The organism is Pararhizobium sp. O133, assembly GCF_051669845.1.
Taxonomy (GTDB): domain Bacteria; phylum Pseudomonadota; class Alphaproteobacteria; order Rhizobiales; family Rhizobiaceae; genus Pararhizobium.
On record NZ_CP196426.1, the window covers coordinates 113,607 to 169,307 of the forward strand.

60 protein-coding genes (2 of these 60 running past the window's edge) are annotated in these 55,701 nt (G+C 60.6%); 34 read left to right on the forward strand and 26 right to left on the reverse strand.

Annotated elements, in window-relative coordinates; genetic code table 11:
• From ACST81_RS00565 to ACST81_RS00600, 8 genes are all read left to right on the forward strand, one after another.
• Window positions 1-201, forward strand: partial view of a UDP-glucose dehydrogenase family protein gene (locus ACST81_RS00565; RefSeq protein WP_438750867.1) — the 3' end only. It extends 1,107 nt beyond the left edge of the window; 201 of the gene's 1,308 nt are visible here — the last part of the coding sequence; its start codon lies beyond the left edge, outside the window; its stop codon occupies window positions 199-201.
• Window positions 202-244: 43 nt separating this feature from the next.
• Entirely contained in the window at window positions 245-1,249 is a 1,005-nt protein-coding gene (locus tag ACST81_RS00570; protein ID WP_438750868.1) for an NAD-dependent epimerase, read from the forward strand.
• Window positions 1,250-1,711: 462 nt separating this feature from the next.
• Window positions 1,712-2,005, forward strand: a complete 294-nt coding sequence (locus ACST81_RS00575; protein ID WP_438750869.1) for a hypothetical protein — start codon at window positions 1,712-1,714, stop codon at window positions 2,003-2,005.
• A gap of 397 nt (window positions 2,006-2,402) precedes the next feature.
• Window positions 2,403-2,975 (forward strand): hypothetical protein, encoded by a 573-nt coding sequence (locus ACST81_RS00580; RefSeq protein WP_438750871.1) that lies wholly within the window; start codon window positions 2,403-2,405, stop codon window positions 2,973-2,975.
• A 90-nt stretch (window positions 2,976-3,065) separates the two neighbouring features.
• The gene (locus tag ACST81_RS00585) at window positions 3,066-4,475 is read left to right on the forward strand and encodes an O-antigen ligase family protein (RefSeq protein WP_438750872.1); all 1,410 of its coding nucleotides are present in this window, start codon (window positions 3,066-3,068) and stop codon (window positions 4,473-4,475) included.
• Complete coding sequence (locus ACST81_RS00590; RefSeq protein WP_438750873.1) at window positions 4,472-5,248, forward strand: metallophosphoesterase; 777 nt, start codon at window positions 4,472-4,474, stop codon at window positions 5,246-5,248. Before ACST81_RS00585 ends, ACST81_RS00590 begins: the two co-directional genes overlap by 4 nt.
• A 135-nt stretch (window positions 5,249-5,383) precedes the next feature.
• A complete protein-coding gene (locus ACST81_RS00595; RefSeq protein WP_438750874.1) occupies window positions 5,384-7,531 on the forward strand; it encodes a GumC family protein in 2,148 nt (715 codons plus the stop codon).
• A 285-nt stretch (window positions 7,532-7,816) separates the two neighbouring features.
• Entirely contained in the window at window positions 7,817-8,374 is a 558-nt protein-coding gene (locus tag ACST81_RS00600; protein WP_438750875.1) for a transglutaminase-like cysteine peptidase, read from the forward strand.
• A gap of 69 nt (window positions 8,375-8,443) precedes the next feature.
• Here the strand turns inward: ACST81_RS00600 and ACST81_RS00605 are convergent, their stop codons facing one another.
• Window positions 8,444-9,601 (reverse strand): fumarylacetoacetate hydrolase family protein, encoded by a 1,158-nt coding sequence (locus ACST81_RS00605; RefSeq protein ID WP_438750876.1) that lies wholly within the window; start codon window positions 9,599-9,601, stop codon window positions 8,444-8,446.
• Between the two features lie 255 nt (window positions 9,602-9,856).
• Between ACST81_RS00605 and ACST81_RS00610 the strand changes: the two genes are divergently transcribed.
• The 3 genes from ACST81_RS00610 (at window position 9,857) to ACST81_RS00620 (ending at window position 12,692) form a co-directional block, all read left to right on the forward strand.
• Window positions 9,857-11,044: a TMEM43 family protein gene (locus ACST81_RS00610; RefSeq protein WP_438750877.1), complete on the forward strand. Its 1,188-nt coding sequence runs from the start codon at window positions 9,857-9,859 to the stop codon at window positions 11,042-11,044.
• Between the two features lie 152 nt (window positions 11,045-11,196).
• On the forward strand, window positions 11,197-11,985 hold the full coding sequence (locus tag ACST81_RS00615; RefSeq protein WP_438750878.1) for a YdcF family protein: 789 nt from the start codon (window positions 11,197-11,199) through the stop codon (window positions 11,983-11,985).
• Window positions 11,986-12,056: 71 nt separating this feature from the next.
• Window positions 12,057-12,692 carry a trimeric intracellular cation channel family protein gene (locus tag ACST81_RS00620; RefSeq protein WP_438750879.1) on the forward strand — a complete coding sequence of 212 codons (636 nt, stop codon included), beginning with the start codon at window positions 12,057-12,059 and terminating at the stop codon, window positions 12,690-12,692.
• Between the two features lie 15 nt (window positions 12,693-12,707).
• Here ACST81_RS00620 and irrA read toward each other — a convergent pair whose 3' ends face one another.
• A complete protein-coding gene (irrA, locus tag ACST81_RS00625; protein ID WP_325462258.1) occupies window positions 12,708-13,127 on the reverse strand; it encodes an iron response transcriptional regulator IrrA in 420 nt (139 codons plus the stop codon).
• A gap of 318 nt (window positions 13,128-13,445) precedes the next feature.
• Here irrA and fabA point away from each other — a divergent pair, with 318 nt between their 5' ends.
• The 8 genes from fabA (at window position 13,446) to ACST81_RS00665 (ending at window position 20,467) form a co-directional block, all read left to right on the forward strand.
• Entirely contained in the window at window positions 13,446-13,961 is a 516-nt protein-coding gene (fabA, locus tag ACST81_RS00630; protein WP_062582137.1) for a 3-hydroxyacyl-[acyl-carrier-protein] dehydratase FabA, read from the forward strand.
• A gap of 47 nt (window positions 13,962-14,008) precedes the next feature.
• The gene (fabB, locus tag ACST81_RS00635) at window positions 14,009-15,232 is read left to right on the forward strand and encodes a beta-ketoacyl-ACP synthase I (protein WP_062582135.1); all 1,224 of its coding nucleotides are present in this window, start codon (window positions 14,009-14,011) and stop codon (window positions 15,230-15,232) included.
• Between the two features lie 4 nt (window positions 15,233-15,236).
• Window positions 15,237-16,043, forward strand: coding sequence for an enoyl-ACP reductase FabI (fabI, locus tag ACST81_RS00640; RefSeq protein ID WP_113106346.1), 807 nt, complete (start codon window positions 15,237-15,239; stop codon window positions 16,041-16,043).
• 100 nt (window positions 16,044-16,143) lie between these two features.
• Window positions 16,144-17,370: a S8 family peptidase gene (locus ACST81_RS00645; protein WP_438750880.1), complete on the forward strand. Its 1,227-nt coding sequence runs from the start codon at window positions 16,144-16,146 to the stop codon at window positions 17,368-17,370.
• A gap of 79 nt (window positions 17,371-17,449) precedes the next feature.
• Window positions 17,450-17,695, forward strand: a complete 246-nt coding sequence (locus ACST81_RS00650; RefSeq protein ID WP_438750881.1) for a hypothetical protein — start codon at window positions 17,450-17,452, stop codon at window positions 17,693-17,695.
• A gap of 229 nt (window positions 17,696-17,924) precedes the next feature.
• Entirely contained in the window at window positions 17,925-19,811 is a 1,887-nt protein-coding gene (gene htpG, locus ACST81_RS00655) for a molecular chaperone HtpG (protein WP_438750882.1), read from the forward strand.
• 75 nt (window positions 19,812-19,886) lie between these two features.
• Window positions 19,887-20,069, forward strand: coding sequence for a type II toxin-antitoxin system HicA family toxin (locus tag ACST81_RS00660; protein ID WP_438753310.1), 183 nt, complete (start codon window positions 19,887-19,889; stop codon window positions 20,067-20,069).
• A 2-nt stretch (window positions 20,070-20,071) separates the two neighbouring features.
• Window positions 20,072-20,467 (forward strand): type II toxin-antitoxin system HicB family antitoxin, encoded by a 396-nt coding sequence (locus tag ACST81_RS00665; RefSeq protein WP_438750884.1) that lies wholly within the window; start codon window positions 20,072-20,074, stop codon window positions 20,465-20,467.
• Here the strand turns inward: ACST81_RS00665 and ACST81_RS00670 are convergent.
• From ACST81_RS00670 to rbfA, 9 genes are all read right to left on the reverse strand, one after another.
• Window positions 20,464-20,709: a hypothetical protein gene (locus ACST81_RS00670; RefSeq protein ID WP_438750885.1), complete on the reverse strand. Its 246-nt coding sequence runs from the start codon at window positions 20,707-20,709 to the stop codon at window positions 20,464-20,466. The two genes, ACST81_RS00665 and ACST81_RS00670, sit on opposite strands and share 4 nt — an antisense overlap.
• Window positions 20,710-20,803: 94 nt before the next feature.
• Window positions 20,804-21,820: a methyltransferase gene (locus ACST81_RS00675; RefSeq protein WP_438750886.1), complete on the reverse strand. Its 1,017-nt coding sequence runs from the start codon at window positions 21,818-21,820 to the stop codon at window positions 20,804-20,806.
• Between the two features lie 79 nt (window positions 21,821-21,899).
• Window positions 21,900-24,032 carry a polyribonucleotide nucleotidyltransferase gene (gene pnp, locus ACST81_RS00680; RefSeq protein WP_438750888.1) on the reverse strand — a complete coding sequence of 711 codons (2,133 nt, stop codon included), beginning with the start codon at window positions 24,030-24,032 and terminating at the stop codon, window positions 21,900-21,902.
• Window positions 24,033-24,384: 352 nt separating this feature from the next.
• A complete protein-coding gene (rpsO, locus tag ACST81_RS00685; RefSeq protein WP_277703708.1) occupies window positions 24,385-24,654 on the reverse strand; it encodes a 30S ribosomal protein S15 in 270 nt (89 codons plus the stop codon).
• A 176-nt stretch (window positions 24,655-24,830) separates the two neighbouring features.
• Window positions 24,831-25,160, reverse strand: a complete 330-nt coding sequence (locus tag ACST81_RS00690; protein WP_438750889.1) for an SH3 domain-containing protein — start codon at window positions 25,158-25,160, stop codon at window positions 24,831-24,833.
• 47 nt (window positions 25,161-25,207) lie between these two features.
• Window positions 25,208-26,911, reverse strand: coding sequence for a sensor histidine kinase (locus ACST81_RS00695; protein ID WP_438750890.1), 1,704 nt, complete (start codon window positions 26,909-26,911; stop codon window positions 25,208-25,210).
• A 176-nt stretch (window positions 26,912-27,087) separates the two neighbouring features.
• Complete coding sequence (gene truB / locus ACST81_RS00700) at window positions 27,088-28,023, reverse strand: tRNA pseudouridine(55) synthase TruB (RefSeq protein WP_438750891.1); 936 nt, start codon at window positions 28,021-28,023, stop codon at window positions 27,088-27,090.
• A gap of 3 nt (window positions 28,024-28,026) precedes the next feature.
• Complete coding sequence (locus ACST81_RS00705) at window positions 28,027-28,482, reverse strand: hypothetical protein (protein ID WP_438750892.1); 456 nt, start codon at window positions 28,480-28,482, stop codon at window positions 28,027-28,029.
• The gene (gene rbfA, locus ACST81_RS00710; protein WP_438750893.1) at window positions 28,482-28,886 is read right to left on the reverse strand and encodes a 30S ribosome-binding factor RbfA; all 405 of its coding nucleotides are present in this window, start codon (window positions 28,884-28,886) and stop codon (window positions 28,482-28,484) included. The genes ACST81_RS00705 and rbfA overlap by 1 nt, the downstream gene beginning before the upstream one ends.
• A 186-nt stretch (window positions 28,887-29,072) precedes the next feature.
• Between rbfA and ACST81_RS00715 the strand changes: the two genes are divergently transcribed.
• The 4 genes from ACST81_RS00715 (at window position 29,073) to ACST81_RS00730 (ending at window position 31,942) form a co-directional block, all read left to right on the forward strand.
• Window positions 29,073-29,825 carry a type 1 glutamine amidotransferase gene (locus ACST81_RS00715; protein WP_438750894.1) on the forward strand — a complete coding sequence of 251 codons (753 nt, stop codon included), beginning with the start codon at window positions 29,073-29,075 and terminating at the stop codon, window positions 29,823-29,825.
• A 131-nt stretch (window positions 29,826-29,956) separates the two neighbouring features.
• Window positions 29,957-30,703 (forward strand): pentapeptide repeat-containing protein, encoded by a 747-nt coding sequence (locus ACST81_RS00720; RefSeq protein WP_438750895.1) that lies wholly within the window; start codon window positions 29,957-29,959, stop codon window positions 30,701-30,703.
• A 110-nt stretch (window positions 30,704-30,813) separates the two neighbouring features.
• Window positions 30,814-31,272 carry a GFA family protein gene (locus tag ACST81_RS00725; RefSeq protein WP_438750896.1) on the forward strand — a complete coding sequence of 153 codons (459 nt, stop codon included), beginning with the start codon at window positions 30,814-30,816 and terminating at the stop codon, window positions 31,270-31,272.
• 85 nt (window positions 31,273-31,357) lie between these two features.
• Complete coding sequence (locus ACST81_RS00730; RefSeq protein ID WP_438750897.1) at window positions 31,358-31,942, forward strand: LysE family translocator; 585 nt, start codon at window positions 31,358-31,360, stop codon at window positions 31,940-31,942.
• Window positions 31,943-31,978: 36 nt separating this feature from the next.
• Here ACST81_RS00730 and ACST81_RS00735 read toward each other — a convergent pair whose 3' ends face one another.
• The 3 genes from ACST81_RS00735 to ACST81_RS00745 form a co-directional block, all read right to left on the reverse strand.
• The gene (locus ACST81_RS00735) at window positions 31,979-32,209 is read right to left on the reverse strand and encodes a type II toxin-antitoxin system CcdA family antitoxin (RefSeq protein ID WP_438750898.1); all 231 of its coding nucleotides are present in this window, start codon (window positions 32,207-32,209) and stop codon (window positions 31,979-31,981) included.
• Window positions 32,210-32,265: 56 nt separating this feature from the next.
• Window positions 32,266-34,092 (reverse strand): translation elongation factor 4, encoded by a 1,827-nt coding sequence (gene lepA, locus ACST81_RS00740; RefSeq protein ID WP_438750899.1) that lies wholly within the window; start codon window positions 34,090-34,092, stop codon window positions 32,266-32,268.
• A gap of 202 nt (window positions 34,093-34,294) precedes the next feature.
• Window positions 34,295-35,560 carry an MFS transporter gene (locus tag ACST81_RS00745; RefSeq protein ID WP_438750900.1) on the reverse strand — a complete coding sequence of 422 codons (1,266 nt, stop codon included), beginning with the start codon at window positions 35,558-35,560 and terminating at the stop codon, window positions 34,295-34,297.
• A 206-nt stretch (window positions 35,561-35,766) separates the two neighbouring features.
• On the opposite strand from ACST81_RS00745, the gene ACST81_RS00750 reads away from it, so the two are divergent.
• From ACST81_RS00750 to ACST81_RS00760, 3 genes are all read left to right on the forward strand, one after another.
• Complete coding sequence (locus tag ACST81_RS00750) at window positions 35,767-36,345, forward strand: helix-turn-helix domain-containing protein (protein WP_438750901.1); 579 nt, start codon at window positions 35,767-35,769, stop codon at window positions 36,343-36,345.
• A 3-nt stretch (window positions 36,346-36,348) separates the two neighbouring features.
• Window positions 36,349-36,879 carry a GNAT family N-acetyltransferase gene (locus ACST81_RS00755; protein ID WP_438750902.1) on the forward strand — a complete coding sequence of 177 codons (531 nt, stop codon included), beginning with the start codon at window positions 36,349-36,351 and terminating at the stop codon, window positions 36,877-36,879.
• A gap of 174 nt (window positions 36,880-37,053) precedes the next feature.
• Window positions 37,054-37,431, forward strand: a complete 378-nt coding sequence (locus ACST81_RS00760; protein WP_438750903.1) for a hypothetical protein — start codon at window positions 37,054-37,056, stop codon at window positions 37,429-37,431.
• 202 nt (window positions 37,432-37,633) lie between these two features.
• On the opposite strand, the gene ACST81_RS00765 is transcribed toward ACST81_RS00760, so the two are convergent.
• Entirely contained in the window at window positions 37,634-38,254 is a 621-nt protein-coding gene (locus tag ACST81_RS00765) for a transglutaminase-like cysteine peptidase (protein WP_438750904.1), read from the reverse strand.
• Between the two features lie 241 nt (window positions 38,255-38,495).
• The gene (locus ACST81_RS00770; protein ID WP_438750905.1) at window positions 38,496-39,299 is read right to left on the reverse strand and encodes an alpha/beta hydrolase; all 804 of its coding nucleotides are present in this window, start codon (window positions 39,297-39,299) and stop codon (window positions 38,496-38,498) included.
• A gap of 219 nt (window positions 39,300-39,518) precedes the next feature.
• Between ACST81_RS00770 and infC the strand changes: the two genes are divergently transcribed.
• From infC to pheT, 7 genes are all read left to right on the forward strand, one after another.
• Window positions 39,519-40,055, forward strand: coding sequence for a translation initiation factor IF-3 (infC, locus tag ACST81_RS00775; protein ID WP_438753312.1), 537 nt, complete (start codon window positions 39,519-39,521; stop codon window positions 40,053-40,055).
• 225 nt (window positions 40,056-40,280) lie between these two features.
• On the forward strand, window positions 40,281-40,484 hold the full coding sequence (gene rpmI, locus ACST81_RS00780; protein WP_054151415.1) for a 50S ribosomal protein L35: 204 nt from the start codon (window positions 40,281-40,283) through the stop codon (window positions 40,482-40,484).
• Between the two features lie 36 nt (window positions 40,485-40,520).
• Window positions 40,521-40,925 (forward strand): 50S ribosomal protein L20, encoded by a 405-nt coding sequence (rplT, locus tag ACST81_RS00785; RefSeq protein WP_438750906.1) that lies wholly within the window; start codon window positions 40,521-40,523, stop codon window positions 40,923-40,925.
• 105 nt (window positions 40,926-41,030) lie between these two features.
• Window positions 41,031-42,116 (forward strand): phenylalanine--tRNA ligase subunit alpha, encoded by a 1,086-nt coding sequence (gene pheS, locus ACST81_RS00790; RefSeq protein WP_438750907.1) that lies wholly within the window; start codon window positions 41,031-41,033, stop codon window positions 42,114-42,116.
• 4 nt (window positions 42,117-42,120) lie between these two features.
• Window positions 42,121-42,354 (forward strand): DUF4160 domain-containing protein, encoded by a 234-nt coding sequence (locus ACST81_RS00795; protein ID WP_438750908.1) that lies wholly within the window; start codon window positions 42,121-42,123, stop codon window positions 42,352-42,354.
• Window positions 42,338-42,616 (forward strand): DUF2442 domain-containing protein, encoded by a 279-nt coding sequence (locus ACST81_RS00800; RefSeq protein ID WP_438750909.1) that lies wholly within the window; start codon window positions 42,338-42,340, stop codon window positions 42,614-42,616. Before ACST81_RS00795 ends, ACST81_RS00800 begins: the two co-directional genes overlap by 17 nt.
• 82 nt (window positions 42,617-42,698) lie before the next feature.
• A complete protein-coding gene (gene pheT, locus ACST81_RS00805) occupies window positions 42,699-45,125 on the forward strand; it encodes a phenylalanine--tRNA ligase subunit beta (RefSeq protein WP_438750910.1) in 2,427 nt (808 codons plus the stop codon).
• Between the two features lie 307 nt (window positions 45,126-45,432).
• Here the strand turns inward: pheT and ACST81_RS00810 are convergent, their stop codons facing one another.
• The 9 genes from ACST81_RS00810 to mbfA all read right to left on the reverse strand — a co-directional run bounded on the left by ACST81_RS00810 (window position 45,433) and on the right by mbfA (window position 54,154).
• Entirely contained in the window at window positions 45,433-46,566 is a 1,134-nt protein-coding gene (locus ACST81_RS00810; RefSeq protein ID WP_438750911.1) for an AGE family epimerase/isomerase, read from the reverse strand.
• Window positions 46,567-46,606: 40 nt separating this feature from the next.
• Window positions 46,607-47,920 (reverse strand): glycoside hydrolase family 130 protein, encoded by a 1,314-nt coding sequence (locus ACST81_RS00815; protein WP_163897518.1) that lies wholly within the window; start codon window positions 47,918-47,920, stop codon window positions 46,607-46,609.
• A gap of 38 nt (window positions 47,921-47,958) precedes the next feature.
• On the reverse strand, window positions 47,959-50,238 hold the full coding sequence (locus tag ACST81_RS00820; RefSeq protein ID WP_438750912.1) for a glycosyltransferase: 2,280 nt from the start codon (window positions 50,236-50,238) through the stop codon (window positions 47,959-47,961).
• 97 nt (window positions 50,239-50,335) lie between these two features.
• Window positions 50,336-50,539: a hypothetical protein gene (locus ACST81_RS00825; RefSeq protein ID WP_163897411.1), complete on the reverse strand. Its 204-nt coding sequence runs from the start codon at window positions 50,537-50,539 to the stop codon at window positions 50,336-50,338.
• A 15-nt stretch (window positions 50,540-50,554) separates the two neighbouring features.
• Window positions 50,555-50,833 carry a hypothetical protein gene (locus ACST81_RS00830; RefSeq protein ID WP_163897410.1) on the reverse strand — a complete coding sequence of 93 codons (279 nt, stop codon included), beginning with the start codon at window positions 50,831-50,833 and terminating at the stop codon, window positions 50,555-50,557.
• Between the two features lie 247 nt (window positions 50,834-51,080).
• On the reverse strand, window positions 51,081-51,383 hold the full coding sequence (locus ACST81_RS00835; RefSeq protein WP_163897408.1) for a hypothetical protein: 303 nt from the start codon (window positions 51,381-51,383) through the stop codon (window positions 51,081-51,083).
• 119 nt (window positions 51,384-51,502) lie between these two features.
• Complete coding sequence (locus ACST81_RS00840) at window positions 51,503-51,790, reverse strand: DUF1488 family protein (protein WP_438750913.1); 288 nt, start codon at window positions 51,788-51,790, stop codon at window positions 51,503-51,505.
• A complete protein-coding gene (locus ACST81_RS00845; RefSeq protein ID WP_163897404.1) occupies window positions 51,787-52,035 on the reverse strand; it encodes a hypothetical protein in 249 nt (82 codons plus the stop codon). The genes ACST81_RS00840 and ACST81_RS00845 overlap by 4 nt, the downstream gene beginning before the upstream one ends.
• 1,135 nt (window positions 52,036-53,170) lie before the next feature.
• Window positions 53,171-54,154 (reverse strand): iron exporter MbfA, encoded by a 984-nt coding sequence (gene mbfA, locus ACST81_RS00850; RefSeq protein WP_438750914.1) that lies wholly within the window; start codon window positions 54,152-54,154, stop codon window positions 53,171-53,173.
• 113 nt (window positions 54,155-54,267) lie between these two features.
• On the opposite strand from mbfA, the gene ACST81_RS00855 reads away from it, so the two are divergent.
• Window positions 54,268-55,110: a lipo-like protein gene (locus ACST81_RS00855; protein ID WP_438750915.1), complete on the forward strand. Its 843-nt coding sequence runs from the start codon at window positions 54,268-54,270 to the stop codon at window positions 55,108-55,110.
• Here the strand turns inward: ACST81_RS00855 and ACST81_RS00860 are convergent.
• Window positions 55,100-55,701, reverse strand: partial view of a class I SAM-dependent methyltransferase gene (locus ACST81_RS00860; protein ID WP_438750916.1) — the 3' portion only. The gene runs 640 nt beyond the window's last position; 602 of the gene's 1,242 nt are visible here — the last part of the coding sequence; the start codon falls outside the window, past its right edge — the gene reads right to left on this strand; it ends in the stop codon at window positions 55,100-55,102. The two genes, ACST81_RS00855 and ACST81_RS00860, sit on opposite strands and share 11 nt — an antisense overlap.

The following is a 55,701-nucleotide window of genomic DNA, read 5'->3' on the forward strand; positions in this document are numbered from 1 at the left end:
GCCGACAGCCCCTATGCGGCGGCCGAAGGCGCCGACGTGTTGGTGATCGTCACCGAATGGAACGAATTCCGCGCGCTGAACCTTCCGAAGCTGAAGACCCTGATGAACACGCCCGTCCTCGTCGATCTCAGGAACATCTACCAGGCGAACGAAGTGACGAAACACGGGTTCAGCTATACCAGTGTCGGGCGGCCGGAATAACGGGTAGCCGCCTTTCGAATGAAGACGGATTGAGGGAACGGGCATGCGCTATCTGATCACGGGAACGGCAGGTTTCATCGGGTTTCATCTCGCCAAAAGACTGCTCGATGACGGCCATTTCGTCACCGGCTTCGATGGCATGACCCCCTATTACGATGTCCGCCTGAAGGAGCGCCGCCACGCCATCCTGTCGCGCTCCAACGGCTTTCGCCCCGTTATCGGAATGCTGGAGGACCATGCTGCGCTGGAGAAGGCGGCCGAGCTCGGCGAACCCGATGTGATCGTCCATCTCGCCGCCCAGGCCGGCGTCCGCTACAGCCTCGAAAACCCCAAGGCCTATGTCGATTCGAACTTGATCGGCTCCTGGAACATGCTGGAGCTGGCAAAGGCCGTGCAGCCGAAGCACCTGTTGCTGGCTTCGACCTCGTCGATCTACGGCGCCAACGAGAAGATCCCCTTCGCCGAGACCGACCGGGCCGACGAGCCGATGACGCTCTACGCGGCGACCAAGAAATCCGGCGAGCTGATGGCGCACAGTTATGCCCATCTCTACGGTATTCCGACCACCGCCTTCCGCTTCTTCACGGTTTACGGCCCCTGGGGCCGCCCGGACATGGCGCTGTTCAAGTTCGTCGATAGCATTCTCAACGACCGGCCGATCGAAATCTATGGCGAGGGCCGCATGAGCCGGGACTTCACCTATATCGACGATCTCGTCGAAGGCATCGTCCGGCTGATGGCGGCCGCGCCTTCCGAGACAAACCGTGTCGAAGGGATCGACACCCTCTCCCGTCACGCTCCGTTCCGTGTCGTCAATCTCGGCGGCGGCCAGCCGGTCGAACTGATGGCGTTCGTGGAAACGGTCGAGGCGGCGATCGGCAAGCCGGCGATCCGCAAGATGCTGCCGATGCAACAGGGCGACGTGCCGCGCACCTTCGCCGCACCCGATCTCCTCAATGCCCTGACCGGCTTCAAGCCCTCCATTTCCGTCCAGGAGGGCGTGAAACGCTTCGTCGACTGGTATCGCGCCGAGATGACGTCCGCCTAATCTAGAGCATCGTCTGGTTTCATCTTTAAGCATACATGCTAATCATACCCGGCATCTTCAATTGACGCTGTTCCATGGCCGTGACAGTGGTTAGGACATGCCATTTAAAGGTTCATTGCAACAAAAGACATTGTTGCGACGCACCAAATGCCGGATTTCAACGGCGTTTCGCTAGGCAAATCCGGTCCTTACCCGGATTCAGACTTGACAGAAGCTATTAGTAAATTCTAACGTGGTTACCATAAGTTTAATAAGGAGGGGTCTCGACGTCCGCTCCCATTTCAAAAGGGGTATATTATGTTTAAACGGACTTTGTTGATTTCCGCCCTTGTGATCGGCGCATCGCTTTCTTTCACGCCTTCTTTCGCTGCTCCTTCCGCAGCTTCGGTTTCGGGTCTTGCCAGCTGCTCCGGCAGTGCTTGCGTCGCACAGGCCCAAGCTCTTCTTGCTGACATCAACACAATGCCGGCAGGCCCTGCCAAGGACAAGCTGTTGCTCGCTCTCGTCAAGTCGATCGGCGCTGTCGCCATCGCGAACCCGGAGCTTTCGGTCTCGCTCGGTAACGTTGCCGCTGGCGCCCAGAACGGCCTCAGCGCGGCGGCCGCTCCAGCAGCTGCGATCGTTGCTCAGGTTGTTGCCGCCCTGCGGGCTGGCACTCCGGGCGAAGCCACGGCCGCTGTTGACGGTCCGGGTCTGGACGGCCCTGGTGACGATGGTGGCAATGACGATGGTCTCGGCAACAGCTCCGCGAGCTGATCGCCCTTTTCCCCCATTGAAAGCGCCCCTTCAAACGGGCGCTTTTTTTGCGTTTGCATATCAACCGCTGAGTGCTCGTACGTCCGCAGATCATTTGCATGCGGAAACAGATGGTCTGGGATTATGGTGAATTTAACTTACGTCTGATACTTCGAGACCAAGAAATACTGCGTGCCAATTGCTCGTTCCCCTGCATGGACGAAATCTGAATTTGAGCGGTAGAAATGAGCCTTTCCAATAAAATCCGGTTCCAGTTCCCATGGAAATCGGCGGACGAGACAGCATTTACTGGTAGTGGCGCAGCATGATCAGGCAGCGGAAATGGATCGCAATGCTGTCTTGCCTATTGCTTTCAATAGCGAGCGGCTACGGCTTGTGGCTTGAAATGGCGCCGTTCTTGACGAAACCGATCAAGGAGGTGGTCTCCGCCGACGATCTGGCTGGCGAGGACTTCGTTTTCGGCCTCTCCTCCTATTCCAAGCTGACCGTGATGTCCGATTGCTTTCGCCTCGTCCTCAGTTACGGCGACATCGACATGGTCGACGAAACCGTCCGGGGCGTGGTTTCGCGATGCGCCGACCGCGCCGCCGACATAGTCGAGACGACCCCGACGGATTCGTTTGCCTGGCTCGTTCGCGCGGCGGCTTCGGTGCGACTGGCGGCGAATGAGGACTTTAATATTGCCTTGCAAAACTCGCAGCTGACGGGGCCGAACGAACAATGGATCGCCCGTTTTCGCGTCAACCTGGCGGAAAACTACTTCTCCGCGCTGAACCCCCGCTCCCTGAAATCGGAGGAAGCTGATCTGCGGCTGCTCGTCAGCAGCGAAAAGGGCATTAAGCTCATTGCGAAACGCTACATTTCCAACCCTGATTTCCGGGCGAGAATTACAGCGGTCGTCGAGACGATGCCGCCAAGGCGGCAGGCGGTTTTCCTGAAGGTCGTCAAGCAAGCGATGAACAAGGGATGACGCGGCCGTCATGACGCACAGCCGGCACAGAACGACACCACACATGCATCCGCTTTCCCTTTCGACGCCAGCACGGCAGGCTTGAGCCAAATGAGAAAAACCACCCGCTATCATTCGGACCGCTTTCGGCTCAACAACCAGCTCATGTGGCCGGTGCTCGGCGTTGTTTTCCTGTCGCCCTTCGCCTTCGGCAGCACCAAGCCGTCCTTCTGGCTCCTGTGGTCGGCTCTGCTCTCTCTCTGCGGCACCATCCTGTTTGCGCGCATGGCGCTGTCCGGCGCCAGGTTCCGGATCGCACCACGAAATCTGATGGTCCTGTTCGGGCTGTTTTCCGTGCTTGGCGCCTATATGGCTTTCCAGGTCCTGCCCTTGGGCAGCCTCGCGCCTTCGGTATCCACGGTCGCGGATCCGACGACGCGGATCGCGCTCAATACGATCAGCCTCACGCCGCATGATACGATCCTCGCGCTAATGCGATGGGCGAATTACGGGCTGCTGTTTTTCCTGGTGCTGCAGATGACCAGCAATCCGCAGCGCGCCCGTGTCTTCATCAATCTGGTCTATTGGGCGATCGTCATTCATGCGGTCGTCGGTCTGCTGTTCCTGCTGCAATTCGGCGATACCATTCTCGGCATCCCGAAATGGAAGTATTTCGGCTCCGCCATGGGCGGTTTCATCAACCGAAATTCCTATGCGACATTCCTCGCCTTTGGCAGCGTTATCGGTATCAACCTGATGATCGAACGGATGACAGAAACCAATCTTGGCAAAGGCGATAGCTCGCTCTTCGGCCGATATCTCGGCAAGGGCGGTGTTGTCATCATCGGCTTGGGCTGGGTTGTCCTCGTCATGACGCTGATTGCGACGAACTCACGCATGGGCGTGTTTGCCGCCTGTTGCGGTATGATCGCATCGGTTCTCATGGCGCTCGCGAAGAGAACCGCCGGCACGAACCGCATCGCGATCTGGACCTTTCTCCTCCTCATTCCCGCGATTGTCGGCCTCGGCATCATCGGATACGGTACGACGTTCATCGAGCGGGTTGGCGACGTCGATGCCGCGGCCGATGTCCGGATGCAGCTGTATCAACAGGTCGTGACCATGATCGAAGCAAGGCCCTTTCTTGGGTTCGGCGGCAACAGTTTCGAATATGCCTATCCGCTTTTCCACCAGGCGCCGGTGAGCGTCGATCTGGTCTGGGATAAGGCGCACTCCACCTATCTGGCGCTCTGGGCGGAATATGGTCTGGTCTTCGGCTCCATTCCAATGCTGATCGTCGCGACCATCCTGTTTCAACTGAGCGCGGCCTATCTGAAGGTTCCGGGGCAGGACATGCTGCTACGCTCGGGTATCGGCGTCATCCTTGTCGGCGCCGTCCATTCGCTGGTGGATTTCAGCCTCGAGATCGAGGCGGTGACCTTCGCATTCGTCGTCATTGTCGCAACCGCCTGGGCGCGCCGGTTCGAACTCGGTAACACTGGCTACGGGACGGTGCCATGATCCGCAGCATCCTCGATTTCCTGCGTGGCGGTCGCGCGCTGCCGGTGGTTCCGCAACGGCAGAAGCTGTTCTTCGACGAAGCCCCGGATCATATCTACGCCATTGGCGATGTTCACGGCTGCGATGACACGCTGGGCAGGCTGGAAGATCTGATCTTCGAGGACAGCCGCAAGCGGGACGGAACAAAGTGGCTGGTCATGCTCGGCGACTATATCGACAGGGGCCCGAAATCCGCGTCCGTGATGGACCGGCTGACAAGCCGGCCGCGCGCGGATATCAAACGCATCTGCCTTGCCGGGAACCACGAGGACGTCATGCTCGACTTCTTCCGCAATCCGTCAGCCGATCATCGCTGGCTGAATTTCGGCGGGCTGGAGACGCTCTATTCCTATGGCCTACACAAGATTCCGTCCAACCGCCAAGCCTTGAAAAATGCTCTGTTGTCACGCTTTCCGGACGAGCATCTGACCTTCCTGGAAACGCTGCCCTCGCTGCTCAGCGTTCCCGGCTACTGTTTCGTCCATGCCGGGATTCGCGACGGAGTAGTGCTTGCCGATCAGAATGATGCGGATCTGTTGTGGCTACGCCCAGGAGAGGATGAAAAGGATGTAGCCACAAGTGGCTTCGTCACCGTGCACGGCCATACGCCGGTGGGCGATGTCGAGATCGGAACGAGGCGTATCAATCTCGACACAGGCGCGTTCATGAGCGGAATTTTGTCCGCGGTGCGTCTTTCAGGCCGCAACGAGCCGGAGATCATCCAGTGCGGTTAATAATGTTTGAATTTCGCAATTGTGGGGCGTCGTCAATCTGGTAGAACTCGGATCGGCCATGCTGCACAGCAGCAATCAAAATAAATACATTTTTACAATAACAGCAAGTGCTGTACAAATAATGGTTATGCACTAATGGATGAAATTGATCTCAAAAGCATTCTTGGATTGATCCGCCGGCAGCTTTGGTTGATTTTCTCCACTATCGCCACAATCTTGGTTGTCACTTTAATATTTACCTATTCCTTGACCCCAAGGTATACCGCCGAATCTCTTGTTTTCGTCGATACGAGCACCAAGAATCTGCTGAATTCCGGCAGCACGCTTGCCAATCCCAATGCCGATAATTTCCGCGTCGAGAGCGAAGTCGCGATTCTCAACTCCGACAGCGTGCTGCTCAATGTCGTCCGCGACAATGATCTTGTTTCCGATAGCGAATTCGGCATCAAGGTATCGATGAAGGACAGGATCCTGTCCCTGCTGCGAATTCCGCTGCCGGCGCCGCCCACCGGGGAACAGGCTCTCGCCAAGGTGCTCAATTCCTTCAAGTCGTCGGTCAAAGTCTCTCGCGAAGGACTGACCTATCTGATCGGGGTCGGTGTCACGTCCACCGATCCGGCCAAGGCCGCGAAACTCGCGAACTCGTTGAGCGAAGTCTACATCAAGGAACAGCTCAACGCGAAAGTCCAGTCGACCCTGACCAACCGCGACACGATCCAGAAGCAGGTCGAAGCGGCCGATGCGGCGATCGTCGCCAGCGAAAGCGAGTTCGATTCCTACATTACCAAGAATATCGAGCGCCTGGAAAAGCAGTCCAATGCCGTCGGCCTGACGAATCTCAAGGCCGAATTGCTCAAGATCAACAATGATCGCCTGGCCGAACTCGGCCGCGTCAATACCCTGCAGGCATCGTTGCAGGCGCAGGACTTCTCCGCTCTGGTGAGCGAACTCAGCTCGCAGGCCTTGGCTGAACTGCAGAGCCAGCGCGAGGACCTTGCCAGGCGGATCGCCTCGACAACGTCGGACAGTCCCGAAGCCATCAATCTACGCGCCGAACTGGCAAAGGTCGACACCTCGCTGGCAAGCGCCGCGACGCAGGAAGTCAACACCCTGCAGCAGACCGTTTCCGGCTACGCACAGCAGGCCGACGATGTCCGCCAGAAAATTCGTACCACCGTTCTGCAGAGCAATCTTCCGACGGAAGTGCTGACCAAGATTTTCAGCATCCAGAAATCGTCGGAAATCGCCCGCGAACAGTATCAGACACTTCTGTCGCGCCAGAAGGAGCTGGATTCTCAGGCCTCGCTGCAGCTGCCCGACAGCCGCGTCGTCTCGGCAGCACTTGTTCCGACATCACCGTCCTTCCCGAACAACAAGGTCATCCTTGGCCTGTCGCTGCTGGTCGCCATCGGCCTGGGTGTCGGACTGGCTGTCCTGCGTGAATATTTCATCGGCGGTTTCATCAGTGAAAACCAGATCGAAGCCGTCCTGAAGGTTCCGCTGTCGGCCATTGCGCCACGCCAGACCACCGGCGACGAGCATCACAAGCTCGCCAACCCCACATCCAGCCTCGCCGACCTGATGGTGACGGCCCCCCTGTCGCTGTTCAGCGAAAGTGTGCGCCGCCTGCGCCTGACGCTCGACCAGCAGGAACGCAAGCGCACGGTGCCGAAATCGCATGATCCGGACGAAGGCGCGATCATCATGGTTTCCTCGGCTCTTCCGAACGAGGGCAAGTCGACCATGGCGCTCTCCCTTGCCCGCGCCTATGCGCTGACCGGCAAGCGGACGCTGCTGATCGACTGCGATCTGCGCAAGCCGAGCGTCAACAAGCAGCTCAACCTCGAGCCCAACCATGACTTCATCGATTACCTGCGCCAGGACCGCAATTCCGCGACGCTGACTTCGCTGATCATGCGCGATCCGCTGTCGAACCTGACGGTGCTGCTCGGCGGTCGCCGCAGCGATATCGCCACGGACGAACTGGTGATGAGCGAGAAGATGGGACGGATCCTCTCCAGCGCCCGCAAGCATTTCGACTACGTCATTCTCGACACGCCACCGGTCGAGCCGGTTGTCGATGGTCTTTATCTGGCCCGTCATGCCGACATGATCGTCTTCGTCATCAAATGGGCGAGCACGCCGCAATCCAGCGCCAAGCGCGCCGTCGCGGCGCTCAAGGAAAACAAGAGCCCGGATGCCGGCATCGTCACCCTGCTCAACCAGCAGGACCGCGCCAAGATGTCCGGCAACTACAGCTATTCCGGTTACTACACCGAATAGCCTTGTCGGATACGAAGAACAGAGGGGGCCGCCGTGCCCCCTTTTTCATGTCCAAAACCGGCAAGGCGCTATGCCAGAAGGGCTGGCGCACAAAAATCCAATTCCCGTAAAATTGTATCTTTCCATTTAAGCGGGTCGAAAATCGCCCTGTGTATCGTGATGATACAGGTGGACGAAACGGATGCGCTCCGCTTCGCGGCATGATGCTCCCAACCTGATCCGAAATGAATTCGGTCAACAAGAAAAGGCCTTGGACAGAAGGCACGGACAACAGGGACACGGATCATGTTTAAAAAGGTCATCATCGCACTGGCGACCATCGCGGCGCTCGGCGTCACCAGCATCTCGACTGCCAACGCCATCAATCTCGGCTCGGCCCGCGGCGCCTACAAGGCGCATCGCCAGACCTCGGTCGCGCCGATCGCATTTTCGCTCTATTGCCTCGACCACATCGCGGAATGCACCAAGAGCGCCAAGTCGGAAGTTGCCTATACCTCGAAGACTCGCAACCTGCTCGCCTCGGTCAATCGTGCCGTCAACCGCAGCATCCGCCCGCTGAACGAGCGCCGCGATGTCTGGTCGCTCAACCCGGCCTATGGCGATTGCGATGATTACGTTATGACCAAGCGCAGCCGTCTGATTCGCGCCGGCATCCCGACCAGCGCGCTCCGTGTCGCGGTCGTCCGCACGCCGCGCGGCGAAGGCCATGCCATCCTGCTGGTCAAGACCTCCGCCGGCGAATTCGCCCTGGACAACCTGCGCAAGACGATCGTCAAGCGCAACCAGACCGGCTACCGCTTCGTGACGGTCGCATCGGCCGATCCGAGCCGTTGGTCGCGCTAAGCCATAAATCCAAGCACGGAATTAACGACCGGGGGAGCCAGTGGCTCCCCGCCTGCATTTCAGGAAAGGTCAGATCAGGCCGCGCGCGGCGAGATTGCGCATCAGTGCCGAGGGGCCGAACGTCCAGGGCGGGCATTCGGTCGACAGGCGCACGGTGTTGCTGAGCGAACCGAGCTGCGCATTGGCGATCGTCACGACATCGCCGATCTTGTGGGTGAACCCCTGCCCCGGCGCATCGCGATCCTCGACCGGCGCGAACAGCGTTCCCATGAACAGCATGAAGCCGTCGGGATATTGATGATGCCGGCCGATCGTCTGCGAGACGAGATCGAGCGGATCGCGGCTGATCTCGCGCATCGTGCTCGCACCTTTCAGCATGAAACCGTCCTGACCGCTGATCGTCAACGACAGATCGGCATTGCGCACGTCGTCGATCGAATAGGTCGCGTCGAACAGGCGGATGAACGGGCCGATGGACGAGGAGGCATTGTTGTCCTTCGCCTTGCCGAGCAGCAAGGCCGAGCGTCCCTCGACATCGCGCAGGTTGACGTCATTGCCGAGCGTCGCGCCCTTGACCCGTCCCTTGCTATCGACCGCCAGTACGATCTCCGGCTCCGGATTGTTCCATTTCGAAATCGGATGCAACCCGACCGACGCGCCCCAGCCGACCGAGGCGAGCACCTGGGCCTTGGAAAACACTTCCGCATCCGGGCCGATGCCGACCTCGAGATATTGCGACCAAACACCCTCTTCGATCAGTGCCGCCTTGACCTTTGCCGCCTCCGGGGAACCGGCTTTCAGGTCGCGCAGACTGTCACCGATAATGCCTGTCACCCGCTGGCGCATCTTTTCCGCCAACGCCGGATTGCCGGCGGCTTTCTCCTCGATGACCCGCTCGATCATCGAGCGGGCGAAGGTGACGCCACAGGCCTTGACCGCCTGCAGGTCGCAGGGCGCAAGCAGATGGACCGTCGACAGATCGCCTGCCGCCTCCACCGAGCCGGTCATCACCGCTTCCAACGTCTGCAGGCGCTCACCAGCCTGCGCCGACAGGAATCCGACGGGGTCGTCCAGCTCGAGGAGGTCGCGCATGGTCGGCACCTCTTTCGAGGTGATGTCGAACAGGTCGCCATCCCGCAGGACGACCAAAGCCGGGCCACCCACATCCGGCCGCCAGACGCGCCCCACGAAGGTTCCCGTCTCGAATGCTTTATTGCCTGCTTCCATGTTCGCCTCTCCCTAATCGAAATCGCTGCCGCAAGATAACTAGCGGCGGATTGCGAGCAAGATGTGAAAACGGAAAAGCAAGGGATAAGAGAAGAGAAAGAACACGTGAGGCAGTGCGGAACGCCCCAAAGAGTGTTCACCCGAAACGGCGACAGGTATATTTAATTTTGCTGATTTTCTGATAGCACCTGTATCAGCGAATAAGTGTGCCGGACCGGCCGTCAGGCGGGTGGGCATCAGCAGGGGGATAGGGGCATGAGCTTTACCGAAACAACAACGACCTCGTGGTTTTCACGCCTGAAGGGCGGTCTTGTCGGCTTGGTCTTTGGCCCTCTCCTCGTGCTGGGCATAATCTGGCTGCTCTCCTGGAACGAGGGCCGCTCGGTGCAGACCTATCGTGCGCTGGTCGAAGGCGCCGGTCTCGTTGTTTCCGTCGAAAACGGCAGTATCGATGCCGTCAATGAGGGCAAGCTCATCCATGTTTCAGGACCGGTGAAGCCGGATGGAACACCGGAGGATGCGACGCTCGGCGTTTCCGCGGAAGGGGCTGCCGGCCTCAGCCGCAAGGTCGAAATGTACCAGTGGGTGGAAGATTCGAGCAGCGAGACCAAGAAGACGCTCGGCGGCGGCGAGGAAACCGTCACAACCTACACCTACAAGAAGGAATGGCGGCCGAGGCGCGTGGATTCCTCCGATTTCAAGCAGCAGGACCAGCACCAGAACCCCGATATGCCGATCTTGGGTGATCGCTTCACGGTCGCAACCGCGACGCTGGGCGCCTTCACCGTCGATGGCGAGACCGTCGCCAATCTCGGCACCGCCAGCCCGGTCAAGCTGTCCCCGGATGTTGCCGAACGCGTCGCATCTGCACTCGGTTCGGAAAAGCCGGTCAAGGCCGACGGAACGACGCTCTATGTCGGCAATAGCCGCCAGAGCCCGTTGGTCGGCGACCTGCGCATCAGCTTCAGCCGTGCTGACATCGCCGAAGCCAGCTTCGTTGGCGTGCAGAGGAGTGCCAACATCGCCGCCTACAAGGCATCCAACGGCCGTGAAATCCTCCTGAGCGCCGCCGGTCGCGAAACGGCTGCGGAAATGTTCGACGCGGCGCAGAGCGAAAACACGCTGATCACCTGGCTCATCCGCTTCGGCGGCCTGTTCGGCATGTTCATCGGCTTCGTTATGCTCCTGTCGATCCTCGGCATTATCGCCGATGTCATTCCGTTCGTTGGCTCGATCGTCGGCTTTGGCACGACCATCATCGCCATCATCCTGACCTTGCTCATCGGGCCGCTGGTGATCGCGATCGCCTGGATCGCCTACCGGCCGGTGCTGGCCATTGCCATCATCGCCATCGGGGTGTTGCTGGCGGCCGGGGTGATCTACCTCAAGCGGAACAAGACGCCTGCGGTCCAGGCACAGCCGAACCTCGGCCGCCCGGCATAATGTGACGGAAGCGCGCTCGCAAGGGCGCGCTTCCTTCCTTTGATCGGCTCGTTGTGAACGGACTGCCCCCCTTTGCCACCCCGGCCTTTGACTGTTACGGTCGCCTTTCGGTTTCTTGTTCTCACTGCTGGAAGATTCGGTAACAGGACCTCATGTTTCTCGCGTCAAAACTGCTCTGGCTGCTGGCTCAGCCGCTGTCGCTGATCTTCATCCTTCTGATCGTCAGCTTCATCTTCGGTGCCTCCGGTTTCCAGAGGGTCTATGGCTTCCTGTCCGGGCTTGCCGCCACCCTGTTCTTCTTCACGCTTTTCACCAGCACCGGCGCGGTCATGCTGCAGGGGCTGGAAAACCGTATTGCAAGGCCAGCGAGCCTGCCCGCCGATCTCTCCTGCATCATCATTCTCGGCGGCGCTTTCGAGAACGAGGTCATCGCCACCCGTGGCGGGATCGAGTTCAACCAGGCTGCCGACCGGTTTGTCGAAGGCGTGAAACTCGCGCAGGCGCATCCGGCGGCGCGCATCCTCATCTCCGGCGGCGATGGCTCCTTCAGCGGTCAATATGACGGCGACGCGCAGACTTCGGTGGCCTTCTTCTCGACTTTCGGTGTTGCGCCCGACCGGCTGATCCGCGAGGACAAATCGCGCACCACCTTCGAGAACGCGACCAACACGAAAGAGTTGCTGGAGGAAAACGGGCTCTCGGATTGCGCTCTTGTCACATCGGCCTTCCACATGCCGCGATCCGTCGGCCTGTTTCGCAAGCTGGGCATCGCCGTTACACCTTGGCCGGTGGACTACCGCACCAGCGGCAAGCTTTTCCTTGGCCTCGATTTCAGCCAGCCATCGCTGAACGCGCAACTGACAACAACCGCGCTACGCGAATGGACGGGACTGATCAGCTATTATATCAGCGGCCGGACCCATGCGCTGTTTCCGCGATAGCCTCTCATCCTCGGCCGTTGACGCGGCGGCGCGGGTGTGGTCCTTCTCGGGCCTCTGGCGGAGGAGACAACATGCCGATCCTGGAAATTCTCGACTATGCCGGGGTAGCGGTCTTTGCAGCCACCGGCGCCTTGTCCGCCTCGCGCAAGCAACTCGACATCATCGGTTATATCTTCCTGGCCTCCATCACCGGCATCGGCGGCGGCACGTTGCGCGACGTCATCCTCGGCGCAACGCCGGTATTCTGGGTGGTCAATCCGATTTATTTGGTCGTCTGCGGTTGCGCCGGCCTGCTCGTCTTCTTCTCCGCCCATCTGATGGAATCGCGATACAGATATCTGCTCTGGCTGGATGCGATCGGGCTTGCCTCCTATAGCGTCATGGGCGCGGCCAAGGGGCTTGCGGCAACGGGATCACCGATCGTCGCGCTCGTCACCGGCATGCTGACGGCAACCTTCGGCGGCATCCTGCGCGATATGTTGGCGGGTGAGCCATCGGTGCTGTTGCGGCCGGAAATCTACGTGACCGCAGCCCTTGCCGGCGCCGGTGTCTTTACGGCCGCGACGTATTTCGCAGCACCCTTGCTCGTTGCCTCAACGCTCGGTGTCGTCACGGCCTTTGCCGTGCGCGGCGGGGCGCTGAAATACGGTTGGACATTGCCGACGGGAGACCCGAGGCCCGGCCGTCACCCCAACGATGTCATGTAAAGCTTGAAACGACTGTCAGCCGCGTTTGGGGCGCAGGCGGATGATCACGTCGACATGGGCGATTTCCATGCCTTCCGGCGGCTCCGGCAGATTGTCGATCGTCAGGCTGCTCACGGGAATGTCGAGGACTTCATTGTGGCCTTCGACAAAGAAATGATGGTGGTCGGATACGTTCGTATCGAAATAGGTCTTGGCACTTTCGACAGCCAGAACCCGGATCATGCCGGCTTCGGTGAACTGGTGCAGCGTGTTGTAGACCGTCGCGAGCGAGACCGGCACGCCGGCCGATACCGCTTCCTCGTGCAATTCCTCCACCGTCAAATGGCGATCGCCCTTGGCGAAGATCAGGTCGGCAAGCGCCATGCGCTGACGCGTCGGCCGAAGGCCGGAGCGGCGCAGGCGTTCTTCAGAACGAATCTCGATGGCAGTCGTCATGCGACGGATCCAGACTTTCAAGCTATTGCAGAATAGATTTCCAGTGCCGATATAACTTTTGCCGAGAATGCTTTCAATAGTAACCAGCCGGTTCCAGGCGGCCAAGCCATGAAAAACGGTCCGATTCCTGGGACAAAAGCCAATTATCACTGGCTGTTGCAGTCTCCATCATGTATGCGACGGCGGAAATAAACCTTGTGTTTGGTCAGACGTCAATACATGCAACGACCCTAATGCGCCATCCCGGCGCTTCAAATCGTGGCAATCTTGCTCTAAACCAAGACAACGAAAACAGTGTAGCGGGGAAACGACAGTTCCATGACCACCAGACAATCCAGCTTCAACTATGAAGAGATCCTGACCTGCGGTCGCGGCGAACTGTTTGGCCCGGGCAATGCCCAGCTCCCCCTTCCCCCGATGCTGATGGTTCATCGCATCACCGACATTTCCGAAACGGGCGGCGCCTTCGACAAGGGCTATATCCGTGCGGAATACGACGTGAAGCCGGACGACTGGTATTTCCCTTGCCACTTCCAGGGCAACCCGATCATGCCGGGCTGCCTCGGCCTCGACGGTATGTGGCAGTTGACAGGCTTCTTCCTCGGCTGGCTCGGCGAGCCCGGCCGTGGCATGGCGTTGTCCACCGGCGAAGTGAAGTTCAAGGGCATGGTCCGCCCCGAGACCAAACTTCTCGAATACGGTATCGACTTCAAGCGCGTCATGCGCGGACGCCTCGTGCTCGGCACGGCCGATGGCTGGCTGAAAGCTGACGGCGAGACCATTTACCAGGCAACCGACCTGCGCGTCGGCTTGTCGAAGGAAAAAACGGCCTGAACGACAGTTTGAAACTGCATTCAGAGACAAGAGAAGAGGTCATCGACATGAGACGGGTTGTTGTCACGGGTCTGGGTATTGTTTCCTCAATCGGAAATGACGCACAGGAAGTCACCGCCTCGCTGCGCGAGGCGAAGTCCGGCATCTCGTTTTCCAACGATTTTGCCGAACATGGCTTCAAGTGCCAGGTCTGGGGCGCTCCGAACATCGACACGACCGAGCTTGTCGATCGCCGCGCCGCACGTTTCCTGTCGCAGGGCGGCATGTGGAACCATGTCGCGATGAAGCAGGCGATCGCCGATTCCGGCCTTGAAGACAAGGATGTCGGCGGCAACGAGCGCACCGGCATCATCATGGGTTCGGGCGGCCCCTCGACCCGCACGCTGATCGACGCGGCCGAGATCACCATCAAGAACAACTCGCCCAAGCGCATCGGCCCGTTCGCCGTTCCGAAGGCGATGTCCTCGACAGCATCGGCGACGCTCGCCACCTGGTTCAAGATCCACGGCGTCAACTACTCCATCTCGTCGGCCTGCTCCACCTCGGCGCACTGCATCGGCAACGCCATGGAAATGATCCAGTGGGGCAAGCAGGACGTGATGTTCGCCGGCGGCCACGAAGACCTCGACTGGACCATGTCGAACCTGTTCGACGCCATGGGCGCCATGTCTTCCAAGTACAACGACACGCCCTCGACCGCCTCGCGCGCCTATGACGTGTCGCGTGACGGCTTCGTCATTGCCGGCGGCGCCGGCGTTCTGGTTCTGGAAGAGCTGGAACATGCCAAGGCGCGCGGCGCCAAGATCTACGCGGAAATCACCGGCTACGGCGCGACTTCCGACGGTTACGACATGGTTGCTCCGTCGGGCGAAGGCGCCATCCGCTGCATGCGCCAGGCACTCTCGACGGTGAAGGGCGAGGTTGATTACGTCAACACGCACGGCACCTCGACGCCGGTTGGCGATTCGAAGGAAATCGGCGCGATCCGCGAAGTCTTCGGCGACAAGATCCCGCACATTCAGTCGACCAAGTCGCTTACCGGCCACTCTCTGGGTGCTGCCGGCGTGCAGGAATCGATCTACTCGCTTCTGATGATGCAGGCCGGCTTCATCGGCGAAAGCGCCCACATCACCGAACTCGACCCGGAATTCGACGGCGTTCCGATCGTGCGCAAGCGTATCGACAACGCCACGATCAATACCGCGCTCTCCAACTCGTTCGGCTTCGGCGGCACCAACGCGACGCTCGTGTTCCAGCGCTACAACGGATAACACCATGACCGGTATCATGAACGGAAAGCGCGGCCTCATCATGGGGGTCGCCAACAGCCACTCGATCGCATGGGGCATCGCCCAGGCGGTTGCCGCGGAAGGCGCCGAGCTGGCATTCACCTACCAAGGCGAAGCACTCGGCAAGCGCGTCAAGCCGCTGGCGGCCGAAGTGAATTCCGACATCCTCCTGCCGTGCGACGTCGAGGATATCGCCTCTGTCGACGCGGTCATCGAGACGCTCAAGGAAAAATGGGGCAAGCTCGATTTCATCGTCCATGCCATCGGCTTTTCCGACAAGAACGAGCTGAAGGGCCTCTACGCTGACACGTCGCGTGACAATTTCAGCCGCACGATGGTCATTTCCTGCTTCTCCTTCACCGAGATCGCCAAGCGGGCGGCCGAACTGATGACGGACGGCGGCACGATGCTGACGCTGACCTATGGTGGCTCCGTTCGCGTCATGCCGAATTACAATGTCATGGGCGTCGCCAAGGCGGCACTCGAGGCTTCGGTTCGCTATTTGGCCGCCGATTACGGCCAGCGTGGCATCCGCGTCAACGCGATTTCGGCCGGTCCGATCCGCACGCTCGCCGGCGCCGGCATTTCCGATGCCCGCGCCATGCTGTCGTGGCAGCAGAAGAACTCGCCGATGCGCCGCACCGTGACGATCGAGGATGTCGGAAGCTCGGCCCTCTACCTGCTCTCCGGCCTGTCGCGCGGTGTCACCGGCGAAATCCACTATGTCGATTCCGGCTACAACATCACCTCCATGCCAGCACTCGATACGCTGCGCTCGGCGGATTCGGAATAAGCACGCAAGAGACGCAAAAGGTTGCATTTTACTTTGTGTTTGCATTTATAGGTTGAATGTGTGATTTTCCTGCCTCCATCCAAGGGGAGCATGGAAGAAGATGGTCGATTCACCGCGTGTAAGCCCAATTCTGGAAAATCAAAGACCAAGGCCAACAGGCGCCTTGATCGTGGCAATTCGGCGGGACGTCGATGCACGCGATGCGGTTCGATCGTTGCAAAATCAGACCCAGACGCGTGTCCTCACCAGTTCGCTTGCCGAGGCCCATCTTTCGGGCCTCGCGGCGGATGCGCCTGTGATCTTTCTCGAAGAGATCAACGTTGCCTTTATCCCGCAGCAGGTGAGAGCCGCCAATTCGACGATGATGCAGACGCTGTCCGCGGACGAGACCGTGGTTGAGGTGCGGCCGGAATTTTATCTGTTCAAGCAACAGGAGTTCACCGATACCAGCGATGCGACTTGGGGTGTCGCAGCGACCCGGGCACTCGAAAGTCCGTTCACCGGAAGGAACATCAAGCTTTGTATTCTTGATACCGGGATTGACCGGAACCACCCTGACTTTGTCAATCGCGCTATAGTCGACAGAAGCTTCGTCGAGGACGAGGATACCGACGATCTGCAGGGGCATGGCACCCACTGCGCGGGCACCGCCTGTGGTCATCCGGTGCGGGTGGGCGTGCCGCGCTACGGCGTCGCCCCCGATGCCAGTCTGTATGTCGGCAAAGTGCTGAACAATCGCGGTTTCGGCGCCGAAGGCGACATTCTTCGCGGCATGAGCTGGGCGATCGACAATCGTTGCGAGGTGATTTCGATGTCACTTGGCAGCACTGTGCGCGAGGGTGAAAAACCGAGTGTTCTATACGAAAGAATTGGACAACGCGCGCTCGATAATGGCTGCCTGATCATCGCCGCCGCAGGCAACGATAGCAATCGGTCCTTCGGCTTCATTGCCCCTGTCAGCTCGCCGGCCAATGCTTCGACAATCATGGCGGTCGGCGCCGTCGATCCCAATTTTGCCATGGCCTATTTTTCCTGTGGCGGCCTCAATGGCGATGGCGGGGAGATAGACCTCGTCGGTCCGGGCGTGGGTGTATTTTCAACATCGCCCGCGCCGCAGCTCTATCGAACGATGTCGGGCACAAGCATGGCGTGCCCGCATGCGGCTGGCATCGCGGCCCTGTGGGCAGAATCCGATCCCGCCTTGCGTGGAACCGAACTTTGGCGTGCGTTAAAGAAAAATGCACGTCCTCTGGCGCATCCTCCTCGTGATGTGGGAGTCGGTCTCCTCATAGCCCCGATGCAAGGCCTAGCGGCGAATATTGTTTGAAATCACGCCCGGCTGGCTTATATTCCAGGCACAACGTCGCGTTCGGCAGCGCGCTGCCGCGACAGAGAGGTTTAAGATCATGAGTAGCTTGCGTTATTCAATCGTCGTCGATAGCGGGCACATACCCGATACGAGCCGGATCGCGAACACCGCTGTTTCCAATGGCTTCGTCGTTGAAAACGTCGTACCCGAAATTGGCGCAATATTTGGCCGGGCTGAAAATGACAGCGTCGTTGCCAAGGTGCGCGGCATCGTGGGTGTGGAAGACATCCGTCCATCGCGCGACGTTCAGCTCGCCCCCTTCAAAGAGAGCGTTCCTCAATAATTGCGACGGCTACCCGCGTTGGCTCGGACATGTGATCAATGCGCGTTGCATTGACGTCCATTCAATCTGACCGAGAAGCTGGCTGGTTGCCCCTTCGATCCTGAGGCCGACTTGACGGCGCCGCAGGGGTGCAAAACGCGCTCTGCCCCTTCGTTCCTCTTGAATTTTGCATCTGTCCTTGCCAGTTCAGAGCGCGCAAATCTTTCCATCCAAGCTGAGGCCGATCCGCATGAGCAATGCCGCTGAAAAACCCGTCGAAAATCATGTTTTCGAAGCCGATGTCGCACGCCTGCTGCACCTGATGGTGCATTCGGTCTATTCCGACAAGGACGTGTTCCTCCGCGAACTGATCTCCAACGCGGCGGATGCCTGCGAAAAGCTGCGCTACGAGGCGATCGGGACGCCCGAGCTTCTTTCCAACGATCCGACGCCGCACATCACCGTGACGCTTGACGCGGAAGCCAACCGGCTCGTCATCGCCGATAACGGCATCGGCATGAGCCGCGAGGACATGGTCGAAGCACTCGGCACGATCGCCCGCTCCGGCACGCGCGCCTTCATGGAGCGCGTCGAGGCGGCAAAAGCGGGGGAAGGTGCGCAACTGATCGGCCAGTTCGGCGTCGGCTTCTATTCCGCCTTCATGGTGGCTGAGAAGGTTGATGTCGTCTCGCGCCGGGCTGGCAGCCAGGAAGCCTGGACCTGGTCCTCGGACGGCAAGGGCAGCTATACTGTCTCGGAGGCCGAACTCGCGGACGCCCCTGCGCGCGGCACCCGCATCACCCTGCACCTGATGGACGACGCCAAGGACTATACGTCGAAATGGGACGTCTCCCGCATCGTCAAGGACCAGTCGGGTCATGTTCCCGTACCGATCAACCTGATCGAGAAACCTGGCGCGGATTCCGAGCGCATTGGCGACGGGACGGCGCTCTGGACCAAATCCCGCAACGAAATCACAAAGGAAGAATATGCCGATTTCTACCGCGGCGTTTCCGGCCACTATGACGAGCCGGCGGTGACCGTGCATTTCCGCGCCGAAGGGCGGCACGAGTATACCGGCCTTGCCTTCGTACCGGAATCCAAGCCACTCGATATGTTCGACCCGAGCGGCAAGGGCCGCATGAAGCTCTACGTCAAGCGCGTCTTCATCACCGACGATGCCGAGCTTCTGCCGCGCTACCTGCGTTTCGTGCGCGGCCTCGTCGATACGTCCGACCTGCCGCTCAACGTGTCGCGCGAGATGATCCAGGAAAGCCCGATCCTTGCCGCCATCCGCAAGGGCCTGACCAACCGTATCCTGACCGCCGTCGAGAAGCTCGCCGACAGCGACGCGGACGCATTTGCCAAGCTCTGGGACGCATTCGGCGCGGTGCTGAAGGAAGGCATCTACGACGATTTCGAACGCCGCGCGCAGTTGATGGCGCTGTCGCGCTTCCGCACCACCGCGTCGGATACCGCGACCCGCACGCTCTCCGATTACGTCAAGGACATGAAGGACGCGCAGGCGGCGATCTATTATCTGGCCGGCGACGATCTCGACCGGCTGAAGGCCTCGCCGCAGCTCGAAGGGTTTCGCGCGCGCGGAATTGAAGTCCTGTTGCTGACGGATTCCGTCGACAGCTTCTGGGTCACGGCAGCCCCGGAATTCGAGGGCAAGCCGTTCAAGTCGATCACGCAAGGCTCCGCAGACCTCGCCCAGGTCCCGAAGACCGACGGCGAAACCGCCGCGACGCCGGAAACAACGCAGGTGGTCAGCGATTTCATTGCCTTCGCCAGGACAACGCTCGGCGAAGCCGTCTCCGATGTCCGCGCCTCCGACCGCCTGACCGAAAGTGCGGTCTGCCTAGTCGCGCCCGAACGGGGCTATGACCGCCAGCTCGAAAAGCTGCTGCAGGGTTCCGGCCGGCTGGACACGGTCGCCAAACCGGTCCTGGAAATCAATCCTGGCCACAGCCTGATCGCGGCGCTGGCCGCCGGCGGCAACGAACCTTTCCGCACCGACGCCGTCCAGCTCCTCCTCGATCAGGCCCGCGTCCTCGACGGCGACAAGCCGGAGGATCCCCGCGCCTTTGCCGACCGGCTATCACGGCTGTTCGAGCGGGCTTTGAACGCTTAACCCTTTATATTCAAATCTGTTGTACAAACATGCGATGCGCATTATATTGCGCATTGCATGTTCTGGTATGATGCGATGGAGCGGGATAGCAAGGCGATCATCAAACGGCTGAGGTCTGAAGGCTTTGAGATTGTCTCAATCAGCGGCTCTCACCACAAGCTGCGCAAGGGCACAAAGACAATCATCGTGCCTCATCCAAAAAAGGATCTGCCGACTGGAACCGCGCGCGCTATCGCAAAGCAGGCAGGATGGATTTGACCATGAAGCATTTTATCGCTCTCGTTCACAAGGACAGCGACAGCGCCTATGGCGTCACCTTCCCTGATCTTCCTGATGTCTTCTCGGCTGCGGATGTCGAAGAGGATTTGACCGCCAATGCGGTCGAAGCCATACGCCTCTGGGCTGAGGATCAGCCCATGCCGGTACCCTCTTCCCATGACATCGTCATGCAACGCGCGGATGTTCGCGAGGAACTGGCGAGTGGCGCTTTTCTGATGCGGGTTCCCTTCATCGAGGACGATACCCGGATCGTGCGGGCAAACGTTACCTTTGAAAAGGGCATGCTGGACGCCATCGACACTGCTGCGCGCGAACGTGGCCTGACACGGTCCGCTTTTCTAGCCAGTTGTGCCCGTAAAGAAATCGAAGCCGCCTAAGCCACCCACCAGACGAGGACCAGTATCAGCAGCACCACAACCGCGAATGTGCCGAACAGGGTCATCTGCTTGCGGGTATTATTGATGACAACGGGATCGACGTGGGGCCGGTCGGTTCCGGTCTGGAAGGCCAATGGCACTTCCGACGTCGGCGTCTTGCCCTCGCTGCTCTTGATATCCTTGATCATCGCCTCGGCGACGTCCTCGGTCACGGGCGGGCGGTGTCCAGAGCTCGAAACCATCGGCACACTCCATTTACGCGCCCCAACGGCGCGCGGCTGCGGGAGCCTCAAGGTGTACCTGTTTCAACTGTAAAGCAATTGCAAAAACGGAAGCTCAGCGCTTGCCCCAGAGCACCTTGAAGCGGGCGTTACGGCAGGTCTCGCCCCATTCCTTGAAGGTGTCGGTCATGACCGGTTCATAGGGCAGGCCACGATTGGCGACGAGCATGACACGGCCGCCGATCTTCAACGCCTTTGCCGCCGCCTTGATCATCGCGGCACCCAGCGCCGGGTCGGCGGCCTGGGTCTCGTGGAAGGGTGGGTTCATGACGATCAGGTCGTATTTGTCGCGGGTTTCTTCCGATGTCAGGTCCTGCCAGAAGAAGCGGGTCGGGACATTTGGGCAATTGGTCTTGAGGTTGCCACGGGCGGCTTCCAAGGCGTGATAATCCGCCTCGAAAAGGTCGATGCCCTTGAGGCGCGGCGCCTTCTCGGCCAGCATCACGGAGAGATACCCCCAGCCGGCGCCGAAATCGGCGGCATGGCCGCTGAAATCGTCTGGAAGGCGCGAGGCGAGCAGTTCCGAGCCGGCATCGATCCGGTCATGCGAGAACATGCCGGGTGCCGCATCGAACCGGCCCTCGACACGAACAGGTTTTTTCGAGAACTTGGCAATGACGTCGGACGCGTCTTCAGGGCAACCGAACCAAAAGGCGATGCCGTGATATTTCGGCATGCTGTCGCAGCCCCAGCCAAGCTGGTTGACACGCTTGCGCAGCGACTGGATACCGTCGTCCTTGCCGCCGGCGACAACGATGAGGCCGCCGATCTTGACGCGCTTCAGCGCCTCGGCGATCCGGTCTTCGTTCTCGCCCTTGTGCTTGCCGCAGAGGATCAGTGCTGCGTCATAATCTTCACCTTCGACTGTCGGTGACACCTGGGCCTTGGCGGCTTCCAGAGCCTTGTGCAACGGCCTTGCGGCCTGCACGGCGATGATGGAGCCTAGAAACTCGGCCGGCAGCCTGTAGCCGGCCTCGGCGCCGAGGAACAGAACACGCTCGCCTTCAGCGGGGGCAGGTACCACGCCGGTCTCGAAAGGATGGAAAAGGGTCTTCAGCGTGTCGCGGCTCATCGTCATGGTCCTAGCGGGAAATAAGAAAGGGCGCGGAACGATCCGCTCCGCGCCCGTATTCGGTTAAACGGACGAGCGCTTACTCGGCAGCTTCGCCTTCGCCCTTGGCGAGTTCCTTGCCGGTTGCCTGGTCGACAACCTTCATGGAGAGGCGAACCTTGCCGCGCTCGTCGAAGCCCATCAGCTTGACCCAGACCTTGTCGCCTTCCTTGACGACATCAGACGTCTTGGCCACGCGCTCGGAAGCGAGCTGCGAGATGTGAACGAGACCATCGCGGGGGCCGAAGAAGTTGACGAAAGCGCCGAAGTCGGCGGTCTTGACGACGGTGCCTTCGTAAATCTGGCCGACTTCCGGTTCAGCAACGATCGAGTGGATCCACTTGCGGGCCGCTTCGATCTCCTTGCCGGAGGACGAAGCGATCTTGATCGTGCCGTCGTCTTCGATGTTGATCTTGGCGCCGGTCTTTTCGACGATTTCGCGAATGACCTTGCCGCCCGAACCGATGACTTCACGGATCTTGTCGACCGGGATGTTCATGACTTCGATGCGCGGTGCGAATTCGCCGAGCTGCGAGCGGCCTTCGGTGATGGCATTGGCCATCTCGCCGAGGATGTGCTTGCGGCCACCCTGTGCCTGGCTGAGCGCGACCTTCATGATCTCTTCGGTGATACCGGCGATCTTGATGTCCATCTGCAGCGAGGTGATGCCGTCTGCGGTGCCGGCAACCTTGAAGTCCATGTCGCCGAGATGATCTTCGTCGCCGAGGATGTCGGAGAGAACGGCGAAACGGTCACCTTCGAGGATCAGGCCCATGGCGATACCGGCAACCGGCTTGGCCAAAGGAACGCCAGCATCCATGAGAGCGAGCGAGGTGCCGCAGACGGTTGCCATCGAGGACGAACCGTTGGATTCGGTGATCTCGGAGACGACACGCAGCGTGTAGGGGAACTGTTCGGCCGACGGCAGCATCGGACGGATGGCGCGCCAAGCGAGCTTGCCGTGACCGATTTCGCGGCGGCCCGGAGAACCCATGCGACCGGTTTCACCGACCGAGTAGGGCGGGAAGTTGTAGTGCAGCAGGAAGCGTTCCTTGTACATGCCGGTGAGGCTGTCGACATACTGCTCGTCTTCGCCGGTGCCGAGCGTCGCAACGACGATTGCCTGCGTTTCGCCGCGGGTAAACAGTGCCGAACCATGGGTGCGCGGCAGGATACCGACTTCCGAAACGATCTTGCGGACAGTCTCAAGGTCACGTCCGTCGATGCGGCTCTTGGTGTCGAGGATGTTCCAGCGAACGATCTTGGCCTGCAGGTGTTTGAAGGTCGCACCGATGACTTCGGCTGTGTACTTCGGCTCGGCGCCTTCCGGGAAGAAGTGGGCCTTGACCTTTGCCTTGACGGCGTCGACGGCAGCGTAGCGTTCAGCCTTCTGGGTATTCTTGTAGGCAGTGCGCAGTTCGGCTTCGAAATGCTTCAGCATTTCGGCTTCGAGCTCGGAATGATCTTCCGGGGAGAAATCGCGCGGCTCCTTGGCAGCCACTTCGGCGAGCTTGATGATCGCGTCGATGACCGGCTGGAAACCCTTGTGGCCGAACATGACGGCGCCGAGCATGATCTCTTCGTTGAGTTCCTTGGCTTCGGATTCGACCATCAGGACGGCGTCCTGCGTGCCGGCGACGACCAGATCCAGAACCGATTCCGGCATTTCGTCATGATGCGGGTTGAGGACGTACTGGCCGTTGATGTAGCCGACGCGGGCCGCACCGACGGGGCCCATGAAGGGAACGCCGGAGATCGTCAGAGCTGCGGAAGCGGCAACCATCGACAGGACGTCGGGATCGTTTTCAAGGTCGTGCTGGACGACGGTGACGACGACCTGGGTGTCGTTCTTGTAGCCTTCCGGAAACAGCGGGCGGATCGGACGGTCGATCAGGCGGGAAACCAGCGTTTCCTTTTCCGACGGACGTCCTTCGCGCTTGAAATAGCCACCCGGAATCTTGCCGGCGGCATAGGTCTTTTCCTGATAGTTGACGGTCAGCGGGAAGAAGTCCTGGCCCGGCTTCGGCGACTTGGCCGAAACGACGGTGGCGAGAACGACGGTTTCGCCGTAGGTGGCGAGAACGGCGCCGTCAGCCTGGCGGGCGATCTTGCCCGTTTCGAGCTTGAGCGGACGGCCTGCCCATTCAATTTCGACTGTGTGGGTATCGAACATGTTTTGTCCTTCGTGTGCGGCAATGCCGCGCCGCAGCCAGTGTGGCGCGGGCGGCACGATATCCGCGGATATGACACATCACGGGCAAGACAACGGGAGGCTTCCGAATTCGGCTGCGGTCGCTCCGCATCCTGAAAGCCGTATGCTTTCGGTGCGTGGTAACCGCGCAAGCGCCGAAGCATCCTGCAATCCTGCCCCATGACAGGCCATCGGTTGGTTCTGCAGAGCCGGCCCATCCGGTCTGCTAGAGTATTCGCTTGCGGGAGCCGGGCTGGCTCGCGCGGAAGCGCGGTATGACCCGCAAAAACAAGCCGGCGGGTCCCTCGTTGAAGAGTCCCGCCGGATATAAGGCTTAGCGGCGGATGCCGAGAGCACCAATCAGCTTGGTGTAACGGGCTTCGTCCTTGCCCTTGACATAGTCAAGAAGCGAACGGCGGCTGGAAACCATTGCCAGAAGGCCACGACGCGAGTGGTTGTCCTTCTTGTGGCCCTTGAAGTGTTCGGTCAGGTTGTTGATCCGCTCGGTGAGGATCGCAACCTGGACTTCCGGAGAACCGGTGTCGCCTTCGACGGTTGCGTATTCCTTGATAAGCGCAGCCTTGCGCTCTGCAGTGATCGACATCGTGTCATCCTTTCAATGTTAGGATTTCGGGTCGCCAGCAGCCGGGATGTCGTCTAGCTGCGGCCATGAAGGCAAAAGTCCGCGATAAGCAGGGTCTGATGCTGGCGCTGCCTATAAACCATCCATCAGCAAAAGGAAAGAGGCCGTCTTGTGCGCCCTTGGGCAGCCTTTTCCGGTCATTCCGGGGCAAGACGCGGACGCATCGGCGCCGATTTCCGCTGGTGTTCCACCTTGGTGCAATCAAGATAGGTGGCAAAGACCCAACCGCCCATCCCCTCATCAGTCACGATGCGGACCCAACGCTTGCCACCGATCCAGGTTTCGTCGGTCACCTCGACCGCGATGCCGTTTTCAAGCGCGGACAGGATCCGGCCCTTGGGTTCGGCGCGCACGTTGAGCGGGGTTCCCGTCGGATCGGCCACGACACATTCGGCGGAAAGCGCGCGTCCGCCCGTCAGTGCGGTCGCCAAAAGACCGATACCCAAAATCGCTAGGCCTGGACGCATGCGCACTCCTCCATATTCCAGCGAGCCGGATGATCGTCATCAGGAAACTAGGCCGACAGGTCCGCATTCAACTTTTCCGCCAGGATCTTCACCCGCCATTCGATCCCGTCGGCATTCAGGAGCCTCTCCAGCTTCGCATCGAGCGCCATGCCGAGCATGCGTTCCAGAACCATGGTGCCAAACCCCTTGCGCGGCGGAACGGGGGCATCCGCGGCGATATCCGCCCCGGTTTCCTTCCAGACCAGAAGGAACGTCCCATCGACGACGGACCAGTTCAGATCGACCATGCCGCGCCCATTGGCCAGCGCGCCGTATTTGGTGGCATTGGTGGCAAGTTCGTGCAGTGCCATGCCGAGCGTTTGTGACACCTGTGCGTCCAGCCGCACCGGCGGTCCCGACAGCCGCACGCGCTTTGGATCGTCAGGGATGAATGGCTGCAGCTGGTTCTGCGCCAACTCGTGAAAATCCACGCCCTGCGCGGCATTGGCGATCATCAGGTCGGTGGAGCGGGCGAGACCGGTGATGCGCCGGCGGAACGCTTCGGCGAAATCAACGCGGCTTTCCGCAGCCCCCAGCGACTGGTTGAGCATCGACTGGATCACCGTCAACTGGTTCTTCGAGCGATGCGCCACCTCGCGCATCAGGAAGCGGGTCTCGTTTTCGGCTTTCCGGCGTGCCTGCGCCGCCTCGGCGAGCGCGGTGGAGACGGTCTCGATCTCGGCGATGATATGCTTGCGTGGCGCGATCGGCCGGCCCTGGCCGAGCAGATGCGCGTCCTTGGCCAAAAGCTTGACGCCCTGCGCGAGGAAGCGCGCGATGGTCGCGGAGCCGGCAACGGCGATACCGGCGAACAGCAGCCCACCGAGCGATAGCCAGACATAGGACCAGACCGCAGGCGCATCGACATCCGAACTCTTCGCCCAGGCGATGATCTTCCAGCCTGTAAGGAGCGAGAATTCCGTCACAGTGCGATATTCCACACCATCATGAACCGCCTCGCCGATACCGACGCGGAGAGCAGGCACGATGCTCATGAAAAAGGGCTTGCCAACCGGCATGTCGGCGACGGAGGACGCAATGACATTGCCGGCACCGTCGAGGAGCGTCGCGTTCCAGCCCGGCGACAGCACGTCGCGATTGACGGCCTTCGCCATGCTGGCGGCATTCTGCGTCAGTGTCAGCAGGTAGTCATTGTTGCCCTGCGGCGTCAGGATCGGCAGGTAGACGTTATAAACCCACTGCTGCGCCGTCTTGCCGAAGAAAACGTTCGATACGAGCGGTGTCCCCTGCGCGAAAGCCGCCTCGATCGATTCCGTATCCGACGCCTTGGAGAGCGGCGAACCGAAGGGGACGCGCGTGTTGAAGAGCTGGTTATGGCCGCGATCGATGACAAGCAGGTTGGAGTCCGTTCCCGCCAGAGCCGAAGACGCCCGCTGGTAAAACGCTTCCAGACGGGATTCGTCCACCGTACTGTCCGTTGACAGGACCTTCAGCGTCGTCAGCATACTGTCGATATCGCGCTCGACCACCCGCGTGACGGAGCCCGTCGATGCCTTGAGCAGCGCCGTGACAACGCGCTCCTGCTCATCGGTGCTGCGCTTCAGGATGATCATTGAAAAGACGAAGGATGGGACGATGGCGGCAAACAGCAAAGCCGTCAGATAAAAAGACAGCGGCCGCCGCAACCGTGCACGCAGGCGCATCCTCCACGGCTTGCCCGGCTTCGTCTCTCTGTCGTTTCCGTCGCTCAAACGTCCCTCATCCATCACCCCCGACCCGTGCGTCAGGCAGCGCCGACGCGGCCTGGCCCGCCGCGCTTTCTGTCCTGACGTCGTCGCGAATCCCGATCATGGATCGGAACATGCGCCAGCGATCTCGGTAAGGCAACCGATGCCGTGGGGAGAAATTATAGGACGCCGGCCGGATTTCAACCGGTGGCGAAGACCCGCTTGGGGCGAAACTCGCCTTCGCCGATCTCGCCGATGGCGATCAGCTTGCCGCGCGAGGTCGCATAGGCCTCGGGCTCGGCGGTCGGCGCATCGCGGCCACGCAGGATGATCGGATTGCCCATCTTCAGGCGATGCGCCTGGTCTTCGGTGATGGCGATATGCGGCAGGTTGGACAGCGCCTCACCGGTATCGATCAGGAAAGCGTCGAGCGCCTCCAGGCGTTCCTCATCGCTCTCGATCTTTTCAAGCGCCACGAGGTCGGCGAGCGGTACCATCGCTTCTTCGGCAAACGGCGCAACAAAGCTGCGGCGCAGCGAGGCGATATGGCCGAAACAGCCGAGGTCGCGACCGAAATCACGGGCGAGCGAGCGCACATAGGTTCCCTTGCCGCATTCGATCTCGAAATGCGCCATGTTGGGCGTGCAGCCGAGCAGCGACAGGCGGAAGACTTCGACCTCGCGGGCCGGGATGTCGACGGTCTCGCCTTCACGGGCGAGATCATAGGCCCGGTTGCCGTCGATCTTGATCGCCGAAAACCGCGGCGGCACCTGGCTGATCACGCCGGTATATCTTGGCAAGAGCGCGCGGATGTCCTCTTCCGTCGGACGGGTATCGGAGGACTGCACGACCTCGCCTTCAAGGTCGTCGGTCGAGCGCTCCTCGCCCCAGGCGACGGTGAATTCATAGATCTTGCGGCCGTCCATCACGTAAGGAACCGTCTTGGTCGCATCACCCAGCGCGATCGGCAGCATGCCGGAGGCGAGCGGATCGAGCGTGCCGGCATGCCCGGCCTTTTGCGCCTTGAACAGCCACTTGATCTTCGACACGGCCTCCGTCGAGCCGAAATCCAGCGGCTTGTCGAGGATCAGCCAGCCGGAAATCGGGCGGCCCTTGGGCTTGCGGGGTTTTGACATGTTTCAGGCTCTTTTTTTGCGAAACGTCGCTGCAGTCTTGGCAACGCTGCCATCCGGCATTTTCTGGCTGTTGCCCTTTTCGAAGCCCAGCGCATAGAGCCGGCGGGCGATCAGGTATCCGGCAGCGATCGTCGCGCCATTGTCGATGCGATAATCCTCACCGAGTTCCTCGACCATGAGGGGCTCGATGATCCCGAGCGGCGGCTTGCCGGAGGCCGCGGCCTCAAGCAGCAGCTTTTCATTGTAGGGCGAATAGACGATGGCTTCGAGCGCTTTCATCTCCCGGTCGCCATGGGCGATCTCCTTGCCGCGGCGAAACGGCAGGCCGGAGGCAACCATCATCTCGACGAGACGCACCGCCTCGGCATTGTCGAAACGCGCCAGTCCGTTGCGATAGAAGGTCTGGCGCTGCTCGAACGGCCAGCCGTTCATTTCATCGAGAGAGATATGCTTGGCCATTACTTGTCGCCGTCTTCATCCCTCAGGTCGCGCATGACCTCGGGCGAGCGCAGCAACTCGTCGATCTTCTTGTAATTGTCGAAGCTGGTATCGTCCTTGAAGCGCACTTCCGGCATGTATTTCAGCTGCCGCAGATGGGCTCCAAGCCGGCCGCGAATATATTTCGCGTTGCGGTTCAGCGCCTCGATCGTCGCAGAATGATCCGCCACGCCGAGCGGCGTCACGAAGGCCGTGGCGACCCTGAGGTCCGTCGACATGCGCACTTCGGAAATCGAGATTACCGTCTTCTCGATGACGGGATCGCGCACGTCTCCGCGCTGCAGCACCTGGGTCAGGCCTGCACGTACCTGTTCGCCGACCCTCAGCATACGCTGCGAGGGGGCAGAGGATGTCACTTTGCTCATGGTTTTTCCGCTGTCTGGCGTTTCATCGAACGCGACCAAGGCGGTCCAATGCTACTTTCAGGCCGAAAGGTCAAGACTTGCGGGCTTTTCGAGCGGAAAACCCGGCCTGAAAATGCCGAAAAACCCTTGAAAGTGCCCCGCCAGCATGATCAATTCCCGCAATTCGATGCAGCGAACGGAGAGAATATGCGGGTTCTGGTGGTGGAAAACATGATCCATTCCGACCTCGGACAGGTTGGCGTGGCGCTTGATGAGGCCGGGGCGGAGATCGACCTGCGCCGGCCATTCAACGGCGACGCCCTGCCCGCCAACCCCAGCGGCCATGATGCCCTGGTCGTGCTCGGAGGTGAACAAAGTGCGCTGGACGACCATATCCATCCCTATCTGCCGGATCTCGCCAGGCTGATGCATGCCTTCACGCAGGCGGACAAATCGGTGCTCGGCATCTGCCTCGGCAGCCAGCTTCTGGCGCGGGCGCATGGTGGCGACAATATCCTCGGCCGTACCCGCGAATTCGGCTGGCATGGCGTCGAACTGACGGAGGAAGGCAGACTCGACCCTGTCTTGAGCGCGGCCGGCGAAGCCTTCCCGAGCTTCGAGTGGCATTCCGACAGCTTTACCCTGCCGCCCAGTGCTGTTCACCTCGCCACCAATTCCACTGTGACCAACCAGGCCTTCCGCATCGGCCGCGCAGCCTATGGCATGCAGTTCCACTTCGAGGCCGGCACCCGAGTGGTCGAGGACTGGAACCGCATCTTCGAAGGCCAGATCAACGGGCTCGATCCCCACTGGTTCGAGCGGTATCCGGAACATGCGGCGAAACACGCCGAAAAGGCGGATGCCACCGGCCTGACGCTGGCCCGCGCATGGGTCGGCACGATCCGCAGTGAAAAAACAGCAGAAAACGGCTTCCGCGAGATCGCCGAGGCAATCGCCTGACATATAAATGTGTCAGAGCCATTTGCGTCCGGCGCCAGCCATCCTATGTATCGAGAGAGCTGGGCGTTACAGAGACAACGCGAAGAGGAACCTGCCCATTGAGGCGGGCCAGCCGGGAGGCGGAGTAACGGATGACGATCCATTCTGACAGGCAAGACGGCCGATCGACACCACGGCACCCGACCGCATGTCGGTCCCTTGCGCTCGGCCTGCTTTCGGCTCTCGCCTTCATCACCGTCGCCTCGCCGGTCATGGCCGCCTCCTGCGGCAATACGCCGGAGCCGGGCCTCGACTGGAGCGAATGCAACAAGAAGAACTTGATGCTTTCTTCCAGCGAACTGGAAGGTGCCAACCTCTCCGGCACCGACTTCTCGCTGACCGATCTCAGCGGCTCCAATCTCGCTTCGGCCAACTTTGAAAAGGCCAATCTGGTGCGGGCATGGCTGGCCGGCGCCAAGGCGGAAAAGGCGAATTTCGGCCATGTCGAGGCATATCGCTCGAGCTTTGCCAATATTATCGCCAACGGCGCCTCCTTTGTCGGTGCCGAACTTCAGCGGACTGATTTGAGCGGTGCGCAGTTGGCAGGCGCCGATTTTTCGAAGGCGGAACTCGGCCGCGTCAATTTCAAGGGTGCCGTGTTGACGGGCGCCAAGTTTTCCGTTGCCAACCTCTCTCGCGCCAATTTCAACGGCGTGACCTTCGAAGGCCCGATCGACTTCGAGGAGGCCTTCATGTTTCTCACCCATATCGAGGGCGTCGATCTTTCCGCCGCCACCGGCCTGCACCAGACCCAGATCGATCTCACCTGCGGTGATGAAAACACCAGGCTGCCGGAAGGCCTGAAGACGCCGACCACCTGGCCCTGCGCCTCCGATTGAGCGCACGAAAATCCTGCCGCTCGGTCGGTTGATCCACCAAGCGATAAATCACCGCATTGGATATCGGTGGCGACTTCGCTAGGCTCCGCGGAAAAGTGGAGGATCGAATCATGAGCGTTTTGAACACACCCATGGAGGGCGGCTGCCGTTGCGGCCAGGTACGGCTGAAGGTCAGCGCGCCACCGATCCTGACCATGGCCTGCCATTGCACCGGCTGCCAGAAAATGTCCTCCAGCGCCTATTCGCTGAGCGCCGCCATTCCCGCCGATGGCTTCGAGGTCACCGCCGGCGAGCCGGTGATCGGCGGCCTGCATGGCGCCACCCGCCATTATTTCTGCCCGCACTGCCTGACCTGGATGTTCACCCGCCCCGAAGGCATGGACTGGTTCGTCAACCTGCGGCCGACCATGCTGGACGACGCCAGCTGGTTCTCGCCCTTCATCGAGACCTTCACCAGCGAAAAACTGCCCTGGGCGACGACGGCGGCCGTGCATTCCTACGAGACCTTTCCGCCGATGGAAGCGTATGAGGGACTGGTGAACGAATTCGCGGCGCAATCTGCGCGATAAGCCGGAACCGGACGGAGTTTGAGCGAAATCAAGGCAGGTATTGTCAGCGGATCATAGGGATGATTGCCACCCTTCGGAGACCAGAGTGACCATTCCTACCTTCATTGCCGCCGTGCTCGCCCTGCTTCTGACGCCCGGCCCGACAAACACCCTGCTTGCCGTTGGTGGCGCATCGGCCGGCTTTCGCCGGTCCCTGCCGCTCATTCTGGCGGAGGTTTCCGGCTATCTCCTGACGATCACGCCGCTGGTGACCTTTGCCGGCCCTTATCTCGTCGCCCATCCGCTCGCCGCATCGGCGATCAAGCTCTGCTCTGCCGCCTGGGTCCTGCTGCTTGCCATCCGGCTCTGGACCACGCCACCAGCCACCGCCGGAACCTCCCCTTCGCTCGTCACCTTCCGCCAGGTCTTCATCACCACCGTGCTGAACCCCAAGGCCCTGATCTTTGGTCTGGTGCTGATACCGCACGGCACGCTCACCACCGTCCTGCCCTGGCTCGGCCTTTTCGTCATCATGGTAATCTCGGCCGCCTGCATCTGGCTCATCGCAGGCGCCGCCATCATCTACCGCAGGCGCAATGGCCAGTTCCCGCCCCTCCTCGCCCGCATCGCCGCCAGCGCCATGCTGCTGTTTGCGGCAAGCTTGGCGGGGAGTTCACTGGGGTTGATTTGAGGGCGGGTTTTCGAAAGATGCGGGCTGTCTGGCCAATCAGAAGAGCCGATACTTCGCCAAGGGCAAACCGTTCTTTTCGATATATTCGTTGCAAGCAGCGATCGCGTCGGCATTCTCGATACGCCAAAGCCGCTCACGCTCTGCCTTGACGGCCTGCTTGATCCCATCCTCCGCCGCCAGCGTCAGGTCGATCTTCAGGCCGCACGCCAAAGACAGGAGTTCACCGTCCAGCCGAAGTTTGACAGATTCGCGGGCAGGCTGAGACATGGGCATCTCCAGAGATTACGGGCAAACCATACGCCCGCAATCTCTGGATGAAAAGATCACTCGTCGCCCATTTTCAGCGCTGCGATGAACGCTTCCTGCGGGATTTCCACCTTGCCGAACTGGCGCATGCGCTTCTTGCCGGCCTTCTGCTTGTCGAGCAGCTTGCGCTTTCGGCTGGCGTCGCCGCCGTAGCACTTGGCGGTGACGTCCTTGCGCAGCGCCGAGATGGTTTCGCGGGCGATGACGTTGCCGCCGATGGCGGCCTGGATCGGGATCTTGAACATGTGCTTCGGGATCAGCTCCTTGAGCTTCTCGCACATGTCGCGGCCGCGCTTCTCGGCCGCCATGCGGTGGACCATCATCGACAGCGCATCGACCGGCTCGCCGTTGACGAGGATCGACATCTTGACCAGATGGCCTTCCTGATGATCTGTGATGCTGTAGTCGAAAGAGGCATAGCCCTTCGAGATCGACTTCAGCCGGTCGTAGAAGTCGAACACGACTTCGTTGAGCGGCAGGTCATAGGTCAGCATGGCGCGGGTGCCGACATAGGTGAGCTCGACCTGAATGCCGCGGCGGTCCTGGCAGAGTTTCAGGATGCCGCCGAGATAATCGTCCGGTGTCAGGATCGTGGCGCGGATCCATGGTTCGTGGATTTCCGAAATCTTGACGACATCCGGCATGTCGGCCGGATTGTGCAGTTCGCGCTCGGTGCCATCCGTCATGAACAGCTTGTAGACGACGGACGGAGCCGTGGCGATCAGATCGAGATCGAACTCGCGCTCGAGGCGCTCCTGCACGATTTCCAGATGCAGCAGGCCGAGGAAGCCACAGCGGAAGCCGAAGCCGAGCGCCGCCGAGCTTTCCATTTCGAACGAGAAGGACGCGTCGTTGAGGCGCAGCTTGCCCATGGCGGCGCGCAGATCCTCGAAATCGGCGGCATCGACCGGGAAAAGGCCGCAGAACACCACCGGCTGGGCCGGCTTGAAGCCCGGCAGCATGGTGGCGGTCGGGCGCTTGTCCTCGGTGATGGTGTCGCCGACGCGGGTATCGGCCACTTCCTTGATCGAGGCGGTGATGAAGCCGATCTCGCCGGGGCCGAGTGCATCGACATTGACCATCTTCGGCGTGATGACGCCGACGCGCTCCACCTGGTATTTGGCGTCCGTACCCATCATGCGGATGGTCTGGCCCTTTTTCAGGACGCCATCGAGAATGCGCACGAGAACGATGACGCCGAGATAGGTGTCGTACCAGCTGTCGACCAGCAGCGCCTTCAGCGGCGCGGTCTCGCCGCCTTCGCTCTTGGGCGCCGGCAACTGGTGAACAATGGCTTCCAGCACATCGGGGATGCCCAGCCCGGTCTTGGCCGAGATCAGGACGGCCTGCGATGCATCGATGCCGATGACTTCCTCGATCTGGTCGCGGATACGGTCGGGTTCTGCCGCCGGCAGATCGATCTTGTTGAGGACCGTGACGAGCTCGTGGTTGTTGTCGATCGCCTGGTAGACATTGGCGAGCGTCTGGGCTTCGACACCCTGGGACGCATCCACCACCAAAAGCGAGCCTTCGCAGGCCGACAGCGAGCGCGAGACTTCATAGGCGAAGTCCACATGGCCGGGCGTGTCGATCAGGTTCAACACATAGGTCTCGCCATTGTTGGCGACATAGTGCAGGCGCACGGTCTGCGCCTTGATGGTGATGCCGCGCTCCTTCTCGATCTCCATATTGTCGAGAACCTGTTCCGACATCTCACGGTCGGCGAGGCCGCCGGTCAACTGGATCAGGCGATCGGCAAGGGTCGATTTGCCGTGGTCGATATGCGCCACGATCGAGAAATTGCGGATATGCGACAGGGGGGTGCGGGTCGAATTTGTGCTCATTCGCCCGCATACAATGGAACCTCCCAAACTGCAAAGAATTTTACCGATCGCCCCGCGGCAAAAACATTTGAGCCTCGTTTCTGTCATAAAACGGGGCCGACGGAGGTTTCTTCGGTCATTTTCGGCGGAAGCAAGTGATTTCCGCCGGGTCCGGATCGTCGCAACCGGCAAGCAAGGTCACCGAAACCTTCGAAGCATGCCCTCAGCGATCGTCCTTCGCGCCCTCGACCAGCGCGCCGGCATTGGGCATCTGCGCGCTCTTCATCTCGAAATTTTCCCGCAGGTGCGGCGGCACGGTCTCGCGGAATTTCAGCCGGGCCGCGACGAAGGCGGCATAGGCGAGCGCCGTGCCCATTGCCGCATAGATGAAGGTCTTCGGCCCGAAGACCGGCGTCAGGACGGTGATCGACAGCGGAATGATCGTCGCCGCGATCGACCAGCACATCAGCAGCGTCGAGGCGAGCGGCACGAAATCGGCCGGCGCCGTGCGGTCGTTGGCATGCGCATTGGCGATCGAATAGACGGTTTCGACCGCACCGGCGAAGACAGCAAAGACCAGCATCAGCAGGATGAGATTGGCGAAGGAGACGGCAAGCGACGCGACGGCGGCGGCCGAGATCAGCAGGCAGACGAGAATGAGCACGATGCGGCGGTCGATGCGATCGGACAGTACGCCCATCGGATATTGAATGAAGATCAGGCCGAACTGCATGACCAGCATCAAGAGCGCCACGTCGCCCTGGCTGACCTGGTTGGCGGCGGCATAGATCGGCGTGAAGCCCTGAACCGACATGGACAGCCCGCCGGCGGCAAGCACGCCGACGAAGGCGACCGGCGAATTGCGCCAGACCATCGGTACATCGACGCTGACCTTGGCCGGCGGCGGCGGATTGGGCAGCCGTGTCAGCCCGATCGGCAGGATCGCGACAGTGGTAAAGAAGATTGTCAGGAGCGGCGCGAGATTACCCTCCGTCGGAATCTGCCCGAACAGCCAGGCGCCGAAACCGAGCGCGATGACATAGGTCATGTAGAAAACCGACATCGCCTTGCCGCGCCAACTGTTGGCGCTGGCGTGATTGAGCCAGCTCAGCGAAATGATGAAGTTGATATTGCCGGCCGCGCCATAGAGCCCGCGCGCGAACACCCAGAGCAGCGGATTGAAGCCGAGCGCGATCAGGAAGGCCGAGAGAAGTACCAGCGCCATGGAGCAGGAGAAGGCCCGGGCATGGCCGACGCGGCGGATCACCGGGCCGGCAACCACGCAGCCTGCAAGCCCGCCGAAGGCAAGCGCCGTCACCGCCGCGCCGGCAACCCAGGACGCACTGTCGCCGCTCGCCAGCAGGAAGGGCACATAGGCGAACATGATGCCGTTGCCGATGCCGACGCAGGCCATGGAGAGCACGATACTGGCGATCGACAGCACCGAAGCCCGTGGCTGGTCTGGTCCCGCATCCGCTATCGCCGCCATCCGCCCTCGCAGTCGAACCGGCAGCGTCTGCCGTTCAAGCATTGTCTAACATATTGATCGCGGGGCAATTCTCGCACCCTGCGGATCATTTCGACGATACAGGGATCGCCTCCCGAATGGTGTCGTCAAAGCGGCATGTGACAGATTTTTTGGAAGGATGCCACTCTCCAATTGACTCCACTATGAGATCATTTAATTCTTATATCATGGAAATTGCGCAAGAGAATTCAGACAGGGCGCTCGGTGAGCGCATGAAGGCGCTGCGAATGGCGCAGCCAATGACGCTCAACGAGCTCTCCCAGCGTGCCGGCGTCAGCCGCGCAATGATTTCCCGCATCGAGCGTGGGGAGGCGAGCCCGACGGCTCAGCTCCTGGCGCGGCTGTGCAGCGCGCTCGACACGACCCTGTCGCGGTTTTTCGCGCCCGACGAAGAGGCCGGTTATCCGCTGCTGCGCCGCGACGAACAGCGCGTCTGGCGTGATCCGGGAACCGGCTATCTGCGCCGCTCGGTATCCCCGGACGGCATGGGATCGCCCGTCGATATCGTCGAGGTGGAATTTCCGCCCGGCGCCAGCGTCGTCTTCGAACCACAGCAATTCGACGACGGCCAGACACAGCATCTCTGGCTGTTCGAAGGCAGACTGACGATGACGACGGGCGAGGCGACGCACATTCTGGAGCCGGGCGATTGCCTCTTCATGCGGCTTGCCGACGGCCATTCCTTTCACAATCCCCACAGCCAGCCGGCACGCTATACCGTCATCCTCCACCGCAGCAAAGTTTGAGCAATGTCCGATATCACCATCCGCACGCTTGCCCCTTCCGAAACCGCCGCCGCACTGCCGGCGCTGGCCGATATCCTGTCGGATTGCGTCGAGGGCGGCGCATCCGTTGGCTTCATGTCGCCCTACGGGCCGCAGGACGCCATGCCTTACTGGGAAAGTGTGGCGCAGGCGGTGAAGGACGAAACAACGGTGCTCATCGTCGCGGAGCGGGATGGCGATATTCTGGGCACGGTCCAGCTCGGCATCGGCACCATGCCGAACCAGCCGCACCGCGCCGACCTGAAGAAACTGCTCGTCCATCGCAAGGCGCGCGGCCTCGGACTTTCCCGCGCCCTGATGGATGCCGCCGATGTCGAGGCGACGAGACATGGACGCCATATCCTGGTGCTCGATACCGCGACGGGAAGCCCAGCGGAATTCATCTATGAAAAGCTCGGCTGGCAACGCGTCGGCATCATCCCGCAATATGCGCTGATGCCCGACGGCAGCTATTGCGGATCAACCTTTTTCTACAAAGCGCTGACGCGTAGCTGATCCGCCGGCGGCAGCGTGCGCCCACAAGCGATAATTCCACCTGTCCTTGTGACCAGAAATGGCTTGATTTTCCTGAAAGAACTCATGCTTTCCAGTCTTACTACCCGTTCCGCGATCAGGATGTTCGTGTTAGCTGGAGTGCGGCTGCAAAGCCGATTGTTCAGAGGGGAATTCATGAAAACCATTCGTCACCGCGCGGGCCTTGCCGCGCTTTCCGTGCTGCTCGCATTCGCCGGCATGTCCACCGCCTCCGCCGCGGACGTCACCTTCCAGATGCAAAACAGCCACCCGAACGCCGTCGAACTCGAACTCTACAGCCAGGACCGCGACCATGTTTGGCCGGGCAACAACCAGGTCTATCTGCTGGATGACGGCGAGACCAAGCAGATCCCGCTCTCCTGCGATGAAGGCGAGAAGATTTGCTACGGCGCCTGGGTTTCCGGCGACAAATCGACCTATTGGGGCACGGGTCCTGACAATGCCGAAACGTGCTCCGACTGCTGCTACACCTGCCAGGGCGGCAGCACGGAAGAAATCGACCTGACAGAATAGACTTGCCCGCCTGAGGGGAGTGGAATGTGGAGGCTGGCGGCTTTGCTGCCGGCTTTCAACGCGCGTCCGCGCGGTGACGGAGCCCAATCGATCCATCATGGCAATTTTTCACTCGGACGCGCATGAATAACACCCATGGCGCGGAGAGAAATGACAAAGGATTTGGAGCCCAGTCATCCAAACTGGCAAGCAACGCCTCTGCTCAGTTCCCGACCGAGCCGACCAGGACTTCCGCGCCGTTTTCGATGGTGACCCAACGGCCGGTGTTGAACGAGGCCTGGCGCTTCAGGAAGCGATAGGAGGTCTTGGTCCAGAGCTTGATCTCGTTGTCGAGGTTGTCGAGGATGAAATCGCCCTGGGCGGTGCGCACGGTCAGCACGGCATGGCCTTCGCCATCGGGCTTGCGTACGACGGTAATGAGCAGGTCGGCCGGCGAGAAGCCCTTTTCCATCAGGCGCTTGCGCTTGAGGAGGACGAAGTCCTCGCAATCGCCGGCAGCAACCGGATAGGACCAGACTTCATCCTTGCCGAACTGATCCATGTCGATCATCGGCGTGATTTCGCGGTTGGTGGCGAGGTTGACCTCGCGAATGACCGACCAGCCGAAATCGGTGACGCGCGGCGCGGTCATCGACTTGGTCTTGATCTCGCATTCGGCGCGGTACTTCTGGCAGAATTCGTAATGGCCGATCGGCTGGGAGGTGATGGCGCCCGTCTGCATCGAGAGGGCCGTTGCATTCGGCGCCGGAATTGCCGCGCTTGCCGATACGAAAACAGCAGCCAAAGCAACGGCCGCTTTCTTGATCCCAGTCAACTGCGCCATACACGTCCCCTGTGGCGCGGTCTTTCCCCGGAAATCATTCCCGGCGAACCCCCGCGAAAATCTGAAGTCTGACCGTCAGCTTTTTATGGGCCGTCCCTGCCCGCGCTGCTCTAATCGTTAACAAAGAGTTAACAGCGCACCCGAAACGAAGTCAATCTGCAGAATTAGGGATTGCGAGATATGGTTAAAATGCGCGGCAAATCAGCATCAGTGGTGATTTGCCGCTGATTTTGCTGTCTTTTCAGCTTTCGGACATGGCCGCCACGGCAGCCAGGATGCGCTCGATATCCTCCGGCCGCGACAGCCGGTGATCGCCATCGCGGATGAGGGTCATGACCACGTCGTCGGATGGCAAATGCTCCATCAGTTTCAGCGCATGCCGATAGGGGACGTCCGGGTCTTCCATACCTTGCAAGATATGAACCGGGCAGCCGGTTTCGATAATTCCATCCAACACGCGGTTGCGCCGCCCATCATCGAGCAGCCGGGCGGTGAAGATGTTCGGGTCCGGCCCATAGGGTGTCGGCTCCTCGAAATAGCCGCGTTCGGCAAGCGAGGCGCGCTCCGCATCCGTCAGGTTGGGCTCGATGAGATCGGACGTGAAGTCGGGCGCCGGCGCGATCAGCACCAGACCGGCGACGCGGCCACCCTCGCCTCGGGCGCGCAATTCGGCGATCAGCCTGAGCGCCACCCAGCCGCCCATCGACGAGCCGACGAGGACCATGCGTTTGGGCGACGTATGGTCGATGACCGCAAGGCTTTCCTCCAGCCAGCGGGAAATCGTGCCGTCTGCGAAAGCACCATCGGAGATGCCGTGACCGGAATAGTCGAAGCGGATGCAGGCGGCACCGGTTGACAACGCATGACGCTCCAGCTCGACCGCCTTGGTGCCGGCCATGTCCGACCGGTATCCGCCGAGCCAGACGAGCGCTGGCATGGTGTTGCCTTCCGCGGCCGGCAGGATCCGCATGGCAATACGCCGCGATTCCTCACTTTTGCCGACATCGATATATTCCAGTTGCGCGTCCGGATCGGACAATGACATCAGCTTTTCTCCATTTCTTCACCGTTCGTTGCCATTTTTCTTTCTAAAACAGATTCTCCAGAGGGCCGACAGGTGGTGATTTCCACAAAGACCTGTGTTATTGACTTTCGCGCAGCAATTCACACATGACGATCAAGCGGCATTTGAACGGCGTTTCGCCGGAAAATCGCGCTATCAACAAACAGCACAGATTCGTAACAGCTCGAGGAGAGTACGACCATTCGCAGACCGTTCAAAACGGACGCCCCGGTTAAAGACGGGCCCCGCTCCAACAAGGAAATCCGGTCCCTCCGGGTTCAGCTCATCGACGCCGAAGGTGTCAACCACGGCAGCGTTCCCACCGATCAGGCACTCCGCATGGCGGAAGAGCAGGGTCTCGATCTCGTCGAGATCTCGCCGAACGCTGAACCGCCGGTGTGCAAGATCCTTGACTTGGGCAAGCTGAAATACTCCACCCAGAAGAAGGCGGCGGAAGCCCGCAAGAAGCAGAAGATCATCGAGATCAAGGAGATCAAGATGCGTCCGAACATCGACACGCACGACTATGACGTCAAGATGCGCGCGATGAACCGCTTCTTTGAAGAGGGCGACAAGGTCAAGGTGACGCTGAAGTTCCGCGGTCGCGAAATGGCGCACCAGGAACTGGGCATGAAGCTCCTGCTCCAGGTCAAGGAAGACACCGTGGCGATCGCCAAGGTTGAAGCCGAGCCCAAGCTCGAAGGCCGTCAGATGATGATGGTACTGGCGCCGAGATAAGCACCGGCTTCAGGAACCCGATGGAGCCGCCGCCTGGCGGCTTTTTCGTTTTCGTGACCGAGCAATCGGAAATATCGGTCCTTGCCGTGAATCCCATTGCGCTTTGGGGGCGCTTCGGTTACAAGCCCCCGTCCGAACGGTCCGGCAGGGCATGCCGTGGCCGTTCTTTACGCTGGAGACGACCTCGTCAGTCGATCTCGATATCAAGAAAAATGGAGTAGCAAAATGCCCAAGATGAAGACGAAATCTGCTGCCAAGAAGCGGTTCAAGATCACCGCGACCGGCAAGGTCCTGGCAGCTGCCGCCGGCAAGCGCCATGGCATGATCAAGCGTTCCAACAAGTTCATTCGCGATGCACGTGGCACGATGGTGCTTGCAGAGCCTGATGGCAAGAAGGTCATCAAGAACTACCTGCCCAACGGTCTCTGAGACTTAGGCATTTTTGGATTTTAAGGAGATCATGACATGGCACGTGTAAAACGCGGCGTAGCAGCTCACGCCAAGCACAAAAAGACACTCAAGGCAGCCAAGGGCTTTTACGGCCGCCGCAAGAACACCATCCGCGCCGCCAAGGCCGCCGTGGATCGTTCGAAGCAGTTCGCCTACCGCGACCGCAAGGTCAACAAGCGCAATTTCCGCGCCCTGTGGATCCAGCGCATCAACGCCGCCGTCCGCGAACATGGCCTGACCTACGGCCGCTTCATCGATGGCCTGGCCAAGGCCGGCATCGAAGTTGACCGCAAGGTTCTGTCCGACATGGCAATCCATGAGCCGGAAGCATTCGGCGCGCTCGTCGCCGCTGCCAAGAAGGCGCTTGAATACCTCAAGACCGCCGGCACCACCAACGAGTTTGAAAGCGCGGTCAAGTAAACCAGCGCTTCCCAAAACCTATCTGAACACTTGGGAAACCCGCGCTGGCACGGCTGGCGCGGGTTTTTCTTTGACCGATCACGGCAATGAACCGGGAATATTGCGATGTCCGATCTGGAAGCACTAAAAGAAACCCTGCTGGCCGAAGTGACCGGCGCCGACGACGAGGCCGCCATCGAAGCCGTACGCGTCAATGCGCTCGGCAAGAAGGGCTCGATCTCCGAGCTCCTCAAAACACTCGGCACCATGTCGCCCGAGGAGCGCCAGACACGGGGTGCTGCGATCAACGCGCTGAAGACCGATGTCTTTGCCGCCATCACCGCCCGCAAATCCGACCTGAAGGACGCCGCCATCGCCGAGCGCCTGGCCCGCGAGACCGTCGATATTTCGCTGCCGGTGCGTTCCTCGCCCGCCGAGCGCGGCCGCATCCATCCGATCAGCCAGATCATCGACGAGATCACCGCGATCTTCGCCGACATGGGCTTCTCGATCGCCGAAGGCCCGGATATCGAGACCGACTATTATAACTTCACCGCGCTGAACTTCCCCGAAGGCCACCCGGCGCGCGAAATGCACGACACGTTCTTCTTCAATCCGGACGCAAACGGCGAGCGCAAGGTTCTGCGCACCCATACGTCGCCCGTTCAGGTGCGCACAATGGAGGCCCAGAAGCCGCCGATCCGCATCATTATCCCCGGCAAGACCTATCGCCAGGATTCGGACGCCACGCACTCGCCGATGTTCCACCAGGTCGAGGGCCTGGTCGTCGATACCAAGTCGAACGTCGCCAACATGCGCTGGATCCTCGAAGAGTTCTGCAAGACCTTCTTCGAGGTCGATCATGTGAGGATGCGTTTCCGCCCGTCCTTCTTCCCCTTCACCGAGCCATCTTTCGAGGTCGATATCCAGTGCGACCGCTCGTCCGGTCCGATCGTCAAGTTCGGTGAAGGCTCCGACTGGATGGAAATCCTCGGCTGCGGCATGGTGCATCCGAACGTTCTGCGCGCCGGCGGCCTCGATCCCGATGTCTACCAGGGCTTTGCCTGGGGCATGGGGCTGGACCGCATCGCCATGCTGAAATACGGCATGCCGGATCTGCGCAACTTCTTCGACGCCGATGTGCGCTGGATGAGCCATTACGGCTTCAGGCCGCTCGACATGCCGACCTTGTTTGGCGGTTTGAGCGCGTAGCGATATGCCGACGGTCCTGCGCAAATACGGCTACCGCTTCCACTTCTATTCGGGCGACGGGCACGAGCCGCCGCATATTCATGTGGATGGGAGTGGCGGCGAAGCTAAAGTTTGGTTGACGAATTTGATGCTCGCACAGTCGAAGGGCTTCAGCCAACGCGACATCGCACGTATATTGCAGGTCGTAGAAGAACACAAAGAACAGATGCTGGAGGCATGGCATGACTACTTCGGATGATGCATATCCCGACAGCGAGCGCCCGGTCGAAGTCTGGTGTGACTTGCATGAACTGCATGTTCGGCTGGCGGATGGCAGACATGTATCGACACCAATCTGGTGGTATCCCCGACTTTTGAACGCAACCCCCGCCCAGCGAAATACTGTCGAATTGATGCTTGCCGGTGTTCACTGGCCTGAAATTGACGAGGATCTTTCAATCGATGGGATGCTGAAGGGCCGGAAGGCTCCCGGCGCACGTGCGCCTGTGAAGGCTGCCTGACGATTCCCGGCGGCGGCTCAAAAACCTATCCATCGACGACGCTGCAAAGCTTGTACCAAATAGCTTAATTTGAGAAGAAATCATGAAATTCACACTCTCCTGGCTGAAAGACCATCTGGAAACGGATGCCACCCTTGAACAGATCTGCGAGCGCCTGACGGCGATCGGGCTGGAGGTCGAGGATGTCGACGACAAGGCGGCGTTCAAGCCGTTCGTCATCGCCAAGGTCGTCTCGGCCGAAAAGCACCCGCAGGCCGACAAGCTCAAGGTGCTGATGGTCGATACCGGCGCCGGCGCCCCCGTGCAGGTTGTCTGCGGTGCGCCGAATGCGCGCGCCGGCCTCGTCGGCGCCTTTGCCGCCCCCGGCTCCTACGTTCCCGGCATCGACGTGACGCTCGCCGTCGGCACCATCCGTGGCGTCGAAAGCCGCGGCATGATGTGCTCGGAAAAAGAGCTACAGATGTCGGACAATCACGACGGCATTATCGACCTGCCGGACGATGCGCCCGTCGGCGCCAGCTTCGCTTCCTATGCCGGCCTCGACGATCCGATGATCGAGATCAACCTGACGCCGAACCGTCCGGACTGCACCTCGATCCACGGCATTGCCCGCGATCTCGCCGCCTCCGGCCTCGGCCGGCTCAAGGCACAGCCGCAACCGAGCTTCACGGTCGAAGGCGAGACGACCACCAAGGTCAAGCTCGACCTCGGCGCTGACACGCATCTCTGCCCGGGTTTTGCCCTTCGCCTCGTGCGCGGCGTCAAGAACGGCCCGAGCCCGAAATGGATGCAGCAGCGCCTCATCGCCATCGGCCTTCGTCCGATCAACGCACTGGTCGATGTCACCAATTACATGACCTTCGACCAGGGCCGCCCGCTGCACGTCTTCGACGCCGGCAAGGTCAAGGGCAACCTGACTGTCCGCCGCGCCGTCGAGGGCGAAAAGGTTCTGGCGCTCGATACCCGCGAATACACGCTTTCGCCGGCTAACGTCGTGATTTCCGATGAGAACGGCATCGAGTCGATCGGCGGCATCATGGGCGGCGAACATTCCGGTTGCGACGAGAACACCGTCGACGTGCTGGTCGAATCAGCGCTCTGGGATCCGATGAACATCGCCAAGTCGGGCCGCACGCTCGGCATCATCACCGATGCGCGCTATCGCTTCGAGCGCGGCGTCGATCCGGAATACATGGTCGCCGGCCTCGATCGCGCCACCCAGCTGATCGTCGACATCTGCGGCGGCACGGCAGCGAAAACCGATGTCGTCGGCTATGCCGGCTACTCTGCCAGGACCGTCGATTTCCCGATCTCCGAGGTCAAGCGCCTCACCGGCCTCGAGGTCAGCCCGGAAGAAAGCGTTGCGATCCTGAAGGGCCTCGGCTTCGGCGTCGCGGGCTCCGGCAGCCAAGTCTCCGTCTCGGTTCCCTCTTGGCGTCCCGATGTCGATGGCAAGGCCGATCTGGTCGAAGAGGTCATGCGCATCCATGGCGTCGACAAGATCAAGCCGCAGCCAATCGAAAACCTCGGCGCCGTCAACGGCAAGATCCTGACGACGCTGCAGATCCGCACCCGCCTTGCCAAGCGTGCGCTCGCCTCGCGCGGCATGCTGGAAGCCGTCACCTGGTCGTTCATCTCGAAGGCGCAGGCCGAACTGTTCGGCGGTGGCGCACCGTCCCTGTCGCTGGCAAACCCGATCGCCGCCGACATGTCCGACATGCGCCCCTCGCTGCTGCCGGGCCTTTTGACCGCCGCCCAGCGCAATGCCGACAAGGGTTTTGGCGACGTGGCGATCTTCGAGGTCTCCGGCACCTATGAAAACGATACGCCGGCCGGCCAGCGGCGCGTGGCGGGCGGCATCCGCCGCGGCACCGCCTCGCTGGCTGGCGCCGGCCGGTCCTGGTCGAATGCGGTGAAGGGCGGCGGCAAGGCGGTCGATGTGTTCGACGCCAAGGCCGACGCCATCGCGGTTCTGGAAGCCTGCGGCGTGCCGATGGGCAATGTCCAGTTCGAGGCCGGCGGCCCGTCCTGGTATCATCCCGGCCGCTCGGGCACGATCAAGCTCGGCCCGAAGATCGTTCTCGGCACCTTCGGCGAATTCCACCCAAAGACGCTCGAAGCGCTCGACGTCTCCGGCGCATTGGCCGGCTTCGAAATCTATCTCGACGCCATGCCCGAGCCGAAGAAGAAAGCCACCCGCACCAAACCCGCGCTGGACCTCTCCCCCTTCCAGGCCGTCAAGCGCGACTTCGCCTTCGTGGTCGACAAGTCGGTCGAAGCCGGCGCCATCCTGAAAGCCGCCGGCAGCGCCGACCGCAAACTGGTCACCGGCGTCAACGTCTTCGACATTTTCGAAGGCGTGGCACTCGGCGAAGGCAAGAAATCCATCGCCATCGAAGTCGTCATCCAGCCCGCCGACCGCACCCTGACCGACGAGGACTTCGAAGCCCTGACCGCCAAGATCATCGCCAATGTGACGAAGAATACGGGCGGGGTCTTGCGGGCGTAATGGTGTGAGCATCGGGAGGGGCGATTGGCCTCTCTCGGTGGCTGCAAGATCAACCTCTGGTATTTTGGCGATTGATACGGCTGTGAAAACGCGGACGCCCTACACCGGATCACAATGGCCGATTTGGCGCCGGAAGCGGACTGTCTGAAGTTGGGGTGCCGCAAGCTGGAGCCGACATTTAAAAGTCTGGCGGCTTGGTCGATCTCGGCCTAAATCTGACAGAAGGGTTCTTCGTCGTCACGGTTGAGCTCGCCCATCCAGACTCTAGAAGTCAGACCACACCACCTACTGTTCAGCATTCTACGTTTCAGGTGGAGCACGTTGACAGTGAATCCGCAACCGCCGTCCAGAGGTGATAGAGGGAGCTAGCCGGGATCGTGCGGGCCGTCGGCACCTCGTTGAGGTCAAGACAGTCATGCCAGCAGCCATGCGGCACGCCTGTCATGTACCCGGCAAGGATCGCGGAGGCGACGTCGTCTGCCTCTGTCCGATATCCCGGAAAGCCAAGTCGTTCATGGAGCGCCATGGAAGCCTTGAGCATCTCCACCTGGGGCCACAGACGCCGCGAAGGGCTGATAGGCTTATCTGCCGAAACGGTATCGACCAGGAAAAGCGAGCCCGGCGTGCGCCCTACGGCCAGCGCGGTCGAGAACAGGTCCAAGCATATCTTGGTATTATCGCTGCGCGCGAGATTATCATGACGGGTCGCCAACCAGACCCACTCGCACATATGGCCTGGCTCCAGCCGATCGGATCCGTATCGCTCGGCTAGTTCCCAGTGGGGGCCGAAAAATTCGTGAAGCGGCCCATTCGGTGCGACAAGAAAATGCGATCGCAAGAGTGCGAAGGCATTGCTTTCCGACCTCATATGCTTGGGGGTCCGATTGTTCTCGCACAAGGCCAGTGTCGCTTCGAGGTAATGCATGTGCGGGTTCTGGCGACGAGGCAGGGTGCCATCGCTGTCTTCGGCCCAGCCGCCGAAGGGGTCTGCAAGGGTCCTGTCGATCGCCAGGATCGTCTGGTCGATCTGATGCCTGTAGCCGTCCTTGCCGGTCGCCGTCAGCAGCCAGGAGAGAGCGAGGAGCACGCAGGCATTGTCGTAGAGATCACGAACCGGATCAGTAATGCGCTCGGTATGACGGTGGAAACTTCTCGCGTAGCCGCCGCGTCTCCCGCCGACCCAGGCGACGCGGTGCAGGTTGGCGAAGGCCCGCTCTGCCATGGCGAGCGAACCCGCGGGGGCAACGCCGAGATGGGCCGCATGGGCGTGAACATAAATCTGGCGGGCGACAGTTCTGGTCCGCACCTCACCTGCCTTCTGAGGCGATCCATCCAGCTCCATGTATTCAATGAATTGGCCGCAGCCGTCGTCGAAACCCGATTTGCTCCAGGTAGGCAGAATTTCCTCGAGGAAGACGCGTTTCAGTTGCTGGACGCTCATGGCTGATCGCCTGGTGGGACGACCGACCCACTGTCCGCATTCACAAGGCTGCCCCGATGGGATGCATTGTTTCGAGAAGCCTGCTGATCTTGATCGTGGTGAAGTTGGAATATGTATCCGAGACGGCATATGGCAGCGCGATCAGATCGCCATGCCGCATGGCACCGCAGGAATAAACGACGTTCGGCACATAGCCCGCGCGCTCCGTTGGTTCGGGCTGCAGCAAGGGTTCGACCGTGCGCGATAGGATGATGCCCGGATCGTGCTTGTCGAGCAACGTCACCCCGATCGCATATCGGCGCATCGGGCCGACGCCATGGGTGAACAGCAGCCATCCCTCGTCGATTTCAACGGGCGAGCCGCAATTGCCAATCTGGACGAACTGCCAGGCGAATTCCGGCTTCATCAGGAGCCGTCCTTCCTCCCATTGATGCAAGTCGTCGGAATAGAGCAGAAAGAGGTTTTCGCTGTCCTGCCGGGCGATCATCGCGTAGCGGCCATCGATGCGACGGGGAAAGAGCGCCATGCCCTTGTTGCGGGCGGCGGGTCCCCGCAGCGGCGTCAGGGTGAAGTTCAGGAAGTCCGTCGTCTCCAGAAGCTCCGAGCGGATGGATGAGCCGCTATAGGCGGTGTAGGTGGCGAAGTAGATCGTTTTGCCGTCGTCGTCGAAGGCGACGAAACGGGCATCTTCGATGCCGTTCGATTGCGCCTCGGTCACTGGAAAGATGACCCGTTCGCTGAGATCGCTTTCGTCCTTGAAACTGATCCCGATGCAGCCGGCGGGCGCCAGTCCGTCACTTGCATGGATTTCCGGCAGACCTGCCAGTTGCGTCGGCGCATCAATGGTGACGTCCCCCTCCGCGTCGATCACGCCCGAGCGGAAGGTGAGCGAGGAGATGTGTCCCTCTCCCACGGCCCTCAAGCTGATGATGAGCCGACGGCTCCCTTCAGCTACACCGGACTGATCCGGATGCGACACGATGCTCGGATTGAATAGAGCGGCGGACTCGAAGGAATACTCGTTCATGAAATAGGCGCCGACCAACTGTCTTTGCTGCTGGCTGAAGCGCTGGTGGTGCTGAAAAGCATCCTCCATCGCGTCCGCCCGCAGTTCGAACTGGCGCAGCAGGTTGCGGTGCCTGCCATCGAAATTGGCGAGGATGTCGCGCAGTTGATTGGCCGTCGCCGTCGGGTCCAGCGACAAGACGCGATCGACGATTTCATTCGCCCGCGACTTGTCGCGTGGATTGAGATGTCGAGGTTCGGTCGACGGCTTGAAAGGTCGCACGATAACGCGCGTCGGATCGGGCCTCAGATAGAGGGCCTGCCGATTGAGAAGGCTGGACCGGGGCAATGTTGATCTTTCGAAGTTCTTACTGGGGGTGGGACCGCTCATGACAATTGCCGGGCGCTGACCCTTGGAGGTATCGGTCGCAGCATCTGATTGACGCGACCAAGCTCCACGCAGGAGATCAGGTAGCAGAGCACGGATTCGGCTCCCCGGTTCTCGTTGGGGCGATCCACATGCAGGCCGTCGCGGCAACTGCCCGTTTCCGGGTCGACGAGGGAGACGCCGTGATCATTGCTTCCCGTGAACCAGTCGAAGGCCCTGTGCGCGGCCTCGATCCAGCTCCTGTCCGAGGTCGCCTCGTAAGCCGCAAGACAGGCGGCCACGGTTGCCGTCGCCTCGACCGGCTGTTGGTCGAAGAGCCTGGGTGGCTGTCCGACCTCGAAGAAGCCATCGGTTCCGATAGCGCGGAAATTGCCCTTCTCCCCTGTCTGCTGGGTCATCAGCCATTCCAGCGTTGCAACGCCAGTCTCGACGAAGGCCGGCACCTTCGTCGCGATGCCGGTCATGATCAACGCCTGGCTCAGGCGGGCATTTTCATAGGATAGTCCCTCCTCAAACCAGCGGCGCCCGCTCTTCGACACACGACGGTCCAGGTCCATCAGACTGTCGGCATGACGAAGGCGCAGCATGCGCGCTTGGGCGTCTTGAGGATTGGCTTTGCAGTAATCGTTGAGGCCGAGAAGCGTGAAAGCCCAGGCGCGCGGGGAACGAAAGTCGAGCGTGACGGACATCGCCTGGGTAAAGAGGGCACTCGCCCATCGGCGGCGTGGTGCATCCGTATCGGACAGGGCGCAGGCACCGAGCGCCCAGAGGGTTCGCCCATGGCTGTCTTCGGAGCCCTTGTCTTCGAGCCAACGGCGGTCATAGCTCATGAAGTTTCGGAACCGGCCTGTATCCGGGTTCCAGGCGTGTTCGACGAAGGCTGCGAAGGAGGCTGTCATCCTGTCCGCTATGCCCGTCTCGCCGACGGCCGACAGGAGCGAGGACAGAAGCAGGGCTCGCGCGTTGTCATCGACGCAATAGCCATGCGACCTGTCCGGCACGGAGAACACCGCATGCTGGATGATGCCCGTGTCGTCGCACATCGTGTGCAGATGGCCAAGCTTCAAAGCTGTCTGCTGCGGTGGGCGCTTGATCCGCAGGGAGATCAGGTCGCTGACGAGCTTGGGCCGATAGGCGGTGCGCGCCTTCGTCATGCTGTCGAGATAGAGCGTGGCGACATGCGACCAGATCATTGCGCGGCCGGCCTCGTAGGCCCTCTTGCGCATCGCCATCCTGGCCTCGTCATCGCCAAGCAAGGTCGCGATTGCGTTCGCCGTCGCCGGCGCATCCCCAAAAGGGACCAACACGCCGCGGCCGTCGCCCAAGAGATCACAGGCGTGCCAGTAAGGCGTCGAAACCACAGCACTGCCCATTCCGAAACTGTAGGACAGCGTTCCCGACGTCATCTGCGCCTCGTCCAGATAGGGCGTCACATAGACGTCGCACATGGCAATGAAGTCGAGAAGCGTCGGCAGATCGACGAAACGATTGAGAAACTGCACCGCATGATCGACGCCCAGCCGCTCGGTGCGCTGGCGCAGACTGTCACGATAGGCCTCGCCCTGCTGACGCAGAAGCGTCGGGTGCGTGGCGCCGAGAACGATATAAAGGGCCTCGGGGCTCTCCTTGAGAATGGCGGGCATGGCATCGATGACCACCTCGATACCCTTGTTGGGAGAGAGGAGACCAAATGTCAGGATGATGGGCCTGCCGGCGTAACCGCGCTCAATCTTGGCAAGGTCCGGATCATGAAAGGGCCGATCGGGTATGCCATGGGCGATGACGTCGATCTTCTGGGGAGCCACGCCATAGATTTCCGTCAGCAGCGTGCGTCCCTTCTCCGCCATGACGACGACACGGCTGGACTGGGCCGCGACCTTTTGAAGGACCCGGTGTTGAGACAGTGTCGGTTCGGCAAGGATGGTGTGGCAGGTGGTAACGAGCGGAATGCGCAGGTTTTCCAAAAGCGCGAGGATATGTTCGCCGTCCGGACCGCCGAAAATGCCGAATTCGTGCTGCAGCGAAACCACATCGAACCGGCCTTCATTCAGGACCCGCGCGGCCGTCACATAGTCTTCGACTTCCTCCTCGCGGATCTCGAAGATCACGTCGTCAGGATAGGCGTAGCTCTGCCTGGCATCCGTCACGGCGACGATGCTGGTCTGGACGGGTTCGACCCCGTCCATCAGGGCCTGAGAGATGTCGCCGGTAAAGGTCGCTATCCCGCATTGGCGCGGAAGAGAATTGCCGATGAATGCGATACGTGCCGGTCTGCTCATCTGCGTTCCCTCCAGAACATGGTGGCGAGGTCTCGCCAAATTGGCCAGGGACGCGCAGCGCGGCCGCATGGTTGATTCATGAGAATAGGCATCCGGATCACGCGGATCCGATAGCCTCCAGATCACGCTCCAGAGCGACGCGCCCTTGGCGGAGTTCGGCATTCCAGAGCCGATACTGCGGGCTGTTCTGATAGGCCGGCATGGGTGCCTCAATCGTGTAGGTGAAGGCAGCAGCCGGCGACAAACCCTTGGTGGACACAAGTCGAACCATCTGGCCGATGGTAAAACGGTGAGAAGGCATGGGTATCTCCAATCATCAGTGCGTTGTGTTGAGGTTTTTCTGGCCGGACAGGCTCCTATCCATGTCCAGAGCGGTATCCAGCTCCAACGGATCGATATGGATCAGGCTCTTCTTCTGGCCGGCGACGACTTCGATCATGGTTGCCACGCGCCGATAGGCGAGCCAGGAAATTCCGGTGATTTGTTCCTCGTCATCCTGCACCTGATAGTCGCCGGGTGGATGGACACCCTCCAGACCTGTCAGGGTGAAGGGCGCGTCGAAATGCACGGTTCTCGTCTTCGTTCGCGAAAACATGGGAGACTCCTTTGCTGGGGACCGGTGTTGTTTGGTGGCGGTGTAGAGGTCAGATCGAGATGCGACCTTAGTGTTGATCAGGCCAACTTCGGCAGAACAGCGGGCCGCGCTGTGAAGGGATGGATACTGCAATCCGGCCGCTTCCCAGCCCCTTTCCTGATCTCGAAGACGTTCGGTCGGCATGTCGCCGAAGCGATCCGTTTCTTGCGAATGTCGGCCAATACGATCACTTTGTCCGAAGGCTCCATCAGATGCCCCGCTTCTCGGACGCAACGGTCTGATCGCGACCCGACGGACTTCCACCCTCGCCTTCCCATCGCAACAGCGCCGCAGCGTGACTGAAAGCGACCTTCTCCCAGACGGCTACGTGCATATCGCTCATGACCATTCCCTTGCGAAGGTGATCGATGATCGCGATTTCCCTTGCATAGTTGCCACCTGACTGCGCCCCGAGACCCGCGCTCGAGTAGCTTGAGCGGCAGAGCAGCGCACGCAGGAGCGCCTGATCAGCCAGCTTTCGCTCACGCTCTGGAGGATCGTTCTTCAGCATGGTCGAAGGCCAGGTGTCTGCCCAAGGCGATCGTCATCAACGATCACTGCAGTGGATTGCTCACGATCAATCATGACCTGTTCCTCTTCCGAGTTCGCCAAGCGCTGTGTTTGGTGTCGTCAGGTCGCCGACTGGAGGGACGACCCGAATGCACTGAGATCGAGTTCGATCGTCTGTCGTCGCCGAGACTGATAGGCTTGCCTCGCTGTTGTCAGGATGCGCTCCCGAAGGCGATCGAATGCCAAGAGATAGTCGCGTTCCTTCCGGCGTCCGGGGGCGCCCTCGCGATCAAACACGGCGACAGGCAAGAGAAACAGAACCTGGTTCAAGCCGTCATGCCCGATGAAACGAATGAGACCGCGGGTCTCGTCATAGGTGCGGGTCGGATTGGGGAAGGAAAGGGTCACAGGCTCGCGACCCGACTGCTGCTCTTCAGCCGTGCGAGGACAGCCTTGTCTACCCAGAGGTTCACGGCGGGAATCAGATCGCCGGAGCAGCGGACGCCCTTCTGATAAAGCGTCATCGCATGGCGCGCCGCGCCACGGTCCAGCTCGCAGAGTGGTTCTTCATAGCGAAACCCGGCATGCCGGAGTGCGTTTCTGATGATGCTGATGTCGAAGCTGCCAATCGGCTGATGAAGGTCGGAAGACATGATGTCCTCCTTTTTTGGGGCCAGGGTGCGTGCCGCCCAGAAAGTGGCAGTGCCCGTTCAATGGCTGCCACTTCAATGAATATGGGCCCGCTTATCAAAACTTGCAAGACCCCCTCGAAAACATCCATAGGGCGTGACCGGAGACGCCGTCATCATGTGTTCAGCGCCACGCGTCGCTCTCCGCCATAAAGTCTTCTCAATGGCTGCCTTCAACGAAGGGATGGCTTGCTGTGGCATTTCTTTGACCTGAGAGGCGGCTATAGCAATCAACGAAATCTGTCGTCGTGATCCAAACTCCTGCGCTAGCGTGAATTCGGAATAATTGCCGCTCTAGAGCCATGTTCACGTCAGCTCAAAGCCAGTGCACAACGACATATCCACGCGGGCTCGCGGCGCTTTGCTGACCGGGCAGCGGACCGACTGCTTTCGGATATCCAACCAACCACCTTCAATGGCCGATATGAAGGCGCAAAGTTGCCTCTAGGTGAGTGACGGAATCTCTGATTTGGTCAGGAAGATGACAATCGGGAATCACGCCTCTTTCGCCTCCCGCTTTATTGCGGCTAATTTGGTCACCTTGCAAAGATATCCCCCCAGCAAACCTCATCCCCGTCCATCCCCGCCCCGAAATCACGGTGCATACTGATCCCGTTTCCACCGCCGGAGTGTTGCGCGAGACGGTCGCGGGCAGGTGGGGGCCGGCGCCCTGTGCTTTCTGTCGTAACGTGCGGCAAAAGGCAGGGTGATGCACACCGGGCGGATCGTCAATGGTCCGTCACAACGTCTCCCCCGGGTGTCCAAGCCCGGTTTGGTTGAGCCATGCAAGCCGCCCCACAAGGCGGTGCAGCGAGACGGGGTTGGCATTTGAAGGGGCTGGATACCCCGAAGAACGCCGAAGGCCACGCAAATGCGGAGCCATATACTAAAATTACCCGAGGTTTCGCATTTGCGTGCGCCCTCCGGATTTTCCAAACCGTGCCGCATCATCGGCGCGGACGCCTTGGCGTGGTCTTTGACAAACCGGACCGTCGTGCCGCTGACGGCCGAGGGCGCGCCACGCCAACGTCTGGTGGCAAGGACCGGCCAACGCCTCCCCTGAGGGGCACCTGAAGCCGTCGGGCGCTTCACCCTCGCCTCAGGCATTCCCGATCAGAACCCCCGCCGCCAGCACCAGGCTGCCGCCGATCACCACCTGGAAGGCGGCGCGCAGGAAGGGGGTTTCCATATATTTGTTCTGGATGAAGGCAATGGCCCAGAGTTCGAAGAAGACGATGATGCCGGCGGTGATGGTGGCCGTCCAGAAATGCGGGATGAGATAGGGCAGCGCGTGCCCGAGCCCGCCAACGGTCGTCATGATGCCGCAGGCAAGGCCGCGCTTGATCGGAGAGCCGCGGCCGGAAATCTTGCCGTCGTCATGGGCGGCCTCGGTGAAGCCCATGGAAATGCCGGCGCCGACAGAGGCCGAAAGACCAACGAGGAAGGTCTGCCAGGTGTCCTGCGTGGCGAAGGCGGCGGCAAAGATCGGGGCGAGCGTCGAGACGGACCCGTCCATCAGGCCGGCCAGACCGGGCTGCACATAGGTGAGGACCAACTGACGATGCGCCGTTTCATCCTCAGTGGTGCGAACATCCGCCGGCACATGGCGATCGATCAGCATGCGGGCGATATCCTCATGCCCCTGCTCGGCCAGCGCCAAGTCGCCCAGCAACTGGCGGGTCGAGGCATCCGATGTGTTCTTCGCCGCCTCGACATAGAAATTGTAGGCCTGCGTCTCCATCATCACCGCTTCACGGCGCATGGCGTCCAGTGTCTGGTTCTGGCGCAGCCAGTCCGGCTTGCGGGTCAGAAAACCGCTGACATGCTCGCGGCGGATCAGTGGGATATGCTCGCCGAAGCGGCGGCGATGCATGTCGATCAGCATGGTCTTGTGGGTGTTTTCCACCTGCGCCATGTCCTCGAACACCTCAGCGGAATCCGGGAAATCGGCCTTCAGCTTCTGCGCATAGGCAAGGTAGATGCGCCCGTCATCCTCTTCGGACGAGATTGCAAGCGCCAGAATCTCCTGTTCGGACAAAGCTGAGATCGGCCGCTTGAAGCGGGAGAGAAGGCGGGAAAACATGATGCGATAACCTAGTTTAGAATAATTCTAAAAATACGGTTGCATGCCGGAAAGGTCAAGGCGAAACGGCCGACTCGACAGCAAGCTGGATAACTTCCTAAAAGCATAGGACGATGAACCGCCGCGAAAGCCCTTCCCGCATGAACCCGTTCCTGACCAGCAAGGATACGATTCTCGACCGCATCGGCAGGCGGCTTGCCGAACGTCTCACCGCGCAGACGTCCGGTTACGAGCCCTATACGCCGTCGGATCCGGAAACCTTGGCGCGGACGCTGAGACCCGGCGACATCTTGCTGATCGAGGGCAATCACAAGGTTTCGGCGGCGATCAAGTATCTGACGCAATCGACCTGGTCTCACGCGGCCTTCTTTGCCGGCGATGAAATCCCGCTGACGCTCGACCAGGCGGCGCGCTCGGTCATCGATCGTCCGCAACTCGTCGAGGTCAATCTTGGCGAAGGCTGCGTCGCGGTGCCGCTCAGCAAATATTCCACCTACAACACCCGCATCTGCCGACCGATCGGGCTGACGCCCGACGATCGCGACGCGGTCGTCTCCTTCATGGTGTCGCGGCTCGGGCTGAAATACGACATGAAGAACATTTTCGACATGCTGCGCTACTTCATGCCGACGCCACCCGTTCCGGTGCGCCTTCGCCGCCGCATGCTGGCCTTCGGCTCGGGTGATCCAACGCGGGCGATCTGCTCGACGCTGATCGCGCAGGCCTTCGAACAGATCCGCTACCCCATCCTGCCGGAAATCACCCGCGCGCCCGGGCGGGCTGCCGCGACCTCGACCTTTTCACGGGCAGAGATCCTGCATATCCGCCACCACTCGCTCTATACGCCGCGCGACTTCGACCTCTCGCCCTATTTCGCCGTCGTCAAGCCGACCTTGGAATACGGCTTCGACTACAAGCGGCTGGAATGGGGAGCGGTGCCGCCGATTACAGGGTGATGTTCAGCGTCTGCTCCCGGACGATATAGGCCTTCTGCCGGTCCGTGATGTAGTCGCGCACGATCGGGGCGGCGTCGCGTGTCCGAGACAGCTGCATGTGGAACACGAGCTGGCTACCGGTGCGGAACATCATCTCGCAGCTGATCAGATAGAATTCCCACATGCGGGCAAAGCGCTCGTCATACATCTCCACGACCTTGTCGCGGTTCTTTTCGAAGCGCTCGACCCAGTGCGCCAGCGTCGTCGCATAGTGGACGCGCAGGAACTCGAGGTCACTGACCCAGAGATGGTTTTGCTCCACTACCTGGAAAACCTCGGACAGCGCCGGCGAATAGGCGCCGGGGAAGATATACTTGCGCAGCCAGGCGCTCGCCATGCCGGGCGGGCTCATATGGCCGATCGAATGCAGCACGGCGACACCATCGTCCGGCATCAGCGCATTCAGCTTCTTGAAGAATTCGTCGTAATGGCTGACGCCGACATGTTCGAACATGCCGACCGAGACGATCCGGTCGAAGGTCTCGGTGACATCGCGATAATCACGCAACTCGAAACGCACCCGGCCCTCGAGCCCGGCATCCTTGGCGCGCT

Coding starts and splice junctions, on each gene's coding strand:
- ACST81_RS00735 (WP_438750898.1), bottom strand. CDS start 32,209: ATGTCTCAGCCTGCCCGCGAATCTGTCAAACTTCGGCTGGACGGTGAA.
- irrA (WP_325462258.1), bottom strand. CDS start 13,127: ATGACGACTGCCATCGAGATTCGTTCTGAAGAACGCCTGCGCCGCTCC.
- lepA (WP_438750899.1), bottom strand. CDS start 34,092: ATGAGCACAAATTCGACCCGCACCCCCCTGTCGCATATCCGCAATTTC.
- ACST81_RS00665 (WP_438750884.1), top strand. CDS start 20,072: ATGAAGCATTTTATCGCTCTCGTTCACAAGGACAGCGACAGCGCCTAT.
- ACST81_RS00755 (WP_438750902.1), top strand. CDS start 36,349: ATGTCCGATATCACCATCCGCACGCTTGCCCCTTCCGAAACCGCCGCC.
- ACST81_RS00570 (WP_438750868.1), top strand. CDS start 245: ATGCGCTATCTGATCACGGGAACGGCAGGTTTCATCGGGTTTCATCTC.
- ACST81_RS00720 (WP_438750895.1), top strand. CDS start 29,957: ATGACGATCCATTCTGACAGGCAAGACGGCCGATCGACACCACGGCAC.
- ACST81_RS00835 (WP_163897408.1), bottom strand. CDS start 51,383: ATGCTGAAGAACGATCCTCCAGAGCGTGAGCGAAAGCTGGCTGATCAG.
- ACST81_RS00745 (WP_438750900.1), bottom strand. CDS start 35,560: ATGGCGGCGATAGCGGATGCGGGACCAGACCAGCCACGGGCTTCGGTG.
- rbfA (WP_438750893.1), bottom strand. CDS start 28,886: ATGAGCAAAGTGACATCCTCTGCCCCCTCGCAGCGTATGCTGAGGGTC.
- ACST81_RS00750 (WP_438750901.1), top strand. CDS start 35,767: ATGGAAATTGCGCAAGAGAATTCAGACAGGGCGCTCGGTGAGCGCATG.
- ACST81_RS00715 (WP_438750894.1), top strand. CDS start 29,073: ATGCGGGTTCTGGTGGTGGAAAACATGATCCATTCCGACCTCGGACAG.
- ACST81_RS00575 (WP_438750869.1), top strand. CDS start 1,712: ATGCCGGCAGGCCCTGCCAAGGACAAGCTGTTGCTCGCTCTCGTCAAG.
- fabA (WP_062582137.1), top strand. CDS start 13,446: ATGACCACCAGACAATCCAGCTTCAACTATGAAGAGATCCTGACCTGC.
- mbfA (WP_438750914.1), bottom strand. CDS start 54,154: ATGTTTTCCCGCCTTCTCTCCCGCTTCAAGCGGCCGATCTCAGCTTTG.
- ACST81_RS00770 (WP_438750905.1), bottom strand. CDS start 39,299: ATGTCATTGTCCGATCCGGACGCGCAACTGGAATATATCGATGTCGGC.
- rplT (WP_438750906.1), top strand. CDS start 40,521: ATGGCACGTGTAAAACGCGGCGTAGCAGCTCACGCCAAGCACAAAAAG.
- pnp (WP_438750888.1), bottom strand. CDS start 24,032: ATGTTCGATACCCACACAGTCGAAATTGAATGGGCAGGCCGTCCGCTC.
- ACST81_RS00765 (WP_438750904.1), bottom strand. CDS start 38,254: ATGGCGCAGTTGACTGGGATCAAGAAAGCGGCCGTTGCTTTGGCTGCT.
- ACST81_RS00595 (WP_438750874.1), top strand. CDS start 5,384: ATGGATGAAATTGATCTCAAAAGCATTCTTGGATTGATCCGCCGGCAG.
- ACST81_RS00605 (WP_438750876.1), bottom strand. CDS start 9,601: ATGGAAGCAGGCAATAAAGCATTCGAGACGGGAACCTTCGTGGGGCGC.
- fabI (WP_113106346.1), top strand. CDS start 15,237: ATGACCGGTATCATGAACGGAAAGCGCGGCCTCATCATGGGGGTCGCC.
- ACST81_RS00705 (WP_438750892.1), bottom strand. CDS start 28,482: ATGGCCAAGCATATCTCTCTCGATGAAATGAACGGCTGGCCGTTCGAG.
- ACST81_RS00675 (WP_438750886.1), bottom strand. CDS start 21,820: ATGAGCCGCGACACGCTGAAGACCCTTTTCCATCCTTTCGAGACCGGC.
- ACST81_RS00800 (WP_438750909.1), top strand. CDS start 42,338: ATGACTACTTCGGATGATGCATATCCCGACAGCGAGCGCCCGGTCGAA.
- ACST81_RS00585 (WP_438750872.1), top strand. CDS start 3,066: ATGAGAAAAACCACCCGCTATCATTCGGACCGCTTTCGGCTCAACAAC.
- ACST81_RS00650 (WP_438750881.1), top strand. CDS start 17,450: ATGAGTAGCTTGCGTTATTCAATCGTCGTCGATAGCGGGCACATACCC.
- rpsO (WP_277703708.1), bottom strand. CDS start 24,654: ATGTCGATCACTGCAGAGCGCAAGGCTGCGCTTATCAAGGAATACGCA.
- ACST81_RS00620 (WP_438750879.1), top strand. CDS start 12,057: ATGCCGATCCTGGAAATTCTCGACTATGCCGGGGTAGCGGTCTTTGCA.
- ACST81_RS00760 (WP_438750903.1), top strand. CDS start 37,054: ATGAAAACCATTCGTCACCGCGCGGGCCTTGCCGCGCTTTCCGTGCTG.
- ACST81_RS00855 (WP_438750915.1), top strand. CDS start 54,268: ATGAACCGCCGCGAAAGCCCTTCCCGCATGAACCCGTTCCTGACCAGC.
- ACST81_RS00810 (WP_438750911.1), bottom strand. CDS start 46,566: ATGAGCGTCCAGCAACTGAAACGCGTCTTCCTCGAGGAAATTCTGCCT.
- ACST81_RS00615 (WP_438750878.1), top strand. CDS start 11,197: ATGTTTCTCGCGTCAAAACTGCTCTGGCTGCTGGCTCAGCCGCTGTCG.
- ACST81_RS00830 (WP_163897410.1), bottom strand. CDS start 50,833: ATGTTTTCGCGAACGAAGACGAGAACCGTGCATTTCGACGCGCCCTTC.
- ACST81_RS00660 (WP_438753310.1), top strand. CDS start 19,887: ATGGAGCGGGATAGCAAGGCGATCATCAAACGGCTGAGGTCTGAAGGC.
- ACST81_RS00725 (WP_438750896.1), top strand. CDS start 30,814: ATGAGCGTTTTGAACACACCCATGGAGGGCGGCTGCCGTTGCGGCCAG.
- rpmI (WP_054151415.1), top strand. CDS start 40,281: ATGCCCAAGATGAAGACGAAATCTGCTGCCAAGAAGCGGTTCAAGATC.
- ACST81_RS00690 (WP_438750889.1), bottom strand. CDS start 25,160: ATGCGTCCAGGCCTAGCGATTTTGGGTATCGGTCTTTTGGCGACCGCA.
- pheT (WP_438750910.1), top strand. CDS start 42,699: ATGAAATTCACACTCTCCTGGCTGAAAGACCATCTGGAAACGGATGCC.
- ACST81_RS00600 (WP_438750875.1), top strand. CDS start 7,817: ATGTTTAAAAAGGTCATCATCGCACTGGCGACCATCGCGGCGCTCGGC.
- fabB (WP_062582135.1), top strand. CDS start 14,009: ATGAGACGGGTTGTTGTCACGGGTCTGGGTATTGTTTCCTCAATCGGA.
- ACST81_RS00820 (WP_438750912.1), bottom strand. CDS start 50,238: ATGAGCAGACCGGCACGTATCGCATTCATCGGCAATTCTCTTCCGCGC.
- ACST81_RS00610 (WP_438750877.1), top strand. CDS start 9,857: ATGAGCTTTACCGAAACAACAACGACCTCGTGGTTTTCACGCCTGAAG.
- pheS (WP_438750907.1), top strand. CDS start 41,031: ATGTCCGATCTGGAAGCACTAAAAGAAACCCTGCTGGCCGAAGTGACC.
- ACST81_RS00845 (WP_163897404.1), bottom strand. CDS start 52,035: ATGTCTTCCGACCTTCATCAGCCGATTGGCAGCTTCGACATCAGCATC.
- htpG (WP_438750882.1), top strand. CDS start 17,925: ATGAGCAATGCCGCTGAAAAACCCGTCGAAAATCATGTTTTCGAAGCC.
- ACST81_RS00590 (WP_438750873.1), top strand. CDS start 4,472: ATGATCCGCAGCATCCTCGATTTCCTGCGTGGCGGTCGCGCGCTGCCG.
- ACST81_RS00825 (WP_163897411.1), bottom strand. CDS start 50,539: ATGCCTTCTCACCGTTTTACCATCGGCCAGATGGTTCGACTTGTGTCC.
- ACST81_RS00670 (WP_438750885.1), bottom strand. CDS start 20,709: ATGGTTTCGAGCTCTGGACACCGCCCGCCCGTGACCGAGGACGTCGCC.
- truB (WP_438750891.1), bottom strand. CDS start 28,023: ATGTCAAAACCCCGCAAGCCCAAGGGCCGCCCGATTTCCGGCTGGCTG.
- ACST81_RS00645 (WP_438750880.1), top strand. CDS start 16,144: ATGGTCGATTCACCGCGTGTAAGCCCAATTCTGGAAAATCAAAGACCA.
- ACST81_RS00795 (WP_438750908.1), top strand. CDS start 42,121: ATGCCGACGGTCCTGCGCAAATACGGCTACCGCTTCCACTTCTATTCG.